The sequence below is a fragment of the Parapedobacter soli genome (assembly GCF_025460835.1).
GTDB lineage: Bacteria > Bacteroidota > Bacteroidia > Sphingobacteriales > Sphingobacteriaceae > Parapedobacter > Parapedobacter soli.
The window spans coordinates 57672-115342 of record NZ_JAMXAY010000005.1 but is presented as its reverse complement, the minus strand read 5'-3'; the positions used below and the strand labels follow the sequence as shown (position 1 = coordinate 115342).

The 57671-nt window shown below is 48.6% G+C and carries 41 protein-coding genes, 1 tRNA gene and 1 pseudogene (2 of these 43 cut by a window edge); 25 read left to right on the top strand and 18 right to left on the bottom strand.

Annotated features, from left to right (window positions below; translation table 11 throughout):
* Positions 1-587, bottom strand: the 5' portion of a protein-coding gene (locus tag NGM62_RS04080) for a hypothetical protein (RefSeq protein WP_262245971.1). Its footprint begins 37 nt before the window's first position; the window shows 587 of its 624 coding nt (coding positions 1-587); its start codon is at positions 585-587; its stop codon lies beyond the left edge, outside the window.
* Between the two features lie 166 nt (positions 588-753).
* Here NGM62_RS04080 and NGM62_RS04075 point away from each other — a divergent pair.
* Positions 754-827: transfer RNA gene (locus NGM62_RS04075), tRNA-Pro, on the top strand.
* A gap of 187 nt (positions 828-1014) precedes the next feature.
* On the opposite strand, the gene NGM62_RS04070 is transcribed toward NGM62_RS04075, so the two are convergent.
* The 12 genes and pseudogenes from NGM62_RS04070 to NGM62_RS04020 all read right to left on the bottom strand — a co-directional run bounded on the left by NGM62_RS04070 (position 1015) and on the right by NGM62_RS04020 (position 10141).
* Positions 1015-1608 carry a hypothetical protein gene (locus tag NGM62_RS04070; protein ID WP_262245970.1) on the bottom strand — a complete coding sequence of 198 codons (594 nt, stop codon included), beginning with the start codon at positions 1606-1608 and terminating at the stop codon, positions 1015-1017.
* Between the two features lie 27 nt (positions 1609-1635).
* Positions 1636-2739 (bottom strand): DUF6965 family protein, encoded by a 1104-nt coding sequence (locus NGM62_RS04065; protein WP_262245968.1) that lies wholly within the window; start codon positions 2737-2739, stop codon positions 1636-1638.
* A 156-nt stretch (positions 2740-2895) separates the two neighbouring features.
* Positions 2896-3081 (bottom strand): annotated as a pseudogene (locus tag NGM62_RS22175) (PG0870-related protein); the annotation flags it as partial.
* 23 nt (positions 3082-3104) lie between these two features.
* Positions 3105-4661: a DNA primase family protein gene (locus NGM62_RS04060; protein ID WP_262245967.1), complete on the bottom strand. Its 1557-nt coding sequence runs from the start codon at positions 4659-4661 to the stop codon at positions 3105-3107.
* Complete coding sequence (locus NGM62_RS04055) at positions 4648-4839, bottom strand: hypothetical protein (protein ID WP_262245966.1); 192 nt, start codon at positions 4837-4839, stop codon at positions 4648-4650. The genes NGM62_RS04060 and NGM62_RS04055 overlap by 14 nt, the downstream gene beginning before the upstream one ends.
* Positions 4836-5069 (bottom strand): hypothetical protein, encoded by a 234-nt coding sequence (locus tag NGM62_RS04050; RefSeq protein WP_262245965.1) that lies wholly within the window; start codon positions 5067-5069, stop codon positions 4836-4838. Before NGM62_RS04050 ends, NGM62_RS04055 begins: the two co-directional genes overlap by 4 nt.
* A 50-nt stretch (positions 5070-5119) precedes the next feature.
* Entirely contained in the window at positions 5120-5398 is a 279-nt protein-coding gene (locus NGM62_RS04045; protein WP_262245963.1) for a helix-turn-helix domain-containing protein, read from the bottom strand.
* Between the two features lie 146 nt (positions 5399-5544).
* Complete coding sequence (locus NGM62_RS04040) at positions 5545-6387, bottom strand: hypothetical protein (RefSeq protein ID WP_262245961.1); 843 nt, start codon at positions 6385-6387, stop codon at positions 5545-5547.
* 5 nt (positions 6388-6392) lie between these two features.
* Positions 6393-6620 (bottom strand): hypothetical protein, encoded by a 228-nt coding sequence (locus NGM62_RS04035; RefSeq protein WP_262245960.1) that lies wholly within the window; start codon positions 6618-6620, stop codon positions 6393-6395.
* Positions 6621-6630: 10 nt separating this feature from the next.
* Positions 6631-7992, bottom strand: coding sequence for a site-specific integrase (locus tag NGM62_RS04030; protein ID WP_262245958.1), 1362 nt, complete (start codon positions 7990-7992; stop codon positions 6631-6633).
* 1000 nt (positions 7993-8992) lie between these two features.
* On the bottom strand, positions 8993-9529 hold the full coding sequence (locus NGM62_RS04025; RefSeq protein WP_262245957.1) for a hypothetical protein: 537 nt from the start codon (positions 9527-9529) through the stop codon (positions 8993-8995).
* A 240-nt stretch (positions 9530-9769) separates the two neighbouring features.
* Positions 9770-10141, bottom strand: a complete 372-nt coding sequence (locus NGM62_RS04020; protein WP_262245955.1) for a type II toxin-antitoxin system HigB family toxin — start codon at positions 10139-10141, stop codon at positions 9770-9772.
* Between the two features lie 862 nt (positions 10142-11003).
* Here NGM62_RS04020 and NGM62_RS04015 point away from each other — a divergent pair.
* From NGM62_RS04015 to NGM62_RS03965, 11 genes are all read left to right on the top strand, one after another.
* Entirely contained in the window at positions 11004-11531 is a 528-nt protein-coding gene (locus NGM62_RS04015; protein WP_262245953.1) for an SGNH/GDSL hydrolase family protein, read from the top strand.
* 59 nt (positions 11532-11590) lie between these two features.
* On the top strand, positions 11591-12664 hold the full coding sequence (locus NGM62_RS04010; RefSeq protein ID WP_262245951.1) for a LacI family DNA-binding transcriptional regulator: 1074 nt from the start codon (positions 11591-11593) through the stop codon (positions 12662-12664).
* Positions 12665-12928: 264 nt separating this feature from the next.
* Positions 12929-13942: a Gfo/Idh/MocA family protein gene (locus NGM62_RS04005; protein WP_315975849.1), complete on the top strand. Its 1014-nt coding sequence runs from the start codon at positions 12929-12931 to the stop codon at positions 13940-13942.
* A 451-nt stretch (positions 13943-14393) separates the two neighbouring features.
* Positions 14394-15836 (top strand): sialate O-acetylesterase, encoded by a 1443-nt coding sequence (locus NGM62_RS04000; RefSeq protein ID WP_262245950.1) that lies wholly within the window; start codon positions 14394-14396, stop codon positions 15834-15836.
* Between the two features lie 167 nt (positions 15837-16003).
* Complete coding sequence (locus tag NGM62_RS03995; protein ID WP_262245949.1) at positions 16004-17359, top strand: Gfo/Idh/MocA family protein; 1356 nt, start codon at positions 16004-16006, stop codon at positions 17357-17359.
* Positions 17360-17369: 10 nt separating this feature from the next.
* Positions 17370-18686, top strand: a complete 1317-nt coding sequence (locus NGM62_RS03990; RefSeq protein ID WP_262245948.1) for a sugar MFS transporter — start codon at positions 17370-17372, stop codon at positions 18684-18686.
* Between the two features lies 1 nt (position 18687).
* Complete coding sequence (gene nagA, locus NGM62_RS03985) at positions 18688-19917, top strand: N-acetylglucosamine-6-phosphate deacetylase (protein WP_262245947.1); 1230 nt, start codon at positions 18688-18690, stop codon at positions 19915-19917.
* 7 nt (positions 19918-19924) lie between these two features.
* On the top strand, positions 19925-20683 hold the full coding sequence (locus NGM62_RS03980; RefSeq protein ID WP_262245946.1) for a glucosamine-6-phosphate deaminase: 759 nt from the start codon (positions 19925-19927) through the stop codon (positions 20681-20683).
* 109 nt (positions 20684-20792) lie between these two features.
* Positions 20793-22373, top strand: coding sequence for an MFS transporter (locus NGM62_RS03975; protein WP_262245945.1), 1581 nt, complete (start codon positions 20793-20795; stop codon positions 22371-22373).
* A 2-nt stretch (positions 22374-22375) separates the two neighbouring features.
* Positions 22376-22600, top strand: a complete 225-nt coding sequence (locus tag NGM62_RS03970; protein ID WP_262245944.1) for a DUF6814 family protein — start codon at positions 22376-22378, stop codon at positions 22598-22600.
* Positions 22601-22703: 103 nt separating this feature from the next.
* Positions 22704-24215, top strand: coding sequence for a carbon-nitrogen hydrolase family protein (locus NGM62_RS03965; RefSeq protein WP_262245942.1), 1512 nt, complete (start codon positions 22704-22706; stop codon positions 24213-24215).
* 31 nt (positions 24216-24246) lie between these two features.
* Here the strand turns inward: NGM62_RS03965 and sov are convergent, their stop codons facing one another.
* From sov to NGM62_RS03940, 5 genes are all read right to left on the bottom strand, one after another.
* On the bottom strand, positions 24247-31215 hold the full coding sequence (gene sov / locus NGM62_RS03960) for a T9SS outer membrane translocon Sov/SprA (protein ID WP_262245941.1): 6969 nt from the start codon (positions 31213-31215) through the stop codon (positions 24247-24249).
* A gap of 136 nt (positions 31216-31351) precedes the next feature.
* Entirely contained in the window at positions 31352-31933 is a 582-nt protein-coding gene (ruvA, locus tag NGM62_RS03955; protein ID WP_262245939.1) for a Holliday junction branch migration protein RuvA, read from the bottom strand.
* Between the two features lie 10 nt (positions 31934-31943).
* Positions 31944-34238 carry an NADP-dependent malic enzyme gene (locus NGM62_RS03950; RefSeq protein WP_262245938.1) on the bottom strand — a complete coding sequence of 765 codons (2295 nt, stop codon included), beginning with the start codon at positions 34236-34238 and terminating at the stop codon, positions 31944-31946.
* A 76-nt stretch (positions 34239-34314) separates the two neighbouring features.
* On the bottom strand, positions 34315-35829 hold the full coding sequence (dacB, locus tag NGM62_RS03945; RefSeq protein ID WP_262245937.1) for a D-alanyl-D-alanine carboxypeptidase/D-alanyl-D-alanine endopeptidase: 1515 nt from the start codon (positions 35827-35829) through the stop codon (positions 34315-34317).
* Positions 35762-36442, bottom strand: a complete 681-nt coding sequence (locus tag NGM62_RS03940) for a hypothetical protein (RefSeq protein ID WP_262245936.1) — start codon at positions 36440-36442, stop codon at positions 35762-35764. Before NGM62_RS03940 ends, dacB begins: the two co-directional genes overlap by 68 nt.
* A 392-nt stretch (positions 36443-36834) precedes the next feature.
* Here NGM62_RS03940 and NGM62_RS03935 point away from each other — a divergent pair, with 392 nt between their 5' ends.
* The 13 genes from NGM62_RS03935 to eboC form a co-directional block, all read left to right on the top strand.
* Positions 36835-37437: an RNA polymerase sigma factor gene (locus NGM62_RS03935; RefSeq protein WP_262245935.1), complete on the top strand. Its 603-nt coding sequence runs from the start codon at positions 36835-36837 to the stop codon at positions 37435-37437.
* Between the two features lie 106 nt (positions 37438-37543).
* Positions 37544-38755 carry a FecR family protein gene (locus NGM62_RS03930; protein WP_262245934.1) on the top strand — a complete coding sequence of 404 codons (1212 nt, stop codon included), beginning with the start codon at positions 37544-37546 and terminating at the stop codon, positions 38753-38755.
* A 194-nt stretch (positions 38756-38949) separates the two neighbouring features.
* On the top strand, positions 38950-42354 hold the full coding sequence (locus tag NGM62_RS03925; protein WP_262245932.1) for a SusC/RagA family TonB-linked outer membrane protein: 3405 nt from the start codon (positions 38950-38952) through the stop codon (positions 42352-42354).
* A 104-nt stretch (positions 42355-42458) separates the two neighbouring features.
* Entirely contained in the window at positions 42459-44222 is a 1764-nt protein-coding gene (locus tag NGM62_RS03920; RefSeq protein WP_262245930.1) for a RagB/SusD family nutrient uptake outer membrane protein, read from the top strand.
* An 82-nt stretch (positions 44223-44304) separates the two neighbouring features.
* On the top strand, positions 44305-45831 hold the full coding sequence (locus NGM62_RS03915; protein WP_262245929.1) for a hypothetical protein: 1527 nt from the start codon (positions 44305-44307) through the stop codon (positions 45829-45831).
* 92 nt (positions 45832-45923) lie between these two features.
* Positions 45924-48737: a glycoside hydrolase family 78 protein gene (locus NGM62_RS03910; protein ID WP_262245928.1), complete on the top strand. Its 2814-nt coding sequence runs from the start codon at positions 45924-45926 to the stop codon at positions 48735-48737.
* Positions 48738-48773: 36 nt separating this feature from the next.
* Positions 48774-49946, top strand: a complete 1173-nt coding sequence (locus tag NGM62_RS03905; protein WP_262245926.1) for an FG-GAP repeat domain-containing protein — start codon at positions 48774-48776, stop codon at positions 49944-49946.
* Positions 49947-49979: 33 nt separating this feature from the next.
* Positions 49980-51209, top strand: coding sequence for a GDSL-type esterase/lipase family protein (locus NGM62_RS03900; protein ID WP_262245924.1), 1230 nt, complete (start codon positions 49980-49982; stop codon positions 51207-51209).
* A 30-nt stretch (positions 51210-51239) separates the two neighbouring features.
* Entirely contained in the window at positions 51240-54713 is a 3474-nt protein-coding gene (locus NGM62_RS03895; RefSeq protein WP_262245923.1) for a PVC-type heme-binding CxxCH protein, read from the top strand.
* 100 nt (positions 54714-54813) lie between these two features.
* On the top strand, positions 54814-55254 hold the full coding sequence (locus NGM62_RS03890; protein ID WP_262245921.1) for a carboxymuconolactone decarboxylase family protein: 441 nt from the start codon (positions 54814-54816) through the stop codon (positions 55252-55254).
* 116 nt (positions 55255-55370) lie between these two features.
* Positions 55371-56255 carry an EboA domain-containing protein gene (locus NGM62_RS03885; protein WP_262245919.1) on the top strand — a complete coding sequence of 295 codons (885 nt, stop codon included), beginning with the start codon at positions 55371-55373 and terminating at the stop codon, positions 56253-56255.
* Between the two features lie 31 nt (positions 56256-56286).
* Positions 56287-57267: a TatD family hydrolase gene (locus NGM62_RS03880; RefSeq protein ID WP_262245917.1), complete on the top strand. Its 981-nt coding sequence runs from the start codon at positions 56287-56289 to the stop codon at positions 57265-57267.
* A 6-nt stretch (positions 57268-57273) separates the two neighbouring features.
* Positions 57274-57671 carry the 5' portion of a UbiA-like protein EboC gene (gene eboC / locus NGM62_RS03875; RefSeq protein WP_262245916.1) on the top strand. It continues 490 nt past the right edge of the window, so only the first 398 of its 888 coding nucleotides appear in the window; the start codon lies at positions 57274-57276; its stop codon lies off the right edge, out of view.

The following is a 57671-nucleotide window of genomic DNA, read 5'->3' as shown; positions in this document are numbered from 1 at the left end:
ACGATATGCAGCAAACCGAAGCCGATGGTCCAGCAAATTAATCCGTAACTAATAAAGCCAAGGCCGATAAGCCCAAGTGTAATTTCAATACCCCCTAACCACTTAACCGCGCTATAGGTGAAGTTGCCGGCGCTATAGAGGGCGAGTCCATAGAAAATCAAGGAAAGAGGTGCGGCCAGTCCAACTAATCCGTACGATAGCAAAATCAGGATAGATACGCCGCCCGTAACTAGCGGAATAATCATCGTGGTGACCATGCGGCGGGATGTGCTATTCCAAAGGTTTTCACCCCGTTTGCTCGATTTCCGGTGGGATAGGAAAACTGCGGTGCCAACGGCGAGTAGCAACGTGCCGATGGCCAAAGTGAGAAGCTGAGGGAGGGCTGGCGCCGGATTTGCCGGGGCGGTGCCATAAGTGATGCCCCCGGGATTAAAACCAAGGACTGTGTAAGCCAGATAAACTGCAGCGATTGCATAGATACCAGCCATTACCCCCGCCCACCCGGAGAGCGACAGAAACTTAGAGGTCCGCTCCATCATCGAACGGATTTCCGCGATGTCTCCGATGTAGTCCTGTTTCGTTTTCATTTAAAAGTACTTTTTTTTTCAAAGTTAAATAAAAGTCTGAATATGCAAGAAATGTTTTGAGTTTTTGACTAGGGGGGAATTGGTCAGCGATACATTTTAGAATGAATTCGAGCTTTCATTTTTGAGAAGAAAGTAATACTTTTGCACACCCACGTTACCAGTGGAACGGGATGTAGCGCAGCCCGGTAGCGCGCTTCGTTCGGGACGAAGAGGCCGCAGGTTCGAATCCTGTCATCCCGACATAATTAAGCAGCAATCGATTGGTTTTCAGTTGTTTGCTGTTTTTGTTTTTGGTAGTGGGGCTATTTGTGGGGCTGTTTTGACTGTTTTCAGGTCAAAGAAATGTGCTATCTTTGTTCCAGTGCCGCAAGGTATTTTAAAACGTACGAAGCCCCGTCATTAGGTTGATGGGGTTTTGTTTTGCTTCTTACATAATCATCGCCCGCTCCACTTCTTGGTATGGCACGCTTTCGCCGCGTTGTATTTCCCTCAATATTTTTTGGTATCGCTTTGTCGGCTTCCCGGCATAATACTTCATAAAATGTTTTTTGTGAAGTTTTTCATAATTACTGTCCAGTCGTAAATGTGCGCCATAAAGCCGTTCTAAATCCCTGTACCTTTTGCTTTGCGTCTGGCACTCATACATGGCATGGTTGAACGCTTCCCGGTGCAGGAAATAACCGCCAATACTGTAAAGTATCCGGCATCGCTTCCCTGTCTGCGGGCAGACGAAATAAGGTATCAATCCCTTTCCAAGATTTGACGGCTGATAGGTAATGTATACCCTGTACTTACGGGTATCGCCCCCATACCTGTAATCCAGTTCGATATAATGCCCATCGTCAGATAGGGTATTGGTTTCAATGGAAATGCTCGCACGCTTTTCACCGTACCTGTCATGCCAAGTGACAATGCCCGATCTACGGATATTGGGTTTAAAATAGCCGTCACGCTTCAACAACGCAAGCCTAAGCCTTAAAACGCTGTCATACAAATCCGGCAATGTGTGTGGTCTTCCCATAATGCAAACCTAAATAATTAAGAAGTTTTAACGTGATACAGGGGATGAAATTAAAATGCGTTTCAGCTCCTGCAGGCGGTTGAGGTAGGGTAAGAATGTCCGTTTACTGTTGTTCGCTTTCAAGGTGGCAAAGTGGCTTTCAATGAATAGGGAACAATCCGTTATTGTGCTGCACCTGTTCAGCTTTATGGGTTGGGTTGGTAGTTCAATACTTGCAAAGTAGTTTTCAAATTCTGCAATATCATTGCTCCAGTTTTGGGGCTGTTCAATTCGTTCAGTTTTGAATACCTCAACTTTTGGCAATGGTTCAACGTGTGAAAAAATAATGTTTTGTTGGGGGGTAACTTTAGTAACTTTAGTAACTTTTTCAGGTTCGGGCTGTGGTGGTTGTTCCTGAATATTCCGTTTCCTGAATAGTCGCCAATCCTGTTTTATTAAATAGTCTGCAAGGTCGTTGCCTTCGCTTTTGTCCCGTTCAGGTGCTAACTGCTCCAGTAAGTCCGAAAATATAAAGCGTGTACCGGGTAAACGGCTTTCATATTCTTTGGCTTTGGTTTCCCATTCTTTGAAGGTGTTACCGTCTTTTGAAAGGTCGGGAAATACATAAACAAAACGCCCTTGTAATACTTTCAGCTTGTCAAATGAAAAACTGCTTTTGTTGTAAACTGCCAACCAAATAAGGCTTTCAGGTGTTTCAGGCAAACCAAAATACAATGTACCGTAAACGGCTGTTTTTGGGGCTTCAACTAATGCAACGGGGTTGCTGTGGTACTTGCTTAAAAGGTGTTCGCCAAATAAACAGGAAATTCGTTTATCCTGCCTTGTGTATGCTTCCAGCCAATCGGGCAACGGCTTGTTGTTACGGGTGTGATGTTTCTCGATGATGGAGTGTAAAAAGTCCGTACCTGTGGTGTGGTTGTGTTCGTCAAATTGTTTTACTTGTATGGCCCTAACGTTACCCCCAACGTCAATAAACGGAAAGGTGACGGCTCCGGCTCTGTAGCCATTGGCCACCGTACCAAGTCTGTACAGCTCGATAACCTTTGTGACCTCATCAACTCCAAAGGGAAATTGTACCCGGCTTAGCAGGTTTTGGATGAACGTATTAATTACATAGCGCTCGGGCTGCAATGTCTGTTTGAATGTATCAAAGTCAAAGTAAACGGGTTGAGGTTCGGGCCGTGGTGCTTTCTTTTTTTGTTGGGGTTTCCATTTGTTCGGTAATTCCGAACGGTTGCCCTGTTCCTGTTCCCAAATTGCTTTTGCGTAACCGTCTGAATAAGGGTTGAGGTGGTATGAACATTTACTTTCACGGTCGCAACGTCCGTACTGTTCGGGTAAGTGGTCGCCTGTTTCTGTATCAATATACAGTACAAACGTCTTTTTGTTACAGTCGGGGCAATGGTGCTTTTTACTGCCTTTTTCTAAACTGTATCGGTGGGGTTGGTTACTAAAGTTATTAAAGTTACTCATTGAAAAAACCTTTTTTATTTGCGTTAAAAACTTAGTCCCGGTGCTTCAATAAAAACCGCCAATTGGTTTTGTGAAACCCTATCTACAACCAAACTCAAAGCCCGTAACTGTTTTATGAAATTGGTCTTTTTGAAAGGTGTCATTCCGTCATCAATACAAAAGGCTCTATATTCCGGGTACAGGTCTTTTATTAACTTGTAATTGGTTAAACTGCCTTTGTATTCGTTTTCATTCAAAAACATCTGTACGCTGTTACTTTCAATTTTGTATTGTTCAACGGCTTGTTGGGCTGCTTCACAATCTGAAAACTTCTTTTGCTCCAGCAACCTGTTAAGTCCTTGCAATACCCAATTGAATACGCCTGATAGCTCGTTTTCAATGATCTTTGTATGTAGGCTTTTATCCTGTTCGTGTTCGGGAATAGTAACATCAAACGGGATGATTAAAAACCTCCTGAAATAGGCGTTTGTATGTTCAACGTCTTTGGGCAATTCATTACAATTGAAAATCAGTTTGGCGTACTGCTTCAAGATGAAAGGCTGGCCATAAGGTAAGCGGGCTTCAACGGGTTCACCAGATACCAATTGTTTGAAAATGGACGCTTCCAAATTGCCGTTAATCTCACTTGCGTAATTGACCAACTTGTTAGCCAGCTTTGCCCGGAAATACCCGTTATCATTGGTCAGGCTCTGTAATGAATAGCTGCTAATGTTATCCGTACCCAACAAGGCGTTGACAACTTCAAAGAATACGCTTTTACCGTTTGCGCCCGTACCGTACAGGATAAGGGCTTTTTCCTCTTTTAATGCGTTACTGCCGTGCTTGATGAAAACAAAACCTAAGTACTCGGCCAATACCCGTTGACGTTCTTTGTCAGGCAATACCCGGTTTAGGTATGCTTCAAACAAAGGCGCTTTGGCTGTCGGGTCGTATTCAAAAGGTAATTGGTATGTAATGAAGTCGTTGCGGTCGAACGGCCTTAGCTTCGTTCCCTGCGGGCTTATTTCAAATGTTCCGTTGAGTAGGTTAATCAGTACCTTATCCTTGTTGCCTTCCGGTGTGGGCAAATAAGCGGTTGCAAGGAATTGTTTGAAAAGCTGTTCCCGAAATTGGTAAAACCTTGCTGAAAACTTGGTTACGCCCATTTTTTCGGCTGCTTCACCCAAAAACTTCTGGAATGTCTCTTTGTCAATGTCGGCCCAATAGGTTCCATTGTAGAGGTAAATAAAATCGTGGTTTTTGCACAAGCCCCAACGGTTTTTTTCGGCTAACATTAGCGCGTTTTCAACGGACAAAACCAAATAATGTTTAAGGTTCAGTTTCAGGCCGTCCAGTTGCTTTTGAATGTCCTTCGCTTCATCGCTTCCGTGCGTTGCCCTTTCCAGCTGTTCCCTTAATTGTTTGGCCTGTGGAAACGCCAATACTTCAAAATCCAGCGGTTCAATCTGTTCTATCAGTTGATGCAATATTTCAGCATGGGGCATTGATGGGCTAATGCTTTTAAGTTGCTCCATGTGGTTGATGATTGTTTCCGGGTTGATAAGGTCATCAAATGCCGGGTTTATCTTAATAGCTTCCATCGCTCAAAACTTTTGTGATTAAACCATAAACCTTATCCCGTGCGGTGTCCCATTGTTTGGCAAGGCGGTTGATACCCGGCTCGCCGATGTTGGGTAACATAGGGAGCCTTTTCAGGTAGCGCATAAGCTGGGTCATGTCGCCCGTATGTCGGTGCGCCCATTTTTTATGTGACCTCATCGCTTACCTCCTTTCAGTGACTGGATAAGTGCCGGATTGGTGGTGAGGTATTGAGCTACGCGCCCGGTATACTTACATGGAGCTGTGAAAACCACTTCCAGCAAGCCCATGCGCTGCATCTCGCGTTTGTATCTGGTCAGGCATTTCTGCCGTATCCCGGTATCCTCTGCAACCATTGTGCAGGTGGCTGTTTTCCGGCGCAAATAGGCTGCGAAAATTCGCTTTTGCACGCTGTGATTGCTATCTTTGCCCTGTCCTTGAAAGTTATTGTTAGGGGTTGTCATCTGGCACCCCCTTTCTTGTTTTCTAAGGCTTTAATAACCTTGTTTAAATCATAGCGGATGACGCTCCCGGCCTGTACGTAAGGGATGCGGTTTTGCTTTCGCCAACGTAACAATGTTTGCCGGGTAATCCCAAGTTTCTTGATTAGTTCGTCACCGTCTATTATTTCTGGTGTGGTTTGTTCCTCCACGGTACGTTCATTTAGGCAATCACGCACCCATCCCTTAAACACGGGTTCCAGTTTGCTTAAGGGTACATTAAAAAATACTTGTTCCATTGTTTTTACATTTTGAATTAACAATGGGTCAAAACAAGTAAAGGGTAACCCGGTAACTAACGGGTTACTGGCAAGAAAATAGTTTCAAATGATTGAATATCAGAAAGAAAAATTTTATTTTTTTTCTCGGCTTCGGTAAAGGGCGACTATTCTTGCATACTTTTTATGTGGGCCATATCATTTTCCGCAAGCGTTGCGCCGTTTGGATACATGCTTTTCAAGTAATGAATGACGGCTTCCAATTTCGCTATTGAAAAACTGCAATCGTCATCAATTTTTTTCTTTGCATCGTAGTATTCCTTACGTAGATACTTAAACGTTTGACTGATTTCGTGATCATCTATGAAAGCTTTTATTCTATCGTCATCATTGGTAGCGTCAGGCAAACCGCCGCTTTTGTGTGCGTAGTGAAATATCACCGCCCATTGCGCACCGTTTGGCACTTTGTCATTGTTTTTAGGCTTTCGTTTACCTTCGTCAAATTTCATTGTCACCAAATCCAGTATCCGTTTCCGCTCATTAATTTTTTCAAAGTCAAGCTCCCCATTATAAGGACATAACTCGTTTGTCGCATTAACAACGATTTTAGGTGCAAGGCTTTCAAGTTTCTTTTGGAGTTCCCTCAACTCAATTAATGTTTTTATGCGCTCTATTTGCTCTATTTGACCGTCAAAGAATGGTTTATTTACCTGTCGAATTATCCCCAGTTGTTGACTTAGGTTGTTGGGTAATGGAAAAAATAAACCTCCCGCGTTCCATGCTTTGAACCTATCATAGGATAGAATCGCATTGTCGTGGTCTATCACGTAACCCCTAAAACCGTCTGCCCATTTTTCGACAAATTCAATCAGTTTTTCCGCAATATCGTTATTGCTTTCGTAATGCTCGTTTACGATATTCAGGTAATAGTTGTGAAAATCGCTTTCATCAATCTTAAACGCGCCCTTTACAATCTCATTGTAATCGTCTGTAAGTAGTTTCTTTCCCATCTCAATCAATTCAAATTATGTTTCATTCTAAGGTTTAGAAAGTCAGTACCCACACACCCTCGTTTGCCCTCCGTAAGGTTCATTATCACTTTTCTTAAATTCTCAATCTTTTTATTAGCATTGATAAGCTGATCATTCCTTTGAATCAACCTTGTTTTCATGTCATCGAGTTCCTCCAGCCGTGCAAATAGTTCATTCTTTAACCTGTCCAGTTCGTTGTTGTCTTTCATCATAAGGTTTATTTTAGTCTACTTTTTTCATCGTTTCCGGCGCACCCCACGCCTTAACCATTACCGCTTTTTTGCGTTCTTGTGTGACCTTCACGTACCTTTTGAAGCTCGCATAGCTTTTATGCCCGGTGATGCTCATTACCTCCTCTGCGTTCAACCCCTTTTCGAGTGATAGGGTTGCGAACGTCTTGCGCCCGGTGTGGGCGCTTATCAATTCATACTTGGGATAAACTACCGCATAGCGTTTTGCACCCTTGTAGCGTACTATCTCAATTTCCTCATTTATCCCGGCATACCTGCATAAGGCTTTCAGATAGGCATTGAATTTTTGGCTACTGATTACAGGCAATATCTTTATCCGGTTTGGGTACTTAGCCAGTATTTCGGCTGCGTAAGCCGTCAACGGTATTTCAATGGGTTCTTTGGTCTTAGTGACGGTCAACCGTATGTAGCCGTTCTTGATGTGTTCACGGCGCAATTGCGCAAGGTCTGAATACCGCAACCCGGTGACGCATGAAAAACAAAACACGTCCCTAACCTTAGCCAATGCGTTTAGTGAAATGTAAAGGGCTTTCGGTTCGGACTGTATCAATACCTTACCATCCCCGGTTAAATCAAGATTGTACAGTGTCAGAAACTCATTTTCGGTCAGTGCAATGACTTCCAGCGTTTCACGCTTGACGGTGAAGTCGTGGTAAGTCTGGTTTATCGTGTGGCCATGTTTCCGGGCGAAGGAAAGAAACGTTTTGACGGTTGTTATCTGTTTTGCTGCGGTAACGTTGATCTGTCCTTTTTCCTCAATCAGATAATTGTAGAACGCCTGCAAAAAACCGTATCCCGCGCTTTCCATCGTTATCCTTTGCCGCTTGTGCTTTTCATAGTCATCAATATGGTTACGTGTCGTTATGTAGACTTTGACCGTACCCTCGTTGCGCGTGGCTCTTACGTCATTAACATATTGATCGATGAAGTCGACAAGGTAGTGTTTAGGGTCAACCTTTTGGGCTTGGGGTTTCCGTCGTGTTTTAAATTCGCTGATAACATCCTCAACGGTATAAGCGATACGGTCAATCTCAAACTTCGTGGCAATGTCCGATACTTCATCGGCAATTGAACGCAATTCCTTATTGATGCGGTTTATGTCGTCATTGTACGGCAATGTGTCCGGGTTCATGTTGGGCAATAGCCTTTTAGCCTCTTTGCGGTTGATGTAAACGGCTTGTTGGTTTTCGCTATCCCATTGCTCCGGCAGCAGAGTAATCCCGGTGGATAGCTTACGGCGGTTCCCTGCAACCCATACAATCAGGGTAACCGGGTGTTCTCCCTTTTTGTTGGCCGTATCCCGGCGCAACTCGAAAGTTGTTTTCAATGCCATAAGTCGAATTTTAAAACGTATAGCAAATATACACATTATAAATTTTGTGGGGCTATTTGTGGGGCTGTAAATGTGATGTTTTTATTAACATTGGTTTACACGTGTTAACAAAATATGCGTTTAAAAGGTGTATTGGCCTATTTTAGGTTAATGTTAGCGACTATGAAAATAAAAGGTTCAAGAACTGTCATCCCGACCAACTAAAAAGCTCTCCGCAAGTAGGTGGAGGGCTTTTACTGTTTTTAAAGCGAGCCAAGCTCGTTTGAGCGAGTGGAAAAACAGTAAAAGTCACAGGCACGTAGAGCAGGCGTTTTTTAGTTGAGACCTCCCCACCTCAAGGATGGCTGCGGCCTTTAGTGCGGGGATAGCGCGACGTAGCCAATCCTGTCATCCCGACTGCTTCACAAAGCAATCAATTGTTTTTCAGTTGGTTGCTATTTTGTTTTGTGCTGTTGGAGCGAATTGTGGGGCGAATTGAGCGGGTGTTTACCGACTTGGGATAACTGGAATTTTAATATTACTTATAGTGGAACCGCAAAATCCTTAAAAACGAACAAAACCCCGTCATTAGGTTGATGGGGTTTTGTTTTATAATAATTCCGTCCACTTATTTTAAGTTTGGTTTACGTCGTAGCATCTGTTTTGGATCTGTCTAGTGTATTCCCTGGCCTTATCGGCTTCAGTTGGGGTAACCTTATAGGTGGTATATCTTGAATACCTAGATTTATCATCAAGCCACTTATATTTGACTGCAGTCTGCAAATCCATTTTTTCACATACAAGTCTTTCCCTCGCAGAATGTCGACCTTGCATTTTGTACGCTGATTTGACATCGGAGATTGTCTTGCAGCTACTACCATTAATCTCACATGGTAATAAAACGTCTTCTACAAAATGAATAGCAGCATAAAAACAAGTAGTAACCACCCAGTCGTAATATTTCTTTCCCTCATGAAGAAGTTCAGAAAGCTCGAAATTCCTTTCACCATGTTCTCGCTTCCTACTCATTAATAGCACCGATAAATTCAGAATAATCGAACCGATCCTCTTTGAGTGCATCCCTGTCAAGGTTATCGTACGAAATTAACCCAATATCTAAAGTGCAATCAAATAGTTTGGTGAAAATCTTTTTTAACTCAAACAGCTTTGAATAAGACAACTCAACAAATGCATCATCCAATAACAAATCACCATCAACAGCAATGAGTGCCTTAGGATTTAGATGAGCAATGTTTATAAAAAAAGCATTGACCTTGTATCCATGTTTTTGAAGATGAGATACAGCAACATTAGTTAGTATATACACCTGATTAGCCTGTTGGGTAAATCGTTCGGTCGTACTTTTCACGAGTTCGTCAATGAATTCTTTTCTACCTTTCTGTTCCCCGTCACTGAACCCTTGATTATAGGCATCAGCGACGACATCAACATGATAGAAATTATTTACTTTTTCCTTCCTCGCTTGATCCTTGTACTTAACAAGATAATCGTTAAATTGAGCAGTACCTCTTGTAGGTGAAATGTTGTCTTCGGTCATAAGATATTCTCAATGAACAATGGCAAAATGTTATACATGAGATGTCGCAAACATACACACTTAAATGACACAATTGCAAGTAATTTAACAAAAATGATGCAAAAATGTTCAAATTGACACAAATCACCCCCGCAAAGAATCCAGTTTAAGCCGGCCCGTGGTCGGGTCCCATCTTGGTCAGCAGATTCGCCGATGTTAATCGAACATCGGTCTCGAAACGGATAATCGTGGTATTTGGCCCTAAATCCGATTGATTAAAATAATTCGGGCGATTTGTACCGGGGTGGCCCGCTGGTATATTAGCACGTTGGTGTCCACTGCAAAAGGTTTAGCCATCGTAGTCATTGGCTTCGTCCCGGTCAAAGGAGAATCCGCTCGGAACTCGTTTCCCTTGATGTTGAATATCACCCTACTGTTACCAACTATACTGGCCTGACCATACACCGATTTCAGCTCGTTGAAGCTGCCAAACTCCAGTTTTAAGGATGGTAACAGTGAAGCTGGCAATTTTTTACATTCTGAGGTCAATAAAGTATGGGGTATTGTCGATTTGCCGGTATTGCTTTTCTTTATCACCCACACTATAGTAAAAGGTCTCACATACCCGATCATTAGGTTCGGGAAACACCATAACGAGTTCGGGAAACACCGGCTCAGACCCATTGCAGTGCAACCCGGTTCCATCCCTCTGCTACCCGAACCCGGTTGGTGCCGGACCAGGTTCGGCTCGAATGGACAACGATCCATGTGGAACTGAAAGCGGTTCATGCGGAGCGTAGCCGGATTCGGCTGTACGTCGGGGGGATTGCGGTGACGTCGTCTTGGGTCGGTGAGAGGTCATCTCGGGACTAGGTTACACCGGGCTGGATTACGATTAGGTTATTTTGGATTAAGTTGGAACAGCCATGGGTCAACGCGGAACAGATCCGATATGGGGCGGAATGCCGCCGGTTTGTTTGTGCGCCCGGCCGGATCAGGGATGAACCAAAAGGAGGTCAGGTGAAGCCCATCCGAACCCTTATGGAACGTAGCCGGTTTAAGTGCATGTCTGGCCGAACTGTGTCCGGCTTAACCTGGGTCCATGTCCGCTTAACCTGAACCCGTGCGGATGCGACATGAACCCATGCGGATGCGACATGAGCCCATGTGGGTGCGAGATGAAACCATGCCGGTGTAACCTGAACCCATGTGGGTGCGACATCAGCCCATGTGGATGCGAGATGAAACCATGCCGGTGTAACCTGAACCCATTTCGGTGCGACATGAAACCAGTTGGGTATATCCCGGACGCGGTGCGGCATGACCCGAACCCCTCCGCGCATGAAAACTAAAGGAGTCGGTGGAAGAACCGCCGGGAGGCAAAGCCCGGTGCCAGCGTTGCAGTTGCATGACGGTCGCATGGCCCGTTACCGAGCCTTGTCATGTACTTAAAGTTTTCTTACTTTTAGCGACGATTAGAAGCTGAAATAATAGTATGATAAGAGCAATTAACTACCTGCTGGTATGCAGGGTTTTCATTGGCGTAGTGGAGTGTGCCTTTGCCCGAGAAGCCGATACACTGCATTATACGGATGCCCGGCAACTTACGCTTATCGGTAAATCATTGGCGGGAGGGCCTTTCTTCCACCGTTTGGATACGGCGGCTTTTCCGGCGATGCCGCCCACGGTAAAGCGATTGCTGACCCATTCTGCCGGATTGGCCATCAGCTTCCGTACCAATAGTACTGAAATTGCAGCAAAATGGTGCACAAGTTCGCGGGGACCGGGGAATAATATGACGGCCATCGCTTTTGAAGGGCTGGACCTTTATATTAAACGCGGCGGTAAATGGCAATATGCCGGTGTAGCGCGACCGGCAACAAACGAATGCAACGAATTATACACTTGTGCAAAACATGAAGCCACTACAGACGGCACCCACCCCGACGACCTCGGCTTCGACCGTATGCTGGAGAAGATACGCCCCGCCGTAGTGAAGATATTAAAGAAGTATGGAATTTGATTACGATTTCTAAACCGGGACAAATCGGTTAACTTTGGCCCTCCATCAGTGGCAGCGATATGAAAAAGAAAAATACGACACAAGAGCTTTCGGGCGTAAAGGAAATTGCCAGGAGAGCAAATGTGTCGATAGCAACAGTGGATCGGGTGATCCATAATCGAAAGGGAGTGTCAGATGCTACCCGGGATAAGATTAACCAGATCATCGAAGAGATAGGTTTTCAGCCGAATATATTGGCAAGTAGGTTGGCTTCTAAGAAAATCAATCGATTTGCGGTACTTATTCCCAATGCGCGGGAAACCGATTATTGGGAGGCACACCGCAAAGGCGCGGAGCGTGCGTATCACGAAATCAAACAATATGGTATCCAACTGGAGCTGTTCCTCTTCGACCTTAATGACAAGCAATCTTTCAAAACACAGGCCACAGCAGTTTTAGATGGAGCGTTCCATGGGGTTGTCTTAGCCCCCTCTTTTGTGGATGAAGCACGTGAATTCGTAACGGCGTGCGAGTTGAGAAAACTGCCCTTTGTGTTCATCAATTCGGATATGCCCGGCACAAAGGGACTTGCCTACATCGGCCCGCATCTATTCAAAAGCGGGCGCCTCGGAGGCCAGCTAGTAAGGTTTGGGTTGAAGCAAGGGAAGGTACTTATCGTAAATATCTCCAAAGAAATCGATGCATACCACCATTTGCTGCGGAAAGAGGAAGGGTTTCGTGCATATATTGAGGAAACAAATAGAAAAGACAACCATATCCAAATAGAGAAAATAGATATCACGAATACAACAGACAAAGCAATCGCTGATGCGTTGACGGGCTGTTTAAAGCAGCATCCCGATATAGCGGCATTCTTTGTCACTAATTCGAGGGTACGGAATGTGGCCAAATATTTGGATAGGCAATCGGATATACAATCCATTCTCGTGGGGTATGACCTGATAGCGGAGAATGTTGATTTCCTTAAAAAAGGTACCATCGATTTTTTGATCGGCCAGAAACCGGAGGAACAGGGCTATGCTGGAATAACGACTTTGTTTCAACATGTCATTGCAGGGAAGGAGGTTACCAAAGAACAATATATGCCCATTGACATCATAACGAGTGAGAACGTTGCCTTTTATAAAAACTGATCCATTCATAACTGCTTAAACCGCCACCGTAATTTTTTCATAAATAATTTGGAACTGCTAAATATAATGACGTACTTAGCGGGTACGTTACCGCAATAACGATTATAAACAAGGATAAATCTCGTGTTCATGCAGATATTATATAACAAGATAACGCCACTATTCGTATCGTGTACGTACACGCTTGTGATTAGTGAGTGTTAACGTGGCTTATCTGTCAGATAACGCAAATAAACAACAATAGGTTAAAAAAACGATCACACGATGATGATGAAATCAAATAGAAGAGCATTTATTAAGACGGCAGCCTTGTCAGGCGTCGGTTTGACAATGAGCGGATTGGATGTATTTGGCCGTAGCACCCCCATGCGCCATGCAACAGGTAAACGTGTCGGCATTATTGGGCTGGATACGTCGCATAGTGTGGCGTTTACGAAGGCATTAAACGCGGATATGCCTGATGTGAAGCTAAAGGGCTATAAGGTCATTGCCGCCTATCCGTATGGGAGCCGGACGATTGAGAGTAGTGCAAAGCGCATACCGGGGTATATAGCGGATGTCAAAAAGTATGGCGTAGCCATCGTAGATTCAATCGATGCATTATTGGCACAGGTGGATGTGGTGCTGCTGGAAACCAATGATGGAAGGTTGCATTTGGAACAGGCTTTGCCCGTGATTAGGACAGGCAAACGACTATTTATCGATAAGCCGATTGCGGCTTCCCTAGAAGATGCGCTAGCAATCTTTAAGGCTGCCGAACAGCATACTGTGCCGGTATTTTCATCCTCATCACTGCGATATACAGAAAACATAGCGGCAATCCGGTCGGGCGAACTGATTGGTAAAGTCACGGGTGCTGACACTTACAGTCCCGCGGTTATTGAGCCGACACATCCGGATCTGTTTTGGTACGGTATCCATGGGGTAGAGATGCTTTATGCCGTTATGGGTACGGGTTGTGTGAGCGTATCACGTACGCATAATGAGGGTACGGACATTGTTGTGGGGACATGGAACGATGGACGTATCGGCACATTCCGGGGCACACGCACGGGACACCGCGACTATGGTGGAATTGTTCACGGTGAAAAAGGACATGTGCCGATAGCAAAGCACCAGGGTTACACGTCACTACTTTATAAGATTGTCGAATTTTTCGAAACCGGTGTGCCGCCTGTCGATCCCGCAGAGACGTTGGAGATTTTCGCCTTTATGGCCGCTGCCGACGAAAGCAAACGGCAGGGAGGGAAAGCGGTGGTGTTAAAACACGTTAGTTAGTATCGGCAGCTGCAATGGAAAGGCGATTTTTTTTAAAAAGAGGAATTTACGGGTTGGCAGGGATGACTTTGGCGAGCTTACCGTCAAAGAGGGTGTTGTCTCATCAGCCACCTCCATTGAACATAGGAATTATTGGGTTCGGGAGCCGGGGCGGAGGCGTGCATTAGGTACCACGTTTTCCAATTGCTTATTCTTGGCACCGCAAATCAATGCGCAAAACCGGCCGGATTTACTGTATCTTGCGGGCGTGGTCCATATTAATAAAATGGTGATGTATAATCATATAAATTCGAGACTTGGCAACGATATATTACGGTACTGCACCGAACAGGGTATCCGGCTCCGCCCTGCGTTTATCGCCATGCTAAAAGCACACCATGAACTGGAAGCATCGGATATCGAAAGTCAAGAATCTCACACATAAGGGTATCAGAAAAAGACTATTACAAATATGAATAAGCTGTTTTTCGCGAGTTGTTTTTGCCTATTTTTCGGGGGTGCCGTTACTAACGTACGCTCACAGCAGAAGCCAATCGAAGCGATGCATATCTATCTTCTGATGGGGCAGTCAAACATGGCGGGCCGCGGAGAAGTGACCGACTATTATGCGAAGCAAGGCCATCCGCGGGTTATGACGCTGGGCCAGACCGGCGAATGGGTACCCGCCAAGCACCCACTTCATTTCGATAAGCCTAAAGTAGTCGGTGTTGGCCCGGGTTTGGCTTTCGGAACGGCCATGGCCGACGCCTATCCCGACGCGGTCATCGGACTGGTGCCCTGCGCGGTGGGGGGAACGTCAATCGCTAAATGGGCCCCGGGGGCTTATGACGAAAGCACCAATACGCATCCGTATGATGATGCCGTGACGAGGATAACCAAAGCGATGGCGGCTGGCATAATCAAAGGGGTTATATGGCATCAGGGTGAGGGTGATAGTAATCCGGCATCGGCAAGCGTATACCTTGAAAAGTTAGAAATGCTTGTCGGTCGCGTTCGCACACTGGTGGGTAATCCGACCCTGCCTTTCGTAGTAGGTCAATTGGCGAGATATCGTAAAAGCTATCAGCTGATCAATGAAGAACTAACAAACCTACCCGATGCGGTGCCGTGTACAGCGGTGGTGTCGTCGGAAGGACTATGGCACCTGGGCGACGGCACCCATTTCGATAGCCCCTCCGCATCGGAACTCGGTCGGCGTTTTGCCGACGGTATGCTCACATTACAGCAGCTTGCCGAAGCACCGTCGCCCACTGCGGCAGACCCAGAGGGATGGGAGCAGTTGTTGGGGGGCAACGACCCGAATATAAGGTGGCGAAGTATCCGCGGCGACCGTTTTCCCGACGAAGGATGGCAGGCCGCAGATGGAATACTCACCGTCCTACCCGGCAGGAAAGGCGGGGATATCATCACGCGCGAGCAATTTTCGGACTTTGAGTTGGTGTTTGATTTTATGCTCAGCGATTCCGCCAATACCGGGTTGAAGTATTTTGTGGCACCATTGAAAACGGCAAAGGGTAAATCGGTTTTGAATGGCCCGGAATACCAGCTGATTGACGATTTCAAACACGAATCGGTTATTGATGGCAAAAGTCCGGAAACAAGCACGGGTTCATTATACCTTTTATTTGCACCCGAAGACAAAGTGTTGCATCGGCCGGGAATGTGGAACCAAGCTAAAATTATCGCTCAAGGCGACCAGGTGGAACATTGGCTCAATGGGCGCTGCATATTGCGCTATAACAGGACGTCGGATATATTCAGGGAACGCGTTGGGCAAACGAAATTCAATGACTATCAGGAAGGGTATGGCGAGGCCAAGTCCGGCCATATTCTTCTACAAGACCATGGAGATCGGGCTTCATTCAGGAACCTCCGCATAAGGCGGTTGCCGTAATCTGGGTAGGCACGGGACACGGACGCTCAAATAAAACAAATAAAATACACGGAAATTAATTTTATTTTATATCTTCGTGTACGTACACGAAACATTTATAGGCCCGTTTTTGAAGGGTAAGCCGATTGTTGGTTCGGTACGTTAGGCAATAATAAACAGGATAAAATATGATGGAAAAACCAATTGATTCAAGAAGAACCTTTATTAAAAAGGCGGTTGTCGGTGCGACGGCGCTCTCGTTTGGCAGTGTCTTGCCGGCCTTCAGTGCAAGGGGCTACGCAAATATCATGGGTGCAAACGAACGTATACGGGTGGCAGTGATGGGTGTCAATGCACGTGGCCTGGCACTTGCCAATAACTTTTCGTTACAGCCCAACTGTGAAATAGCTTATATATGCGATGTGGATTCCCGCGCAGCCGATAAATGTGCCAAGCAGGTGGAAGACAAACAAGGTAACCGCCCGAAAATAGAAGAAGACATCAGGAAACTGCTGGAAAAAAAGGACTTCGATGCGCTCGTAGTGGCCACTCCGGACCATTGGCATGCACCGGCAGCTATTTTGGCATCGCAAGCCGGCAAACATGTGTACCTCGAAAAGCCTGCGAGCCATAACCCCCACGAAGGTGAGCTGCTGGTGGCTGCCCAGCAGAAGTATGGCAACGTCATCCAGATGGGGAACCAGCGGCGGTCGTGGCCTAATGTTGCACAGGCCATCCATGAACTGCATAACGGTATCATCGGCAGGACTTATTTTGCCAAAACCTGGTATACCAATAACAGGGCTTCCATCGGTGTCGGTAAGGCGGGACCCGTACCCAGCTGGCTGAACTACGATTTATGGCAAGGCCCCGCTCCGCGCCGAGCGTTCAAAGACAATGTCATCCATTACAACTGGCATTGGTTCTGGCACTGGGGTACGGGCGAAGCGCTGAATAACGGCACCCACATGGTCGACCTTGCCCGCTGGGGCTTGCAGGTAGATTACCCTACCAAAGTGACGTCTACAGGTGGCCGCTACCGCTACCAGGATGATTGGGAAACTCCCGATACCCAAGTCATCAACCTGGAGTTTGCCGATAAGAGCATGATTACCTGGGAGGGTAGGAGCTGCAATGGTATACCGATAGAAGGCTCTAGCGTGGGAGTCATTTTTTATGGGGAGAATGGCGCGCTGCAAATTGATGGGGGCAACGCATATAAAGTGTATGATCTTAAAGGGAAACTGGTGAAAGAAGTGAAAAACGACCTGGCCATCGACGCGCGGAATCTGACCAGCCCCTCACAGGCCTTGGATGCCATCCACATCCAAAACTTCTTCGATGTCATCAAAAATGGTGGCCAGCTAGCATCGGATATCAAAAGCGGGCATATCAGCACCTTATTGGTGCAACTTGGAAATATCGCACAACGCAACGGTGGGATGCTTGAGACCGATCCATCCAATGGTCATATTCTACACAATAGAAAAGCAATGAGGTTATGGCGCCGTGAATACGAGCGCGGATGGGAACCAACAATTTAAGCGGATTCCAATGGCAACATCAAGTACCAAAGTAGCTGTCGCGTCGCTCTCACGGCGCGATACCACCATATCCATTGTCATTATTGCCGGAATGTTTTTCATCTTCGGCTTCCTGTCGTGGATCAACGCCATCCTTATTCCGTATTTTAAAATCGCGTGTGAACTCACCCATTTCCAATCCTATCTCGTTGCATTCGCCTTTTACATTGCCTATTTCGTCATGTCCGTGCCGTCGTCTTATTTATTGAAAGCCGTTGGTTTTAAAAAGGGGATGATGGTGGGCTTTTTTGCACTGAGCTTAGGGGCCTTTATCTTTGTGCCGGCGGCAATGACGCGCACATACGAGATATTCCTCATCGGATTGTTTACCATCGGTGTGGGACTGGCTATCCTGCAAACTGCTGCCAATCCATACATTACCATTCTAGGGCCGAAAGAACGGGCAGCCCAGCGCATCAGCATCATGGGTATCTGTAATAAATTTGCAGGTATTGTAGCACCTTTGCTTTTCGCGGCGGCAGTGCTTCGGCCCACAGACCAGGCCCTTTTTGATAGCCTGGAGTCGATGACTGAAGTGGCCCGTTCGGCTGCTCTCGACGAGCTCATTGCCCGGGTTATCACACCGTATACGGTTGTTGGAATCGCCTTGTTGCTTATCGGGGTCGGCGTACGTTATTCTCCGTTGCCCGAAATCGACACAGAGGAAGAATCGGAAGAGGTATCGTTGGCGAATCATGGCAAAACATCGATTTTCCAGTTCCCGCATTTACTATTGGGCGCAGTGGCCATCTTTATCCATGTGGGTGCCCAGGTTATTTCCATAGACACAATCATCAATTATGCAGGATCGATGGGGGTGTCGCTGATTGAGGCTAAGGTTTTCCCTTCCTATACCTTAGGGATGGCCATTGTAGGCTACGTGCTGGGCATATCCGTTATACCGCGTTGGATAAGCCAGAAGAATATGCTGCGTGTGGTTACCGTGATGGGAGCGGTACTTTCGCTGTTGATTGTTTTTACGCGCGGCGAGGTAAGTTTGTTTGGGCATCGAACGGATATCTCCATTTGGTTTATTGTCCTTTTAGGAATCCCCAATTCCCTTACCTGGGCAGGTATTTGGCCGCTTGCTATCGATGGGCTAGGCCGCTTCACGAAAGTAGGCGCATCCCTGCTGATCATGGGGTTGTGTGGCAATGCCATACTGCCTATGGTGTATGGGTATTTTGCGGATACGGTGGGGCTGCGGGAAGCGTATTGGGTGCTGTTCCCCTGCTACCTCTATTTGATTTATTATGCCATGTGGGGGCACAAACTTAGAAAGTGGTAACATGTCAAAAAAATATTTAAAGATTATAAACGGTAATATCATCACGCCTTATCGGATGATTCGAAACGGCCAGCTGTTGATTTCCGATGGTAAGATCGAGACCGTAAGCGAAGGGGAAATCGCAATCTCCGGAGCCGAGGTTATGGATGTTGAAGGCGACTATATATCGCCGGGGTTTATCGATATCCATGTGCACGGTGGCGGCGGTTCGGATGTCATGGACAACGATATCAACGCATTCTTAAAAGTTGCCGAAACACACGTGCGGTTTGGTACCACTGCGATGCTGCCTACTACACTGACCAGCACCAAGGCTGAGATTATCCGATTACTTGATACGTATGAGCGGGCGGCGGTGAAGAATACGAAGGGAGCAAGGTTTTTGGGTGTGCATATCGAGGGCCCTTATTTCGCGATGGACCAGCGGGGTGCACAAGACCCGCGTTATATCCGCGATCCTGATCCTGCCGAGTACCTTGAAATACTGAATAGTTCATCGTCGATTGCACGCTGGAGCGTTGCTCCCGAACGTAACGGGGCCATACCTTTCGGTGATGTGTTGCGCGGGCGGGGTATATTGCCGTCGATTGCCCACACGGATGCGTTGTACAGCGATGCCATCCAAGCTTTCGAACACGGCTATTCGTTGGTTACACATTTATATTCGGCAATGTTGGGCGTAACAAGGCGAAATGCCTTTCGCTATGGGGGCGTGGTAGAAAGTGCTTTTCTCATCGATGAGATGGATGTAGAAATCATTGCCGACGGTAGGCATTTGCCTTCGGAGTTACTCAGGTTGGTCTACAAGATAAAAGGTGCAGACCGAATTGCTTTGATTACCGATGCGATGCGTGCTGCGGCCATGCCCGAGGGACCGAGCATATTAGGTAGCCTGACCGATGGGATGGACGTATTGGTGGAAGAGGGAGTGGCCAAGCTACCCGACCGGTCAGCGTTTGCGGGTAGCACCGCAACCACTGACCGCTTGGTGCGAACAATAGTGAAAGAAGCCGGCATACCGCTCGTTGACGCAGTACGGATGATGACCGCCACACCGGCACGTATCCTAGGCGTGGATCGTTCCATCGGAACCTTGGTAACCGGAAAGCAGGCGGATATTGTGCGGTTTGATGAAAATATAAACGTTAAAATGACCATGATAAAGGGGGAGATCATCCATAGCGCCAGCGAAGTTGCTTCCGGTACCCATCATGGAGAAACTGTAAGGTGAGAAGAAAATGAGGCATAGAGAAGTAGATTCATTGCTTGTCAAGCAATTTGATGATCGTACCACCATGGGTAAGGCAGCAGCCGTAGAAGTTGCTGATACCATGCTCCGATTATTAGCTGAACAACCGGCTGTCAACATGGTTTTTGCGGCAGCACCCTCTCAGAATGAATTTCTGGAAGCACTTGCAAGCCGCGACGATATCGACTGGAGGCGTGTGAACGCATTCCACATGGATGAATATGTGGGCCTGCCTGCCGATGCCACGCAGCGATTCGGCAACTTCCTTAAGGTACGGTTGTTTGACAGGGTCCCATTGCGGTCGGCCAACTATTTGGACGGCAATGCCACGGATGCTGCCGATGAATGCAAGCGCTACACGGAGTTGATGCAGATATACCCGATTGATGTTGTTTGCATGGGAATCGGTGAGAATTGCCATATTGCCTTTAACGATCCGCATGTGGCAGATTTTAGCGACCCGGCCTGGGTGAAAGTGGTCGATTTGGATATGGCTTGCCGCCAGCAGCAGGTAAACGACAAGTGTTTTGACGCGATTACGGACGTTCCGACGCATGCGCTAACGCTGACGATCCCTGCATTGATGGCAGCAGATTATGTTTTCTGTATGGTGCCCGGTCTTAACAAGGCCGATGCGGTCCGCCATACCCTGCAGGAGGATATTACGCCAGTGTACCCGTCTACCGTGCTACGGTCGCACCGCAATGCTATCTTGTATATTGACAATCAAAGTGCGTCGAAATTATAAATTTTTTAAATTTTTGCCGTCAGGATTGGATAATTGTAATTACTTTAGTCGCATGGTGTCCCATTTATGAACGAATGGGATATTTTTTGACCAGTTATCAAAATTATATATGCAAGAATCTTCTTCTACCGCCGGCGTAGCTGCCCACAAAAAGAACCTGTGGAAAGTTATTGGCGCGTCGTCATTGGGCACACTTATCGAATGGTATGATTTTTACATTTTCGGCAGTTTAGCCATCGTTATCTCCACCAAATTCTTTCCTCCTGATAATCCTACAGCAGCATTCCTATCTACCCTTGCTACCTTTGCAGCAGGTTTTGTCGTCAGGCCCTTTGGGGCGCTGTTTTTCGGGCGCCTTGGCGACATCATCGGTCGTAAGTACACGTTTCTGGTTACGCTATTGGTCATGGGCTTGGCCACCTGTGCCATCGGGCTTGTTCCTGGTTATGAGACTATCGGGTTCGCTGCACCGATTATCGTGTTGCTGTTGCGGTTATTGCAGGGACTTGCCCTCGGTGGTGAGTATGGCGGCGCCGCTACCTACGTAGCGGAACATTCCGAACCGGATAAGCGGGGTTACCGTACATCTTGGATACAGACCACGGCCACATTCGGATTGTTTATCTCGCTGGCTGTAATCATGCTTACCAAGGGCAGTATGTCTGCCGAAGCGTTCGACGACTGGGGTTGGCGCTTGCCGTTCCTGGTTTCATCGGTTATGGTGGTGATATCGTACTTTATCCGCCGGAACATGGATGAATCGCCGTTGTTTAAGAAAGCCAAAAGTGAAGGGAAAACGACCGCGAATCCATTGCGCGAGTCGTTTGGAAAGAAATATAATTTCAAGTTTGTATTACTTGCGCTGTTTGGTGCCACGATGGGGCAGGGGGTTATTTGGTATACCGGACAATTTTATGCCCTTTCTTTCCTGCAGAGCGTATGTAAGGTCGATTTCGACCAAACCAACTACATAATCGGCGCCGCGCTACTGGCAGGAACAGGCTTTTTTGTGTTTTTCGGGTGGTTGTCTGATAAGGTAGGTCGAAAGCCGGTAATGTTGGCCGGTATGTTGTTAGCTATCCTTACTTACCGCCCGATATTTGACCGTATCTATCAATTGACCGATACGGCAAATAAACAGGAGTTGGTGGAAAAACACGCCATCCGGCAACATGTGGATAGTCACGGAGAAACGGGAGACTCATTGCGGATCACCACCGTAGAGCGCTTTTTCACCGACGGGTCTGTGCATAGGCTGGTGCAGGAGGAAGTGAAAGTGGCCGGCCAAGCGGAATACCTAACACCCACGTCCGCGGCACATATCCACGTCGGGCCGGGGACGTTCGCGTCGCTGGTATTCATGGTGTTTATTTTGGTGCTTTACGTTACGATGGTGTATGGGCCCATAGCGGCATTTCTGGTGGAAATGTTCCCCGTCCGTATCCGATACACGTCGATGTCGCTGCCTTACCACATCGGCAATGGTATTTTCGGGGGGCTGCTCCCCGCGGTGGCCACGTACTTGGTTACAACGGCCCAATTTGCCAATGAAAACGCACTTGCCTCCGGCAATACGTTGTTATATGAAAAGCCGCATCTGGCCGGACTTTGGTACCCGATTATCATCGGGGGTGTGAGTTTCGTCATCGGGTTGCTTTATTTGAGAAATAAGAATCAAAACGTACACTAAAGATGAACAAAGTAAAACGGATTTTAGGTGTTGTGTGGATTGCCCTCGGCCTGGTGTCGGGTTATTACCTGATTGTAAGCCAGGCAATCCCCGAGTTTTCCAGTGGTCGGTCGGAAGATTTGGTGCCGGCCATCATATACACGTTTATCCTCATGCCCATCATTACGGGTGGGCTATGTATATTTGGGTGGTATGCGTTACGGGGAGAATACGATGAACTCGACTGACCGGATAGCCGGTAGCTTGCCGTAAAGTACTTGCAACACTCAAAATGATTCATTACGTTTAACACTGGATTCCTATAGTGGGAATTGTTAATTCATAGGTGTTATGAATATCCAAGTCAGGAACTTGTCGCTAAAAGATTATAATGACCTGGTTGATTCGATGAATCAGGCTTACGGAGGTATCGGGAGCCTATGGACGCGAACGAACATCAAGGATTTGATCGGCTTATTTCCAGAGGGCCAGCTTTGCGTGGAAGTGGATGGTCGGGTAGTAGCCTGTGCGCTAACTATCATTATCGATACGAAAAAAACAGATATCACCGATACATACCGCGAAATCATCGCGGGCGGAACGTTCTCAACCCATGATCCCGAAGGAAACGTATTGTATGGTATCGAAGCTTTTGTGCATCCCGAATACCGGGATTTACGTTTGGGTAGGCGGCTGTATGATGCCCGTAAGCAACTCTGTGAGCACTGGAACCTGAAAGGGATTTTATTGGGTGGCCGTTTGCCCAAATACCACGAGTATGCCGACGAACTGACACCCAAGGAGTATATTGAGAAAGTGAAGCAGAAAGAAGTGTACGACCCCGTGTTGACATTCCAGCTGGCGAACGACTTCCATGTGAAGAAAATACTGAAAAATTACCTGCCGGGCGACACGGAGTCGAGGGAGTATGCCACATTGTTGGAGTGGAACAACATCTACTACGAGCCCAAGACCAAAGCGTCGTCGCCTTCTAAGCAGACCATCCGGCTAGGGCTGGTGCAATGGCAGATGCGTACGTTTAAAGATGTGCAGGCATTCTATGACCAAGTGGAATTTTTTGTGGATGCGGTGAGTGGGTATGGTGCTGATTTTGCCCTTTTCCCCGAGTTTTTCAATACGCCGTTGATGGAACCATTTAATCACCTGCCAACAACGGAGGCTATGCGCGAATTAGCGGCCATGACCGAGGAGATAAAACAGCGTATCCAGGAATTTGCCGTATCGTATAATGTCAACATCATTGCCGGTACCATGCCTTTGGTTGAAGACGATGGCCGGCTCTATAACGTGTCGTTCCTTTGCCAGCGCAATGGTAAAACAGAGGAGTACCACAAGGTGCACATTACGCCTAATGAAACGAAGTATTATGGAATGCAGGGCGGCAACGAGGTCGGCGTTTTTGACACGGATTGCGGAAAGATCGGTATATTGATTTGCTACGACGTGGAGTTTCCCGAGTTGGGTAGGATCCTAGCCGACCAGGGGATGCAGATTTTGTTTGTTCCGTTTTTGACGGACACCCAGAATGGCTATGTGCGGGTGAGAAATTGTGCGCAGGCACGTGCAATAGAAAATGAATGTTATGTGGCCATCGCAGGGGCTGTGGGCAATTTACCCCGTGTCAATAACATGGATATCCAGTACGCGCAATCGGCTGTGTTCACCCCCTCGGATTTTGCATTCCCCACAAACGCCATCAAAGCGGAGGCCACACCGAATACAGAGATGGTGCTGGTAGTGGACGTGGATCTCAATCTCTTGAAAGAGGTAAACCAATACGGTACCGTGAAAAACCTCGTGGATCGCCGGAGAGACCTGTACCGGGTCTCGTTGTTGAAATAGAAGTAGCATGCGGGAGCATCGGCGTGTGCCATCACTGCAACATCAGCCTCAAATTAAATCCGAAGTTCGCATACGAGGTCGCAAATGTCTGCGACGTGTAAGGCCGTACCGAGTTGCTATCGAAGAAAAGGCGGATATTGAACCGTTGGTTGATTACATAATCTACCGAAGGGCGGTAAGAGATGCTCTTGTTTCCAGCCGATACCTCCGATTCGTTGATGTCTGAACGATATACCAGCGTTTTTAGGTCGTTGAGCGAGATATCCAATCGGAAGTTGAGGTCATTGTTCAAGCGGACACCACTAAACCAACCGAATGGCATCTGGAAACCGGTGGCACGATAACCGGCGCCGAAGACAATCGACTGGTCCGTAAGCAAGGCCAACTGACTATTCTGCAAGCTGAGATTCAAGGTACGGGCCCTTCGGTATTCCGCGTTCATCGTGAGATTGTTCCTAAACCGTGCATCAAAACCGATCAGCGGTGTGAATTGCTCGAAGATCGACACCTGCTGGAACTGGAGTTCGGGAAGGAAGTTCTCGTTGGCATCCCGTATTGAGGGGAAGCCGCCGGCCTCATCGTACCGGATCAGCGAATTATAGCCATTGATTGAGTATCGGGTATTGTAGCCGTGACGTAATATCAGCGACGTTATAAACTCACTGAATAGGGGGACGTTGTTCAATCCGCTGTAGGTGACATTCCAGTTGGGAATGGGAATATCCGGGAAGCCACCGAGCTTAAAGCGTTCAGCATCCTTTCCGCGGTAAGCCGCCAAGAAGGCATTAACCACTACGTCTTGCGCGGTTTGGCCGTAGCCATCTGCATACGCCCCTGTTTGTCCCAGTGAGTTCGGGTTGAGTTTTCCGAGCCTGGTGGAGATTGTCTGCCGGTTTCGTTCAAACTGTTGGAATAACGCTTCGTGATCCTTGAAGGCTGTCCCGATAGTTAGGTACGAAATGCTGTAGTTCCCCGTAGTGACGGGAGTAAGGCTTTGGAAATTGCCGGAGCCTGCCGAGTATTGGAAGGAAGTGGTGTAATTTTGGTTATCCAGTTTTACGGCCGTTAGTTCGATATTCAAGTCGCGAATGGGCTCCACTATTGCGCGGATAGATAGGTCTTCCGTGAGGGCCGTCATATACAGCTGCGTTTGCAGTGTGTCTGTTGTAATCCATCCGTTCTCTGCGGCGCGTTGGCGGATATCGCGCTGACTCCCGAAAAGGAAGCCCCAACCGGGGGCATTAAGGTCGAAGTCATATCCCAGTACGTTGGTCTGCGGCGTGTATCCTGGCAAAAAGGTGTTCTGTACGCGCGTATACGCGGCATTGATATTCTTGACGCTCGTTAGCAGGCCGGTAAGAAAAGCTGCTGTGCCGCTGGCATCCAGTCCGGTATTGTTGCGGATAAACCCGAATTTATTATACAAGCCAACCATGTTGAATGTAGGGTTTACCTGGATGGTGCGTGAGTTCTGGATACTGTTGCCCATATTAATGTCTTCACTGAGCATCGATAGCAGGGGTTCGGTTTGCCAGTTGAACTGTGTCCCATAGCGTGTATCTACATTCACCCAGTCCAGTCCCGGTAGTTTGTGGATTGGGAGCGTGTAGGTGATGTTAACCATGTGGTTGTAGTCTGTGGTGCGGCCGAGCCGCCAGAAGTTTTCCCACAGCGTGTCTCGCTTCAGCCCGTTCAATCGGCCATCCGGCTCATCTACAATTGCGTAATTTGTGGCATTGAAATCAAGTTTCAGCGATTTAGATAGGTTCCAACTGATGCCATAAATCCGGTTCATTGAAAAGTTCTTATTGTACAATGTGCCCATCGCCGGCAGGAAATTGTCTGCCGAATTATTGGTGCGTAGTGTATTTTCGTTGTATATGCGGTTTACATCAATCCGGAAGTTGAGCAACGAAGGCATCAGGTTGAAATTGAAATCGCTAAGAATACCCAGGTGTTTGTTTTTAATCCATTTTTTGAACGGCTCAAACATAAGGTCATCACTGCTGGTAAACGTATAGTCAAGTGCCGCGCGGTAGTTTTTCTGTAGGGCGACCTCGGTTAGGTAATCGCGGTGATAATGCTGTGAATAGGCGTAGGTAGCACTGAAATTCTCGATATCCCACGGTCGCACCGGCTTTTCAATGTTGGTACGTATCTTACGTACGTTGGTTAGGTTGAAGCTTTTGCGCGTAGTAAAATCTTGGGTGGCGCGCAGTAGTGAGTCCCGCTGGTTACGCGATAGATTGGCCAACGCACTATTAAGCTCGATATCGGGTATCAGTGGGTTGTATTCGGGGGTGCCTACTTGTCGGGTATAGCTAAAGAATAACGGTATCCGTAAGCCATAATCAGCTGGGAAAAATTTCCCGAGCTCGGCGTTGGTCACCAAATCGAGGTACAGGTCATCGCTGCGGCTCCGCTCGCCAATGCGCTGTTCGATGGAACCGAAACCGATTGTGCTTTTACTCCCTGATACCGTGACATTGGCAAAGTCTGCCAGCTGGGCATTCACCCGTGCGCTGACGGCCCACCCACCTTTGTCATCAAAATCGGTAAGCCGCAGCTCATTGAACCAGAAGAGGCCGGATTTATCCAACCCGTCGTCGCTTGGTGTACTCACCTCGCTACCCCGCAGGGAGTTCATTACACCTAGCATATAGAAGCGTACCTTGCTGATATCGGGTTGACCTAGGATAGTTACCCTATTTTCACCATCGAAGAAGGTAAACGGCTCGTTGTAGGGCCATGGTTGGCCATTGAGCATTGCTTTGTTACGTGCTTCCTTGGCTTCCTGGAAAATGGCTATCCGTATATTCATCCGGTTTTCTTCCGGCCAAATCAGTTCCGGGTCTTGGGTGCCCGGTTGGGTTACGCTCAGCGGCATGTCGTACTGGTAGTAGTTGTACCTGTCGTCCGTGCCTATCCTTATAAAGGCACGGAAATCGCCATGTTGTAGAGATTGGCCAACTGCTGCTTCTGCGTGGATGAACATTTCGAGACGTCCGTACGCCCTGAAGTCGTTGGTAGCGGTGCGGTATGCCGCACGGCCATAGCCGTCACGTAGGTTTTTGACCTCGAGCGATAGTGATTGCTCGTTGAGCTGTACGTTATTGTTGAGGTTGCCCCAGTCGAGTTGCCGCTCGATACCTGGAGGCACCACATAAGGTATGGGTTGCCGATTACCGTTCTGTTCGATGTTTACAGCGGCAACTTCAAGGGTGGAGTTATCGACCGGAACAACGCCCATGCTTGGGTCGGCGATGACTTTTGCATTATCTTCTTCGGCGTTATACCGGCGCCATTCCCCCCGTACCAACTGCAGCTGCGCGAATCGGATCACGGCAGTGTCGGCGAAGCCTGTCATAAACATGCGGGCGAATCGGATGGATTTGAAATCGCGGATATCGCCTACCCGGTCCTCAAATTGGTTTAATGGAATACGCAGTTGGTACCATTTCACTTGATCTTTGCGCCCGTTGCGAAGTTCTACTTCTGCTGTATGCATGTCTGAGATGAAGTTCTTCCCTACCTGCATATCCTGGGGGCGGATGGATATTCGGTATTGGTAGTATTCCTCGTTCTCGTTCATGTTGTTGTCGCGGTTGATGTCTTCCCCGTCGGGTAATAGAGTCGATGCCGAGGTTTCCACGCCCACGGACTGCTCAGGGGTTTTGGAGTTGCCTTCCGGCCCGTTGAACCGTTCGTAGCGTTTTAGGATGCCTGCATTCAGGTTGTCGAGTTCCGGTCCGCGGAAGTACTGGAAGTTGTCGCCTGATGGGTCGGATACCAATTCACTGGCTGCAGCCGATGTGAGCAAGCCCTGTATGCGGCTTAGGAAGTCGCTATGGAATTCACGTTCGTCGGCATCACTGAGGCCGTCCAAGCCAATATCTTGGCGGGCACGCGCTACCGGGTCGTTGTCAAAAGCTTGGATGACGGGTTGATTGCGCGGTACGCGGCCCCAGTTGGTTTCATCAATTTGGGAGAGGTCTCCCGAAGGTGACATGCCATTCTCCATAGCTTTTCGTCCATCTTTCAGAATGTCTTCCGAAATATTCCCCAAGTTCAGATACAGATCGCCTCCGTCTGAATTGGGATTCGTCAAGAAAGGATCCATCATCCATATCTCCACAAACTCGATATTCTGTGCCTCGAAATCCGGAGCGTCGATTTTCCGGAACATCCCACCCCACCGACTGCGGGGATTGGCTAGCGTCCCATCGGGATTGACGCCTGTAGTCGTATAGTTGTATGGGCCGCGTATGGTTGGGTAGAATGCTAAATCCAGTGTCGACAGGTAAATAGGTAGTCCTGTGGTCGATTCCCTTAAGGGGAATACCTCCTGTTCCAATACCTCGCGCACCCGGTGGTTGGACAGTTCTGAACGGCTGATGTTTTTCGGTGTGAGGTTGATGTCCCGATAGAAAATGGGATCGATGTTATAAAAAGCAAAGCGTGCCCGATTGAATCCATACTGGAGGTCGTCCATCAATTGGGCTTCTGGGAATAACTGCGGTGTACCGGACAACTGCCAGTTGTACGCACCTTTGATATCGATAAACGACCTACTGTTTTCGAAGTCGTCGACATAGGTGATGCCGCTACGTGTTCCGGCAAAATTGAGTGCCCGGGGATGGCCCGGCAACAATTGGGCAAATTCGCCGTAGAACGAGATAGACGACGGCTCTTTGGTGTCTAGGAAGGGAATCTTATCTACCATCCGCGTGAGCCACCGAGAAGGCGAATTGTAGGAAAGGTCGAGGCCCCACATCGTGTTGGATACAGGCTCTTCACCGATATTCACTTTTTGGGTCAGCGGCCGCTCGGTTAGGTTCATGATTGTGCCGCCTAAATGCAATTTATCGTTTACCGCGTAATCTAGCCTTCCCCCTAGCATGGTGCGTTGTTGTAGACCGAACAGCTGGTTGTTTTCCATCTTGATCCGGATCGGCTGTCCGGATTGTAACAACGCTTGGTTCAAAATCCGTACACGGCCGATGTCGTAATCGACAATGAAGTCAACCCCCTCCTGTAAGGGGGCAGGACCGGCGAAGACCTGTACCGACCCGCGGGGCACATTAATGGCACCCAATTGGAATTCGGTGCCCACCTCCGATTCGTAAGATCCTTTGATGAGGTATCGGTTTTGGTTGGGGAAATACTGCTGTGCAATTACCTTGGTAGAGTCATACAGTGCTTGGTAGGTGTACTTGTCGATAAGCTCCTGTTCTGCCCCCGGCATAAACTGGCTGGCGAGGTCGCTGCCGAAAGGTTCTACCAAGGGGAACATGATGCGACCCCGTTCGGGATCGATGGTAATATCGGGGAGGAAGTCGAAATAACCATCGGGTTGTTGTGCATTCTGGGGGTTCAGCCGGTCGAGGCCGGTAATTTGTATCCATAACTTGTTTTGTGTGTTTTGCCCCTCATACATCGCTGGCCGTTCCACACCGCTTTCGTCTTCTATTCTGAAAATATTGAACCTGAAGTTATTTTGGCCTACCCCATAGGCACCGATGGAATAGATGTTCTTCATCATCAGGTCCCATATTGGCAGGTTGGTTTTGAGTTTTTCGTTTTTCAGCAATTTGGTGACCAGCATTTGGGGTTGCGAGGGAGTAACAGGTACGTCGGTCGAAAATTCACCTACCTGGTATTCGCGGCCACCGGCGGTATAACGATAGGCTACGGCCAGTACTTGGTCGTTATTGAGCGGCATGTTGAGCGAGATAAAGCCCAATCGACGGTTCACAGTGTATTCTGTTCCTTCACGGAGCTTCCGCGCATAAGTCAGCTTCGCGTAGTTGTCATTGGCGCCGTTACCTTGGAAAAACTGTTGTGCCCCGCTGGATTGGGTGAGCCGTGCATCGGCTGGCAGTACTTGCAAGAGCGTATTGGAGTACCATTGTACGGGTTCACCGGGAATCCCCGTAGATGGGTAGCGTGTATTCCCGGGGCTGATAAGCGCTGTGTTAAAAGGTTGGTATTCCCCTAGGTCCATCAAAGCCAGCACGTCCCTTGAGTCGTCAACCGCATTGCTGCGGTTACTTATCCAGACCTCAATTTGGGTAATGTTTACGTCGGTAGTTATAATAGGGGCCAGTGCCATGGCCCTGTTAAAATTCTCCCGGAAATACTGCGCTAAGAAATAGTGCTGGTTGTCTTCATATTCATCGGCCTTCAGTGCGAACTCACTTTCCTGTGCACCATTTTTTATGGTGATTTCCCGTTGTTGCGACCGTTGTTGGGAGAAGATACCCGTAACATTCAACCGGCCAAACTGCAATTGCGTTTTAAGGCCGAAAAGGGCTTGTGTGCCATTAATGAGCGTGGTGTTGAGTGGCATGCTTACATTCCCCAGCTCAATTCGTTTGATGATATCGTCGTCTTTACCGGTGTAGTCCAGCCGGATCTGGTTTTCAAAATCGAACTGCGCTTCGGTATTGTAGTTGGTTGTTAGCTTCAGCCGGTCACCTATTTGCCCGGTCAGGTTCATCTGGATGCGTTGGTCGAAGTCGAACCCCCACTGCCTACGCTGCCGTTCGTTGAACATCGGGTTGGCGTTTTTGTTGTGTTGCGCCATGATACTGATATCGGCACTGCCACGCGGGATAATATCGATGGTATTGCTGCCGAAGATTTTTTCGAAGGCCTCACTTTGCACGTAAATCGTCGGGATTAGCCGGTCCTGCCGGTAATTGGTGAGCTGTCGATCCGAAAGCTCACGCCAGTAGTTCCGTTTCAATAGGTTACTCTCATATTCTTGATACTCATCGAGGGTGAGGTACTGCGGGGGGCGATAGAGTCGGCTGCCTAGTTTTTCACGGATAACATATTGGCGCGTTACCGGATCGAATACAACTTCACGCTCGATGTTTGATGGGAGCCCCAGATCGAAGGGTTGTTTTTTCTGGTATAGGTTAAGGAAAGGGAGGTCGTTCAGCGGATACCGTAGTTTTATACTATCGCGACCGAGCGAATCGAGCGCTTGCCCCACTGCTTGGTTATTTAGGACAACCAGAAAGGGTAATAAGAGCAACAAAAAGCGAAATCGTATTGTCCTTTCCAAATAGATGCTTCGTTTAGTACCTTGAAATTACTGCCTTTTACGCGGCCAATTTATATAAAAAACCTTAAAGTTTCTTCAATGCTTCTTTGATGAGGGCCTCCACCGTTAAACTGGGATTGCCCTGGAAGACGCCGGCCAATACTTTTTCGGCCTGTGCACGAGCAAATCCCAGCATAATCAACGCACTCAGTGCTTCTTCCGGTATGCTTTGCTGGTGGTGTACGGCTATCAATGCGTCTGGTCCCTGTTTCTTGAGTTTGTCTTGCAACTCAAGTACGAGACGTTGTGCGGTTTTTGGGCCTATTCCTTTAATGCGCTGGATAAGCGGTGCATTTCCTTGGATGATGGCTGATTGAATCTCTTCGGGTGTGATTGAAGAGAGGATCATCCGCCCGGTGTTTGGCCCGATGCCCGACACGGAAATCAGGTGCTCGAATAGCCGGCGTTCGCCCTCTTCCGCAAACCCATAAAGGGTATGGGCATCTTCACGCACCTGAAAGCTGATGAACAACTTGCATTGCTCGTGGTCTTTTATCTGCGAATAGGTGTGTAGTGAAATATGGACATGGTACCCAATACCACCCACGTCGAGCACTACATGTGTAGGCGCTTTATATGCCAGTTTGCCACTTAGGTATTCGTACATAGCAGTTGCCTCACTTCTTTTTTTGTTTTGTTATCACGGGTTCTCTAGATTGGACATCGACGACGGCGATGGTGACCATATTGACGATTTCGCGCACGGAGCTATCGAGTTGCAGTACGTGCATTGGCTTGTTCATGCCCAACAGGATGGGCCCCACGGCTTCCGATCCACCGATTTCTTGCAGTAGTTTATAAGCGATATTGCCCGATTCTAGATTTGGGAATACCAAGGTGTTTGCCGGGGTTCCTTTCAACGTGCTGAACGGGAAGTTTGACGCCAACAATTCGCTGTTCATCGCAAAATTTGCCTGCATCTCGCCATCGACGATTATTTCCGGATGTGTTTCGTGGAGTATCTGTGCCGCTTTGCGGACCTTATCGGGCACGTCGCCGCTATTCGAGCCGAAATTGGAGTAGGAAAGCAAGGCGATGCGTGGGGTAATACTCATTTTCTGCACTGCATCGTGGAGCAGTACGGTGATGTCTACGAGCTCTTCAGCCGTGGGGTTGGCATTGATGGTGGTATCGCCGAAAAATACCGGCCCCTTGGCGGTGAGCATCATATACATCCCGGCCAATTTGCTCCCCGGCTGTGTGCCGATTACGTGCAGTGCCGGCCGGATGGCTGTCCCGTAATTTTTGGTAAGCCCGGAGATGAGCGTGTCGGCTTCGCCAAACTGCACCATGCTTGCACCGAAATAATTCCGGTCGAGCATGAGTTTTTGCGCATCTAGGTAAGATACCCCACGCCGTTGCCGTTTGGTATATAGAAAATCGACATAGTTCTGGAAACGAGGGCTACCTTTCTCTTCCAGCGGGTCGATAATAAGCACGTCGGCCAGCTCGAGTAGGTTGTCGTCAATCAGCTCCTGTATTTTCTTTTTATTGCCCAGTAAAATGGGTGTCGCTATTCCGTCTTCCTTCACGATTTGAGCTGCGCGGAGCGTTTTGTAGTTGTCGGCTTCCGTAAAAACGACCCGTTTGGGATTAAGTTTTGCGACGTCGCTCAGCTTCCGCATGATGCGGTCGTCCTGCCCTAAGCGCTGCCGGAGTTCCTCCCGGTATTTGTCCCAATCGGCAATGGTTTTGCGTGCTATGCCGGAGTCGATGGCTGCCTGTGCCACTGCGGGAGCCACCTCGGTAATGAGCCGTGGGTCGGTAGGTTTGGGGATTATATAATCGGGACCGAATTTCAAGTTTTGGGCATCATAAGCTTGGTTTACCGTTTCAGGGACCGGTTGTTTGGCCAGCTCGGCGATAGCCATTACCGCCGCAATCTTCATTTCTTCATTGATAGCGGTGGCGCGAACGTCTAATGCTCCGCGGAAGATGTAAGGGAATCCTAATACGTTATTAACCTGATTTGGATAATCGGACCGGCCCGTGGCCATAATCACATCTTTGCGTGTTTTCACGGCCAAGGGGTACGCAATTTCCGGATCTGGATTTGCCATGGCAAATACAATTGGGTTTTTAGCCATGGTCTTGAGCATTTCAGCCGTAACCACATCGCCTTTAGACAGGCCGATGAATACGTCGGCACCCTTTAGCGCACCTGCCAACGTATCCACTTTTTCATCGGTTGCAAACTCGGCTTTTATAGCGTCGAGGTTCGGCCGGTCAATGTGGATACAGCCCTTGCTGTCAAGCATGACGATATTTTCTTTCCGTGCACCCAATGCCACGTACATCCGTGCGCAAGAGATGGCTGCCGCGCCTGCTCCGTTCACCACAATCTTCACCTTGTCCAGTTTCTTTTTTTGGAGGGCACAAGCGTTGATGAGCGCTGCGCCGGAGATAATCGCCGTACCGTGCTGGTCGTCGTGCATCACCGGGATGTTTAACTCTTCTTTGAGCCTACGTTCAATTTCGAAGCATTCCGGCGCTTTGATATCCTCCAGGTTGACGCCGCCAAAGGTAGGTTCTAGGCATTTTACAATGCGCACAAACTCATCCACATCTTTGGTGTCGAGCTCAATGTCGAATACGTCTATGTCGGCGAAGATTTTGAACAATAAGCCCTTGCCCTCCATCACCGGCTTACCTGCTACCGGACCAATGTCGCCCAGTCCAAGTACTGCCGTTCCATTACTGATTACTGCAACCAGATTGCCTTTTGCGGTGTACTTGTATGCGTTTTCCTTATTTTCAGCGATCCGCAGGCAGGGTTCAGCAACGCCGGGAGAGTAGGCCAGTGAGAGGTCCCGTTGTGATTGGGTAGGTTTCGTAGGTACAACGGCGATTTTACCCGGCCTCCCTTTAGCGTGATAGTCCAGGGCGTCATGCTTCCGATTCGTTTTGTTCATTTTTTTGATTTTTTCGCTTTCGTGGGTTTTCAGTGGCAAGCCAGTGCAAAGGTAATACTTTATCTTTCATCCTTGCTCATTTAAGCACATCCAGTAGCCGAAACATCCGCTGCCTCATTGGAGTTGCCGGTCCGTTATAGTTGTTCACCAGTAGGGCAAACACGAGTGGGGTACCATCCTTGCTGGTTTGGTATCCGGCATAACCCAGCACTCCGCTGATTGTTCCACTTTTCATTTTCATTCCGTTATAGGTGGGCAAGCTTTCAAAAAAGCCAGCAAACCAAGGTTCCCCTTTAACAGACGCCAGTATGCGCGCAAGAGCATTGGTGGTAATCCGGTTTTCTGGCGAGAGGCCGCTACCATCCATGATTTTAAGTTCTTCAGCAGGAAGCCCAAGCTTTGTCGACCAAAACTCCCCGAGTAATTCTGCTCCCGTTTGTGTATCTGTTTTTCCCAACTGATCCTGTGCTTGTGCTATGGCCAACAAGAGGGCTTCGCCGTATAGATTGATGCTCTTTTGGTTGAACCAATAAATCAGTTCGTTTAGCGTGGGGGAACGGTGGGTATAAATGGTAGTCCCGCCACTCGGAGCCGAGCTACCGGCGAGCAGCAGCAGGTGGCTGGTGGTTGGCTGCCCACTCACATCGATTCCATTCCGTTGTAGCGCATTTTGCAATTGATACGCAGCGTCATAAGCCCCGTCGGGCAGAGCGAGGTAAATGGTTTTTTTAATGTCGATACCGTATGTTCCCCGGAGGTAAATACGGCTCGAATACGGTGCTGAAAATGCGTATACACGATCACCTGTGCCGCGGTCGCCTGTTGTTGTTTCATTTACCAGTTGCAAATAACCCAAATCGGCTGTAGTACTTCCCAGCCGCGTAGGGGCTCCTGGCGATGCCCCTGCTGTGAAGTTGATGCCGACTGCGTTTTCACGCCAGTTGAGCGCGGAGACACCGGCGCCGTAATAGTTGCCCATGTCTCGCCACGTCCACCCACCCGGTGCCGTTTGGCCGTTGTATAACCGGTCGTCGGCAATGATCCGCCCCTCGATTTTGCGGATACCATGATCCTGCACGGCATTTACCCAGGCCGCCAACAGTTCGGTTTCGGCAGTTTGCGGGAAGCGGTCGCTACCGAGCGACGGATCGCCAGACCCTTGGATGACAAGATCCCCTGTTAAGGTGCCCGAAGCGTCTATTGTTCCCGTATAATAGAGTATGGTCTCGAAGGTGTGTGTTGCGCCCAACGTGTAGTAGGCGGTAGCTGCTGTTACTGTCTTCAGTGTCGAGGCGCTGGCCATTCCGATTTTTTCGTTTTTAGCAAATACCACATCGCCGGTTTTTGCATTGATAACAGTTAGCGATGCCGTTCCGTTGGCCAAACTTTCGTGTGTTTCAAATGTACGGAACCCGTTGGCTATTCGCTGTGCTAAGGATTGGGCATTTGTGGGAGTCGACAGCCATAAAAAGCAGACGGGTAGTAGTAATCGTAGCATATCAAGGTATTTCGTGGCGGCTAAGTTAGCTAATACCCGGTATACTTTCTTCACTTGTTTCCTCCTCGCCCTCATATACCGAATTTTCAGCATCTAAATCTGCTATCAATTTACTGATGTCATCGGGTGAAGGGTATAATGCTTCGATTTTGTCGCGATAACCCTGTGGTAGTTCCGGGTGGTGCAGGATGAATGATTTTTTAGCAATCAAGTAGGCCCCCATTCGGCGATTGACGGCGTTGCCATCTGCCACCCGTTCGGCCTTCCGGACGTAGTTCCGCGATAAGGAATAGGAGATACCCATCCCTATAATACCCAAAGTACTTCTCCGCTCATAATCCATAATATGGCCCAGCTCATGCCCCAGCCAGCCAATCATCACGCTATCAGGGATGCGGGTTATTGACTCGGCGCCATAGTCCAACTTGAAAGCGGGGTTGATTAGTACTTTATATTTTCGGTTTTCCTGTTTCTTAAATAACGATCCCACGATAGGCCTGGCAGCCATAATGGATTTTTTCAACTTGTCGGTGAAAACAAACTGGATGGATGTTTCTTTCAGCTCCGGATAATAAGACAATGCCCGTAGCACGGGTTCTTCAATGGCTAGGGGTATGGTTTTGTTTTGTTTGTACTGACATAACTCTTGAGCGCCCAAATGTTCGCACAACAATAGCGTCAATCCGAAGAATACGATTCGAAACATGAGGAAATTGTTGGTGACAGGCTAAGATAATCAAAAACTCGGATACGGCCAACACACATTCGCCCATTACTATAAAAACCGGGCTGCTTCCACCTAAGGAAACAGCCCGGTCCGTCTGCAGTCTTTTTTGGTGTATTGACAAATTTTTTTAACTAATGGGGTGGCGGTATTGCAAAAAAGCAAGCTGCCGAGCGACTACTTCCAGTATGACCCGATGGTGCAGGATAGTTGTGTGTTTTCTTTAGCGTACTTTTGAATGAGCCTGCATCTTGTTGGTGTGTGATCGGAAGATATATTGACAAAGATGTATTGCGGATTATAGCCAATTGTACCACATGATTTTGCAATCTTGGAAAAAGTTTTAATCTTTACCGCATATAAACCGATATAAGTTGATTTCTCAAAACCATAGCGACGAACGGCATTTACTCGAACAATTACGGGCAGGTGACCATGATGCGTTTGTGGAAATATATCATCGGTATAAGCTAAGGCTCGCGGGTAACTTTCTCAGGATACTCAAATCTAGTGAACTGGCTGAAGAATTACTGCAAGAGTTATTTGTACGGCTATGGATTCGCAGGGAACAAATAGACCCGGAGCAGTCCATCAAATCATACCTGTTCCGCATCGGGGAAAACCTCATTCGGGATACATTCCGGAAGGCTGCGAAAGATAAACGGATACAACAGTATTTGCAGACTGCTGTCTCCGGAATCTATTCGCACGTTGAAGAATTGCTGATTTCGTCAGAGACGAGAACCGAACTCTATCACGCAATTGATCTGCTGCCGCCAAAAAGACGGGAAGTATTCAGATTGTGTAAATTGGAATCAAAAAGCTACGAAGAGGTAAGCCAACTGTTAAACATCAGCCCCGGTACCGTAAATGACCACATCCGAAAGGCCAATAGCTTTTTGAGACAGTATTTGACTACACATGCCGAGTTAGGCATGCTTCTCGTGTTGAATACGATATTATACGGAATTTCATAAAAAATTAACATTCTGTATATCAGTGTATTAATTGTTTGTCTGATTTTATTTCCGGAATAGAGCATCTGGTTTTCCTGCTATCAGCGTATAAGCTTGAAAAAAGATTGTGAAGAAGGCCCCCATCACGACCCTGTTTCAAAAATACCTGAATAATCAGATCAGCCCGGAAGAGTTGCAGGACCTGTTGCATTACTTTGAGCATTCGGAAGTAGGTGATGATCTGACACCGCTAATCAAACAGGCGCTGGATCATGTGGCTGAAACTCCGGACGAGTTGTTGGTAAGAGCTATGGCCGATCGCGCGGAGCGGCGGATCATTGCAAGGACCGTATCGTCCGGTCAATCAAAGAGGTGGACGAGCGGACATTGGCTGCGTGTTGCCGCAGCTGCGTTGATCATCATGGCAGGAGGTACCTATTTCTATCTCAAATCCCCGGATGGATTGCAGGCTCCCGTATCCCAATTCGCCGATATCGCACCGGGCAGCAACCAAGCTAGGCTCACGTTACCCGATGGTCGGACCATTGACCTCAACACGGCACAGCGCGGTATTACTGTGGAGGATGGAATTAAATACACGGATGGAACAGAAGTCGTTGTAAATCAACAACCGATTAGTGGTGCTCAACGGAGCAATAACCAAACCACGGTCTCACCGATGGCAGCAACCATGTCCTTGTCAACCCCGAAAGGGGGGCAATACCAAATTATATTGCCGGATGGCACGAATGTGTGGCTCAATGCGGCGTCCATGTTGCGCTATCCCACGCAGTTTACTGGAGATACACGGGAAGTGGAGCTGGATGGCGAAGGGTATTTTGAGGTCGCAAAGGATGCCCATCAACCTTTTTTGGTGAAAAGTAACGGACAGGTAGTCAAAGTTTTGGGTACCGAATTTAACGTCAATGCGTATCGAGATGAAGTACGGGTAACCACCACGCTGGTAGAAGGGTCCGTTGAGGTTGCAAGCCAAACCGCCACAGCTGGGCTATCTGTAAAATCCGTTGGGCTAAAGCCGGGTCAGCAGGCCGCATTTGAAGATGGCCATATACACGTAACTGAGGTCGATGCCAGCGATTATGTAGCATGGAAAGACGGCAGATTTGTGTTCTATAGCGAACCCCTACCATTGGTAATCAGAAAAATAGAAAGGTGGTATGACGTATCCTTTGAGCACCGGGAGCTGGCCGAAGACATCGAACTTTGGGGCTCGCTATCGCGCAATGTGATGCTCTCTGAGATTCTTGAAGTGATTGAGTTAAATACACCGTTAACATTCGAACGTAAAGGAAGGAGGATTATCGTAAGCAGAAAGTAATACAATAAGCCCACAATGCCAGGCAAAAAGGCCGAAAGTGTCATTACCACTTTCGGCGTAATCAGGCATAACAATCGTAACCATTTAAATAACTAAATCGTTAACCTAACGGTACAAAACTACTAAAAGCTATTTGAAATCTAACGATTTCAGATGAGAAAACTGAAGTGGATTGTGCCTAAAAAAGGATTTTTATGTATAATCGAGTATGTATCGACGCGGCCGACGGGAAACTTGTCAAGTCGCCGCAAGGTACTCATATGTTCAACAAACCAATTATTCTGTTTTTAGTAATTATGAAATTGACCGCCATACTCATATTGGTATTCTCGTTTCAGGTAACCGCATATACCTACGCACAGCGGATAACGCTGCGCGTAACGAACGCACCGCTTGAAAACGTGCTGAAACAAATTCAACAGCAAAGCGGATACAACTTCATGTTTAATAACCAATATTTGAGGGAGTCCAATCCGGTGACATTGGATATCAAAGATGTGGCTGTGTCGAAGGTGCTTTTGCAAGTATTTGAAAATCAGCCCTACGACTACCTAATTGAAGGAGGGATCGTTACTTTGGTTCCGAAAAAGGAGACTAAACCCTCGTCTGCAATAAGACGCGAAGAGGTACAGCGAAGTATTCGAGGGCGTGTTGTCGATTCCCTTGGCACACCATTAACGGGCGTATCGGTATTCGTAAAGGGTACCTCAAGGGGCACCTCTACCAATACCGATGGGCGATTTGAGATCCAAGCCAATTCAAATGAAATACTAGTATTTCGTTATGTAGGTTATATTGTTCAAGAAGCTGTCGTAGGTACACAAACGTCGCTGGATATCGTATTGGAGGTTGAAGAATCTGATTTGGAAGAGGTGGTCGTGGTGGGTTACGGAACCCAAAAGAAAGAAACGGTAACGGGTGCGATTTCATCCATCCAAACAAAAGAAATCAAGCAAAGCCCTGCTTCCAACCTCGCGGTCTCCCTGGCCGGTAAGTTGCCGGGATTAACGGTAATCCAGAATGCTGGGGAACCCGGAAGAGAGGGAGTTAATCTGTATTTGAGGGGCGTGCGGACATTGAACGGGCAGTCTCCCCTTATTTTAGTCGACGGGGTCCCGCGTGAGCTAACCTATATCGACCCGAATGAAGTGGAGAGCGTTACGATTTTGAAAGACGCTTCGTCGACAGCGGTATTTGGCGTGAAAGGTGCCAACGGGGTCATACTCATCACCACAAAAAGAGGTGAAAGTGAAAAGCCACAAATTTCGTTGTCTTTCGAGAATGCCTACCAGCAATTCAACCGTATCCCACAACCCGTGGGTGCACTGGATTATGTGACATTGACAAACCAAGCAAGGGAGAATGATGGTCGGACCGAGCTGTATTCGGACGAAGTAATCGAACACTTTAGGCGGCAAGACAGGCCCGATATCTATCCGGACAACAACTGGATGGATATGATGGTCAAGGATAACACCCGTCAAACACGGGCTAACCTGAATGTAAGCGGCAAGGCCAGATCAACGGCCTACTTTGTCAATGTGGGCGCACTGCAACAGGACGGCCTCTGGAAGGTCTCGCAAGATGAATACGACGCTTCCAGTTCGTTAAAAAGGTATAATTTCCGTTCGAATATTGATATTAATCTCAACCGAAGCCTAACAGCGTTTTTAAACATCGGTGGTTATTTGGAGATATTAAATAAACCGAACCCCAATGCAGACAACTTAATGCTACTCTACAGTACCTATACGTACCCCAGTATCATGCCGGGGCCGCTGACACCGGAGGGAGAAGTAATCGGTCACGTGGGGTCCGACTCGAACCCTCCCTGGGGAATAATAAACAAATCGGGTTACGCCCAAGAAAAGCGCACGAACGTGACTGCCACCTATGGCATGAAACAAGACCTTTCCACCTTCATAACCGAGGGACTGTCTGCACAGGCAATGGCATCTTTTGATACCCGCACAATTTACCACCTCAATGCCAGCCAAACATTCCAGCAATGGATTATGGAAGTGGGACAGGATGAAGATGGAAATGAGATACCCGTGTATAATAGACGAGACCAGACGGAGAATACCCCCCTCGCCCTCAGCTCGTCTTCCAATTTCCTTTCGTATTTAAATATACAGGGCTCACTTAACTATGAGCGGGATTTCAACAATCATGCATTGACTGCTTTGTTGCTTTACCAACAAGAAGAACAGATATTGCAGGGACAGCGTTTGCCGTTCAGGGTGATTGGAGCTGTTTCAAGGCTTACTTATGGTTATGGCAATAAATATTTCGCTGAATTCAACGGAGGGTATAACGGATCGGAGCAATTTTCGAGAAAAAACAGATTCGGCTTTTTCCCTTCTGTTTCGGCAAGCTGGATAGTAAGCAGGGAAAACTTCTTGCAAAACAATCCGGTACTATCATTTCTGAAACTCAGGGGCTCTTACGGTGTGGTTGGTAATGATAGGTTAGGCGGCAGCCGCTTTTTGTACTTAGATGATGTGAAGTTGACTGGTGGGGGTATTATTCCCGGTTTGTATGGGGGGCAGCTCATCGAAGAGACCGCTATAGGAAATCCGGACTTGAGGTGGGAAGTGAGCCGAAAGGGTAACGTGGGGATAGAAATCGGACTCTTTAATCAAGTAGACCTAATTGCCGATTTTTACAGGGAGAAGACGGAAAACATGTTGATTAATAGGCAACAATTCACCCAAATCCTAGGTTTGAGCGGTTTACCCCCGTTAAATATCGGTATCGTTGAGAATCATGGGTTTGAAGTCGAATTGAGGCATCGGAAAACGTTCAGCCAAAATTTCTCGATACTCAGCAAGGTAAACCTGAACTACGCCAAAAATAAGTTGATTTTCAACGACGAGCCCATGAGGCCCGAAACCTACGCCTATCGCTACCAACAACAAGGATTTCCGATAGGTCAGCAGTTTGGATATTTGACCGACGGCTTTTGGGGAAGCCAGGAAGAGATTGATAACTCGGGGCTGGTTTATCAGGTTGGAGCCGGACAGCCAAGGGTAGGGGATTTGAAGTATATCGATCTGAATGGCGATGGTACGATTAACGAGGAAGACATATCGCCGATCCTTTATTCGTCTATCCCCGAATTCACGTTCGGCGGTGCGTTAAGCGTCGACTATCGAAGTTTTGACATTTCGTTCTTACTACAAGGCGTATCAAGGGTTTCCAGGCCTTATACCGGCAACGGCATTTACGAGGTGGGTCAGGGAAATAGTGTCTTTTTTGATATCCATCAGAAAGCTTGGACACCGGAACGTGCAGCAAATGGCGACGAAATCACTTGGCCGGCATTGGGGTCGTCCATCAATGCAAACCATATCCAAAACGCATTTTTCATTTGGGATGCTTCTTATCTGAGGCTGAAAAGTTTTGAGGTTGGATATACGCTTTCCAACAACCTGATATCAAAGATGAGAATGCAAAGCTTGCGTGTATACGCAACCGCATTGAATCCGCTTACCTGGGATAAATTTCCGACCAAAGAATATGACCCTGAGTTAAGCTGGGTGTTGGCATACCCCATTCAGCGGATGTTCAATTTCGGGGTGAATGTAGTCTTTTAAAGAAAATTAGAGTATATGAAACCATCATGATTTATTCAATCGCACAGCGGGGAATGAATAAATCTTAAAGTTTCATCACGAGTAAAAAAACAAATTATATACAGATGAAAATCGTAAAGAAAATTTTTATCATGACCCAGCTTGTTTTCCTGATGGCTGGGTGCCAAGAATATTTAGATATTACGCCCGACGGGAGGATTTCTTTGGAAGACGTATGGAAGGACCCCAAAATGGTGGAAGCGTATCTCAACGGTGCTTATTCGGAGATGAATGTCAATCAAGGCGGCCTCAATTATTTTTCGGGCGCATTTTTAGGCGGCATTACCGATCTTTTTCACGATTCGGATGATTTTGAACCAGACCCGTTAATTGCTCCGATGTGGTATCAGGGGAGCTTATCTCCCACATACGATCCCACCCAGACTGGCAGCAATGGCAACATTTTCAGGGTGTATTGGTCTGGAATAAGAAAATGCAACGTTTTTTTGAAAAATATAGATCATGCGCAAGTAATAAACGAAGGATCCCGGGCAAGGATGAAGGCTGAGGCGAGAGTGCTTAGAGCTTGGTATTACGTCCAGCTTTGCAAGAAATACGGTCCTATGCCAATTGTGGAGGTGCCTTTGGACCTGCAGACTGATTTTTCGACGGTGGAAAGACCAGGGAGCTTTCAAGAAGTCGCCGATTTTATCGATCGCGATTGGCAAGCTGTCAAAGACGTTTCAGATTTTCCGTGGCGGATAACGAACGGCCTCGATAAGAGCAGAATGACCAAAGCGATTATGCTGTTGCTGCGCTCCCAAGCCCAATTGTTTGCCGCAAGTCCGCTATACAATCCGGAGAATGACCTGACCAAATGGGAAAAAGCGAGGGACTATGCAAGTGAAGGAATATCGTTGCTTACGGCCAACGGAGGGTACCAAGTATACTATGATCCTAGCCTCGGAGAAGCGTCGTTTGAGAATTATTTTTTGAATAGCAGAGACTTCAGTGCTTCTCCAAGGGACAAAGAGACTATTCTGGAGAGTGTGAGCCCGTATCCCATGGTATGGCCCCATCACAGTAATGGCTTCCCACAGCGTGATATGGAAAAGGCGGGTAGCTGTCCTACCCAGGAGTTAGTAGATATGTTTGATATGCGGACAACCGGATTACCAGTCGTCGACCCAGCTACCCCATATTTGGACGACGACCATCTGGAGCCGAATTACGTCTCGGGAAGTGGTTATGATCCAGCAAACCCTTATGACAATAGGGATCCCCGGTTTTATGCCACCGTGATCTATAATGGAGCTTATATTCCAGGCATTGATGCATTAGCTGAAACATTTGTAGGTGGAGCAGCCGAGATCAGACCTAATGGAGGCCGGAGAAATACCCGTACGGGTTATTACCTTAGAAAGTTCCTTGATCAAACGGTTCCTGCGCCGATACTCTTAGGCGCATATTGGAAACGGATGCGCTTTGGGGAATTCTACCTAAATCTTGCAGAAGCCGAAAACGAATTAAATGGACCGGGGCCCGACGTTACCGCGGCCATGAAACCGCTTCGTGATCGCGTCCATATGCCAGCTATTCCCCAAACCATTACCTCTAAGGAAGAAATGCGAGCCTATATCCAGAAAGAGCGTGCTGTTGAACTTGCGTTAGAAGAGCAGCGTGTTTGGGATGTGCGGCGGTGGAAAATACTGGATAAGACCGATAAGTTGGTTACGGGTATGTTGATCGAAAAAGAAGGTGATGCTTTTACCTACGAGCGTTTTGTCGTAGGCAGGCGGAATTCGTGGCAAGACAAGTATTTATTGTTCCCCATTCCGTTGACAGAAATTTCAGTTTTAGGTGAGGACTGGCAGAATCCGGGATGGTAAAATGAGAGGTTGGGGTCATATCCGAGATGACCCCAACTTTAAAACATACGTAACACTTATATTCCATTTTAATCTGTATAACATGAAAATATTAGGCAATCTGATATTTGTGCTTTATTTTTCTATTGCCTGTAGCAAAACGAAAGGCGAGCCGGCCGCATCGGTTTTTATTGACGCTATACATATCACGAATATTGATGTCGTTGATATCAACATTAATAATAGGGGAAAGCAGGTGAAACTGACATTTTATGAAGACCAGGATATCACCGATGTCCGGCTGTTGTTCTCGCTCCCTGATGCCGTTGAACTAGCAGACTCAGAAAATGACCAGTTACAGTTAGATTTGGAAAACATCGACTCCTTCGGGCTTCTTGTACAGGGCAAGGATATCCGGTTTGAGCTGGTTGCTGAGCGTATACCTCGACCATTTCGCCAGCAAAGTTTTGTTATAAGCACATTTCACGGCGTCCCGGGGGGACCCGCCACTTACTACCGCAAGGTTTTGGAAAACACGAAAAAAGCTAATCTCACACATTTTGAAACCACTTTCACTACCCCCGAGGGAAGCTTGCAAGCCCTACAAATTGCCGAAGATGTGGACTTGAACGTTATTGTCCAAGACTATTCCAGGTTTGGAGGTTTTCAGAACTACGACGAAATGATAGCGAAGACAACCACGGCAAGCGTTATCGAAGCCGTCGAACGATATAGTAAGTACCGGTCTTTTGCCGGGTATTATATTTGGGATGAGCCATTTTCAGAGCAGTTGGCCCAAGTCCGGCGGGATATGGATCTCTTAAAACGTTACGATCCCGGAAAATTGTTTTTGGTCGTGACACTCCAATCTTACAGCCCAACGTATACGTGGGAGAATGGGCAGTATACTAGGTATATTGACGACTTGTTGTCCGTAGTTGATCCCCCTATCCTTTGTACAAATTATTATGTCTACGAGCAGGACATAAAACAAGGTGTCGAACTGGAAGATTCCAAATTATGGAAAGATTGGGGCTATATACGTAAAAAGGCAATCGAACGGGAAATTCCTTTTTGGCTATATACCCAGTTGATGGGAGATATTTTAGATGGTAAAGTCGGTGATATTACCATTGAACAGATTGCGGTGCAAAATTATATTGCATTAGCTTTTGGTGCCAAGGGCATTTCCTACTATAACACCATTGGTGGTATTTTTGATGAAGAAGGGACACCAAACCATTTATTCAACGATGTTGCAACGCTTAACGTCGAGACTTTACATGTCGGAAATAGATTATTGAACACTTCTTCACAAAAAATTTATCACACGGGTAATATATTACATGATGATTATTTGGACAAATTATCGGATTCCGATTTGCTGAAATCAGTGTCTGGCGGGCTTTTGGTAGGTGAATTTAAAGATAACGACAGTGGAGAGCGCTTGCTTTTGCTGGTCAATACTGATTATGACAATGCGGCGTCAAGCACGGTTACGCTTATGGATTCTTTTCAAGTGGGGAAGTTGGACAATCAAACAGGGCAAATAGTTATTTGGGGTGATAACCTTAATTCGCTACCGGTCGATATCCCTCCTGGCCGGGGTGAATTATTTGTTTTAAAATAATATTTTGATTGGTTCGCATAACGGAACAGGATGGTAGGTTTGTCTTTTCCTATTATCTTTACCGGCTTACCAACTTTGTTAATCTTGAGGTTATGAACCGATACTTACTGCTTCTGATATGGTCAGTTTTTGGTGTGATTCTTTCGACGAACGCATCGGCATCCACAAAATCGGTGAGCTCGGTATTTCCAATAGGCCTCCGCTGTGAATACCTTGAAAATCCGACCGCAATAAATATACAGTCGCCACGATTAAGCTGGGTGCTGGAAGCCTCAGACAACACCATGTTTGGGCAACGGCAGACAGCCTATCGCATTTTGGTGGCCTCAGCCGCTCGGCATTTGGCTAAAGAGAATGGAGATGTGTGGGATAGCGGCTGGGTGACTTCAGACCAAATGCAGCATATTGCATACGGTGGTAAGAAATTACATTCCGATCGCACCTACCATTGGAAAGTTCAAGTCAAGGATGAGCGGGGAATAGTGTCGGCATGGAGTAAACCCGCCTATTGGACAACGGGCTTGTTCGATCCTGGCGAATGGAAGGCCCAATGGATCGGGAGCGATGAATTATATGATCGCAAGGCGAGTGAGAACAACATCACCGACCCCTGGTTCAGGAAAACGGTGGAGCTTCGTAAGCGGCCGGGGAAAGCGACGATATTAGTGGCTTCTGTAGGGTATCATGAATTGTATGTTAATGGGGAGCGTATTGGCGACGAGGTGCTCGCGCCTGCCGTAACCGACCATACCAAACGGGCCCGGTACGTCGCCTACGATATCGCTGATAAACTCAAACGCGGCAGCAATGTGATTGCCCTTTGGCTGGGAACTTCGTGGTCGATTTTCCCGGGATACATCCTCCACGAGGATCGGCCACTTACGCCAATTGTGACTGCACAAGTAGCGATTTATGACGAGGTATCGCCGAATGATGATGACCAACCGGTAGTGACCGTTGTGACCGATGCTACTTGGAAAACGCACCCCAGCCCCAATCGGCTGCTTGGAAAGTGGGATTTCAGGAATATGGGTGGTGAACTTTGGGATGCCCGGAAAGAAATTGCCGACTGGAACAAGACAACCTGCGACGAAACCACTTGGAAACCCGCTACCGAATACACGCCTAACCTGGCGCTTTCGCCCCAGCTGGTAGCGGGCAACCGACTATTTGATGAAATCCGCCCCGTAAATATCGAAGAACGGGCCGACGGCTCCTACCGGGTAGACATGGGAGTCAACTTCGCCGGATGGACGGAAGTGGGTGTGAAGGGACAAGAAGGCGATACCATCCGGTTCCTGTACTCCGAGCGGGAACAGGATGATATGACGTTCAACCTGCATAGTGCGTATGTGATCGGTGCTACCGGCAAGGGCATATTCCGCAACCGTTTCAACTACAGCTCGGGCCGGTGGATCACCATTACAGGATTGGACGTGGCGCCGGATATCAATGATATACGGGGGTGGATGGTCCGTACGGATTATGGAAATGCTGCGCAGTTTGAATCGTCGGATACGTTGCAGAACTGGATATATGATCGGGTGCGGTGGACATTTGAGAACTTGTCGCTCGGTGGCTTTATTGTCGATTGCCCGCAGCGTGAGCGTATGGGGTACGGGGGTGATGCCCATGCAACGAGCGAAACAGGTATGTTCAATTACCACTTGGGCGCTTTTTATACCAAATGGATGCAAGACTGGCGCGATGTGCAAGGTACGGAGCCCATGGTGGGTAATATGCTCGACACCAACTACGCCCGCAAAGTGGTAACCAGTGGCCGGCTCTTGAATAACGGTGTGCTACCCCATACCGCCCCTACCTACTGGGGCGGGGGCGGCCCGGCATGGGGTGGAATCGTGGTTACGCTACCCTGGTTCATGTATCAGCATTACGGCGACAGGCTTGTACTGGAGGATAATTTCGAACTCATCCAAGGTTGGTTAGCATTCCTGAAATCGCATACAAAAGATGATTTGCTGCAACGGTTTGGCGGTCAATGGGATTTTCTGGGCGACTGGCTTTGGCCCAATGCCACGGCCGAAGGGATGAACAACGACAAACCCGAAACACTTTGCCTGAATAATGCCTATTACGTGTTCAACTTGCGTACGGCGGCAAAAATTGCACGAGTTACCGGCCGTGGAGCCGAAGCATCCGCGTGGGAAGCACAGGCTGAAGCGTCGGCCAAAGCGGTGCATGCCCGCTTTTTCAATGCAGCGGATCATAGCTATGCGGATGGATCTATGGCCAACCTTGCTGCGGCCCTGTTGGCTGACATTCCACCTGCATCGCTTCGCAACAAAGTGATGCAGCGCTTGGAGAAGGAGATCCTTGACGTAAAGGGCGGCCATATCCATGCCGGTATCACAGGTGGCGCACTGCTTTTTAAACTGCTCCGCGAGGAAGGTCGGGACGACCTGATTTATAGCATGGTGTCGCAGACGACCTACCCCAGCTGGGGTTATATGAAAGAAAATGGTGCAACAACGATATGGGAGATGTGGGAGAAGGACCTTCCTGGGCACTCGTTATTGCACAGTTCATACCTTTATCCCGGTGCTTGGTATATCGATGGCGTAGCAGGCATCAAGCGCAATCCCGATTACCCCGGGTTCCAACAATTCATTATCCGCCCACCACTGCCCGCTGCGACAGATTTAACTTGGGCCCAGGCGTCGTTTGAATCGCCGGTAGGCACCATCAAGTCGAAATGGTCGCGTAAAGACGGCCAGCTGCGGCTGGAAGTCACCGTTCCCCCCAATAGCGTGGCGTTGTTGCAATTGACGCCCGAAGAAGCGGTGGATACCAGCCGGTACCCTAGTATTCAGAAGCTGGTGGAACGAAATGGTCTGTTGCATTATAAAATGTTGCCAGGCAGGTATGTCTTGGCGCAAGCGGAATGAGTTTTTGTTTATAACCATAAGTAAAGAAGGCCGGATATGTCTAGATTTTTTGATAATAGGTGTTGCGTTGCGGCTCGGGTCGCGGGGCTATGCACGGTTCTATGTGTTGCTACTGCCTCTATATTGTACGCCCAACACCAGAAAGTAACGTTTACGCCGTATTTTGTCGCTGCTGAGAGCTTTGAGTCTGTTGGCGTAATAGACGTGGATGGCGATGGCCGGCCCGACCTTGTGTCGGGTGATTTTATTTACAAGAACAACGGCGATGTCGGCACCATTTTCCGCAAACGTCATCGATTGGGGCAACAGCCGGCATTTGGAGAATATTTCGACGACTTTGCGACCATCCCTTTAGATGTGAACGGGGACGGTCGGATAGACTTTGTTACCGGCGGTTGGTTCGGCGAAGCATTGCGTTGGCACGAAAATCCGGGGACGAACGCCGAATGGCCAGCCCACGAAATCGCCAAAGTGGGTAATGTCGAAACCGTGAGGGGATGGGACCTGGATGGCGATGGCGTGGTGGAAATCGTGCCTAACACACCTAACACAGCCCTGCACTATTTCAAACTCGAAGGACCCGGAAAATTCGTCCGCTACGAAGTGGGCGATTACAAAAGTCACGGAATCGGTTTCGGCGATATAAACGGGGATGGGTTGGGCGACTTCGTTGTCAAAAACGGGTGGATTGAGAACAAAGGAGACAACCAATGGGTATTTCACCCCGATTTTGATATGGGTCAATATGCCAGTATCCCCATCATTGTGGCTGACCTGAACGGCGACGGCAAAAATGACCTAATCGCCGGTACCGCACACAATTATGGTATTTATTGGTACGAGCAGCAGATTGATGCCGAGGGCAAGCGGTCCTTTAAGAAGCATGTGATCGATGAAGCGGCGTCGCAGTACCATGAGTTGGTCTGGGCCGATATCACCGGCGATGGAAAGCCGGAATTAATCACAGGTAAACGTTACCGGGCACACAACGACGGCGACCCGGGTGCGTACGATGATGTCGGATTGTACTATTTCACTTGGGATGGCAGATCATTCGTTAAGAATATAATTGCTTACGGCCCGCCGGGCGTGGGCAAAGGTACCGGCATTTATATGCAGGTGGCCGACCTGAGAGGCACGGGGAGGAACGACGTTATCGTGGCCGGAAAAGATGGCCTGTGGGTGTTTTTCAATGATGGAACCGAGTAAAGCTTTAAAAACAACTAGTTAATCAAATACCGAATGCTTAAGATAAAGTTATTTCTATTTGCCAGTGGAATCATCGGCACACTGCTCGCCGGTACATGTTTAGATCTTCCGGCACAGCGATTGGGTAGTACCGCTCCGCTAGAATTCAAACAAAATGAACGCATCCTATTCCTAGGTGGCTCGCTCTTCGAGAACGAGCTACAGGACGGCTACATCGAGTTTACCATTTCTAGCCGCTGGCCCGATAAGGATCTCACTTTCCGCAACCTTGGATGGACTGGCGACAATGTGTACGCCGAGGCCCGTAGCACGTTCACAACGCCACCCACAGCCTATCAGCAATTGTTCCAACAAATCCGGAGCACCGCCCCCAACCATGTGTTGATTGCTTATGGCGGTGTAGAATCCCAAAAGGGGAAAGCAGGACTCGATGAGTTTACCAAGGGGCTGGAAATAATTATCGACTCAATCGACGTACTAGGAGCGCAGACTATACTGTTATCAACCATTCCCGTGAAACTCGCCGGCAGTCCGGAAAACACGGCTGTCCAAAACGAGAACTTAAAGCTGTATGCTGGGGCGATTTCGTCGATCGCTTCAAAACGCAAAAAAAAGTACGTTGATCTTTATACGCCCCTGGCCCAAAACACAAGTGACTTTTATCTCGATAACGGGATCCATTTGAACGATGCCGGCTATTATTACCTCGCCCAGGTACTGGAAGAGGCTTTTGGATGGTCTCCCCGCGGATCGACGGTAACCATCAACGCATCCCGGTCCACAGCGGCAATCTCCGGCCCGGCCAAGGTTATTTCAGATAAGGATGGGAAAATCGCATTCAGCATCGAAGAATCTATCCTCCCACTACCGGTAAAAGGCTCGGTGAAACCTGCGGCAAATGCATCGACGTCTGTCCGGGTAGACGGATTGAAAGATGGGTTTTACACCTTAACCGAAAACGGGCGGCAGCTAGTTACGGCCTCCGCCGACGATTGGGCAAAAGGCATTGTTTTAGACCACGGAGTATCACAGGAACGGGCCGAAAGGCTCTGCGAATATATTGTCAAGAAGAATGAATTGTTCTTCCAGCAGTACCGTCCGTTGAACCGGACCTATATCTTGGGTTTTAGGCAATACGAGCAGGGTAGGCACGAGCAGGGCCTTAAGGATATGGACTTTATCATCACCTGGCTTGAAGGCCAAATCAACCTGCATAGGAAGCCAACCGTTAAAACATATGAACTCACTCCGTTGAAGGGATAATATAGCTGGGGTAACTAAAAAATAATTGAGATGAAATTGATGCGTGTGTTGCCGTCTTTTCCAAGGTTACTGGCCGTACCGGTGCTGATGCTGGCCGCCTGCTCTACCAGCCCGGATGGGCCCACCGAGTATGCGGAAGATGATCCCCGGCATGAGCTCCAATCCTTCCAGGTTGCTGATGGGTTTGAAGTAACCCTTTTTGCATCAGAACCGCTTGTGGCAAAGCCCATTCAGATGAATTGGGACGCTGCGGGGCGCTTGTGGGTAATCAGCAGTACCGCCTATCCGCACCTTAAAACGGGGGAAGAGGCCAACGATAAGGTATTCATTCTCGAAGATACCGACGGCGACGGGGTTGCAGACAAATCTACTGTTTTTGCAGAAGGGCTGAACCAACCTACAGGGATCCTACCGGGTGATGGTGGGGTTTACGTGGCAAATGCTACGGAAATCCTTCACCTGTCAGATACGGACGGCGACGGCAAAGCGGATACCCGCAGAAGGATATTAGACGGATTCGGGACGGGCGACACCCACCACCTCATCCATACATTCCGGTGGGGTCCCGAGGGGCGGCTTTACTTCAACCAGTCGATTTATATCCATAGCCACGTCGAAACCCCGTGGGGAATCCGGCGCTTGGAGGGTGGAGGCGTATGGAAGCTCAATCCGCAGACACGGGAGCTCGATGTTTACGCAAAGGGCCTGGTGAACCCGTGGGGGTTGCGCTTCGACCGCTATGGCCAATCGTTCCTTACCGATGGGGCCGGAGAGGAAGGGATCAACTATGCGTTCCCAGGTGCCACCTTCCTGGCATCGCCGGGTGCCGAAGAAATACTCCGTGGACTGAATCCCGGTCAGCCCAAACACTCGGGGTTGGAAATCGTATCGGGGAGACACCTGCCCGAATCATGGGCAGGAAGCTTGATTACGAATGACTTCCGCGCCAACAGGGTCAACCGCTTTGAGCTGGAGGAGCAGGGTAGCGGCTACGCGTCCAAACAGATGCCCGACCTGCTTTGGACAGACCATGTGGCATTCCGGCCGGTAGATATTTCCCTAGGGCCCGATGGAGCGATATACATTGCCGATTGGTATAATCCAATTATCCAGCACGGAGAAGTAGATTTCCACGACCCCCGGCGCGATAGGGAACGGGGCCGTATATGGCGCATCACCGCCAAGCGGAAAGCAATGGTGAAGAAACCGAAACTGGTAGGCGCATCGGTTGAAAACCTTCTAGAAGCTTTGGAGGCGCCGGAGATGTGGACACGTGAGCAAGCACGGCAGCTGCTGAAAGAAAAGGGTGCCGGGGAAGTCGCCACACCTCTCCAAAAGTGGATAGACGGCCTTAATCGTAAAAATGATGAATACGAGCGATTGAAACTTGAGGGTTTGTGGGTGTTTCAAGCAATTGACACGTATAATGGCCAGCTGTTGGAAGACCTGTTGAACGCACAAAGCCACCAAGTGCGGAGCGGGGCGCTGCGGTCGTTGCAGCTCTGGCACGAAGAAGTGGACAACTTAGATGCTGTCCTGCAAAAAGCAGTCATCGATACGCATCCCCAGGTACGCCTTGAAGCCGTAATCGCACTCCGCGACTTGAACACCGCCGCGGCCGCGAAAACGGCCCTCGACGTATTGGACCAGCCCATGGACGAATTCCTAGACTTCGCATTGTGGCAAACCTTAAGGCAACTAGAACCCGAGTGGCTCGCGAATCTCAAAAACGACCCCACGTATTTCGGCGATCCCGCTAAAACATCATACGCGTTGAAGTCTGCCGCCAGTGCCGATGCCATCGCGATTTTAACACAGCTGTATAAGCAGGGTGAGGTTCCGCAGCAGTATCGGAAAGACGTGCTATCGGCCATTGGAAAGCGAGGAGGGATAGATGAGCTGAACGATGTGCTGGATGTCGCCATGGAAAGGTTTTCCGGAGGACAGTCTGATATTTCCGGCGAATTAGCCGCAATCGAAAACGCAGCAGTGAATCGGCAGGTTGTAGCAAACCGTGGGTTAGGCCGCCTTCAAGAAGTTATTGATGGCACTGATGAAGCCACTACCATGGCGGCGATGCGGGCTGCCGGGGCGTTAAAAGTCAAAGTACTCGAACCCCAGCTGAAAAAGTTTGTTATACACAAAAACCGAAACTACGCCAAGACGGCAATGGGTGCATTGGCAGCGATAAATCCGGGAGCGGCAGAAATGCTCCTGAAAGATATCGCAGTGGGGCAGCAGCCGCTAGACCTCCGGCTGATTGCCGTTTCGCAACTGGCACAGCTCAACGCGGCCACAGCCGCTAAGATTGGTGTGGGACTGATGGATAAGCTGGATAACCCGGAGCAAGCCCATGGGGTATTCGACGCTTTCCTTACCGATGGTGGACGCACAAACGCATTAGCCCGTGTACTTGTAAATACCCGTATCCCAGAAGAGGTAGCGGTAGCCGTGCGTCAGCATCTGCAAACCTCGGTACCTTGGGATCGTAGGGAGAAAGATGACGTCAAGTTACTAATCCAGGGTTTGGAAGCGTCCGGCGGGGTGCTGCCGGCCGAGCGCATGCCGCAAGACCTCGATGCCGAACAGATCAAAGAGCTGGCTTCGGAAGCACAGCGGAAAGGAAGCCCCGTGCAGGGCGAACTGATTTTCCGCAAACGGGAACTCGCTTGTATGACCTGCCATGCCATTGGCGGCGCAGGTGGACTGATAGGGCCCGACTTGAGCAGTCTTGGAACCAGCTCGCCCGCCGAAACAATCATAAAGTCCATTATCTACCCCACGGAGTCTATCAAAGAGGGATACGAATTGCAGCGCGTGGTACGTACCGACGGTAGCGAAATGATGGGATACCTGGTTACCGACAGGCCTAGTGAGATCATAGTACGCAATGTTACAGGCCAAGAGATTGCCATACCGAAAGAAAGTATCGAAACGCGGGAAAAGATACCGGGATCGCTCATGCCGCCGGGCCTCACCGCAAGCCTGGATAAGCAGGAGTTCATCGATCTGGTGAGTTACCTTTCCAAGCTGGGCAAGTCGGGGAGCTTCAGGGTGCCCACCGAGCGATTTGTGCGGCTGTGGCACGCTGTATCCGTCAACGATGAGCTTCGGGATAAGATCAAGGCGGGAGGCATTGGGGCCGTGTCTCAAGACAACGCATTTGGAGGCAGGTCGTTGTACAGCACCGCATCCGGTGCATTGCCAATCGATGAGCTGCCAATTGTGGGCGTCGACGAAAATAAACGCATCAGTTTGGTGAAATTCCAGGTTGAAGTTCTTACGCCGGGAGATGTTACGTTCAGTTTTAATGACGGTGCGGGCATAACGGCCTGGGTAGATGAAAAATCCGCAGCTATCCAAGATGGGGCCCTCACCGCTTCGCTATCACCGGGAACGAGTCAAGTGGTGCTTGCAATCGACCGGGATATGCGTAAGGAAGGCGACCTGTTAGTACGCCTGATTGACGGCGAAGCACAAACCAGGTTGGTCATGGGGAAGTAAGTAAATGAATTTTTTGTCCGATGGATATGGTTTTTACGGCCTATAAGTGCGTTTTCCTGGAATAAGACGGTATCTTTATGCCATCTTAATAAATCACATCATGGAAAAACGTATTTCGATCGATCAACTTGAGCCCCAAGCTTATGAAGCTGTACGCGCATTGGAAAAGTACTTGGCGCAGTCGCAGCTTACGCCCATCCATAAAGAACTGATTAAAATCCGGGCGTCGCAGCTCAATGGCTGTGCTTTCTGCCTTGACATGCATACTAAAGATGCGCTGAAATACGGGGAAACCCCGCAACGCATCTTCCTGCTCAGCGCATGGCGCGAAACCGAGCTGTTCACAGAAGAAGAGCGTATCCTTTTGCAAGTAACCGAGGAGGTCACGTTGATCAGCGAGCAAGGTCTCACCAAAGCGACCTATGACGCCGCCCTGGAAATTCTGGGAGAACACTACTTGGCACAGGTTATTATGGCCGTTGCCACAATTAACGTGTGGAACCGCCTCGCCATCAGCACACATAAGCCAATACCGGCGTAAGTAGGTGATTAACTAGGTGATTTTGTGACAAACGACAGGGTGTTCGGGCTTGACGGAGTGTTTTAAAATCGTAATTTTGTGGATTGCACGATTCTTTTCATTGAAAGGGGGATAATGTGGACGTAAATACAAGCAGTGTGGCTACCGATGATGCCATCGGTAAGGCATTAAAATCGCACCTTAATGCACCGGCGTGGCAATGGCTCTCATCTCAGGTTGGAGGACTCGCCGACAACCCAACCCCGGGCGTAATTGCTAGGGTATTCACATCGTTGCCGCGGCAACTCAAGTCGGGAGATACTCCGACGGCAATTTCCTTAGGTGAGCCCTATGAAGGGCCGGGCGGGCTTTCATTGGTGGTGACGGAGTGGTCGGTGGTGAAGCTGGCCCGGGTGTGGCTATTGACCCGTATTCCGAAGCTGGATGAAGCGGCTTATGTACGGTTGATTGAGCAGCTGTTCAAATATGGTGAGATGGAAGAGCTGGTGGCTCTTTACGCTGCGCTACCGGTTTATCATTACCCGGAAGCATGGCGCGAGCGCTGCAAGGAAGGGATACGGAGTAATATTGGCTCTGTGCGGCATACCGTGATTGTGAACAATCCGTATCCGGCGCGTTTTCTCGATGAAGAATCGTGGAACCAGATGGTACTCAAGGCTTTTTTTACGGATGAGGATATCGCCGGCATCACCGGCCTCAGACAGCGAAACAATTTACGCTTGGCACAGTCGTTGACAGACTATGCGTATGAGCGCCATGCTGCGCAGCGCGAGATTAACCCGATGCTGTGGATTCTCGTGGGTCCGTTTATCGGTGAGCGGGCATTTGATTTGATGTCGCAGTTGGCAATAGAAAGCCGCCAGCCACTCGAAAGGCAAGCGATAGCGTATGCATTCGCACATAGCGATTATGACCCGGCCCAACGTTACCTCAAGGAGCATGAGGTGCCCGCGTCGTTTTCGGAAAGCCGCGGTACCCCCTGGGAAGCGTGGGAGCAATAATTTAAAAGATACTACAAATAACGATATAATAATGTGCAGTTATCATGAGCAGGACCGTGCGTCTATGGGAGAGCGCATAGCGTTGGACTTAGAACTAGTCAAGGGGTTTCGGTTTTTCGACCCGCATATCCACATGGTTTCGCGAACTACCGACGACTACCAGGCTATGGCCGATGCGGGTATCGTCGGCTTGATCGAACCGGCGTTTTGGGTGGGGCAACCACGGACGGGTATCGATACGTTCCGCGATTATTACAGCAGCCTGATTGGTTGGGAGCGATTCCGGTCGTCACAATTCGGCATCCGCCACTTCTGTACCATCGGGCTGAACTCACGCGAGGCGAACAACGAAGCATTGGCCGAGCAGGTAATGGAGTTGTTGCCTTTCTATATCTATAAAGAAGGGGTGGTCGGCATTGGCGAAATCGGGTTTGACGACCAAACTGCCGCGGAAGAAAAATATTACCGCCTACAACTAGAGCTGGCAAAGGAGGCCGGGCTACCCGTACAGGTGCATACCCCACACCGCGATAAAACACGCGGTACATCGCGCAGCATGGATATTGCCCTTGAGCACGGGCTCGACCCCAAGATGGTCATCATAGACCATAATACGGAAGAAACGGTAAAGGAGGTGCTCGACAGGGGTTTCTGGGCAGCATTTACGATTTATCCGTTCACCAAAATGGGCAATGAGCGCATGGTGCAGCTCGTCAAAGAGTATGGCCCCGAACGTATTATGGTCAACTCCGCGGCGGATTGGGGAATCAGCGACCCGCTGGCGGTGCCCAAGACAGCGGCACTGATGGTAAAAAGCGGCATAAGCCGCGAAACAATCGACTTGGTTTGCTACGGGAATGCAGTAACGGCGTTTGCCCAAAGCGGCCAGTTGGACGAAGGGATGCTTGCCAAGGAAATCCAGATTGACCAAGCACAGAAATTCGAGGGCAACACGGTATTGCGTGGGGGGCAGCAGCCGCGGCGCGATGCAGGCTCCATCATTATTTCATAGCCGCGGATGGGGACACTGAAACCGTATCTGCAATTGATGCGGCCGGCAAATATCGTCACGGCTATTTCGGATGTGTTGGCCGGCATTTCCATTGCGTTGTTATTTGTGCCCGAAGGATCTACCTTGGCGTGGCCCACATTGGCTGTACTCATCGTTGCTACGATGGGACTTTATGGAGGCGGGGTGGTTTTCAACGATGTCTTCGATGCGGAAATCGATGCCATTGAACGGCCCGAGCGGCCCATCCCCAGCGGCAAGGTATCCAAGCGGGCGGCTGCCCTGTTGGGAACGTTTCTTTTCGTTGTTGGGATAGCTGCTGTCAGCCCTTTGGGCATGCCTACGGTGCTGATCGCTGTTTCTATCGTGTTGATGTGTTTGGTTTACGATAGGTGGGCCAAGCACCA

What these genes read in the sequence shown, in the direction of transcription:
- NGM62_RS04025 (WP_262245957.1), bottom strand. Translation starts at nt 9,529, where the DNA reads ATGACCGAAGACAACATTTCACCTACAAGAGGTACTGCTCAATTTAAC.
- NGM62_RS03940 (WP_262245936.1), bottom strand. Translation starts at nt 36,442, where the DNA reads ATGTTTCGAATCGTATTCTTCGGATTGACGCTATTGTTGTGCGAACAT.
- NGM62_RS04045 (WP_262245963.1), bottom strand. Translation starts at nt 5,398, where the DNA reads ATGGAACAAGTATTTTTTAATGTACCCTTAAGCAAACTGGAACCCGTG.
- NGM62_RS03970 (WP_262245944.1), top strand. Translation starts at nt 22,376, where the DNA reads ATGAACAAAGTAAAACGGATTTTAGGTGTTGTGTGGATTGCCCTCGGC.
- NGM62_RS04055 (WP_262245966.1), bottom strand. Translation starts at nt 4,839, where the DNA reads ATGAGGTCACATAAAAAATGGGCGCACCGACATACGGGCGACATGACC.
- NGM62_RS03995 (WP_262245949.1), top strand. Translation starts at nt 16,004, where the DNA reads ATGATGGAAAAACCAATTGATTCAAGAAGAACCTTTATTAAAAAGGCG.
- NGM62_RS04010 (WP_262245951.1), top strand. Translation starts at nt 11,591, where the DNA reads ATGAAAAAGAAAAATACGACACAAGAGCTTTCGGGCGTAAAGGAAATT.
- NGM62_RS03895 (WP_262245923.1), top strand. Translation starts at nt 51,240, where the DNA reads ATGAAATTGATGCGTGTGTTGCCGTCTTTTCCAAGGTTACTGGCCGTA.
- NGM62_RS03900 (WP_262245924.1), top strand. Translation starts at nt 49,980, where the DNA reads ATGCTTAAGATAAAGTTATTTCTATTTGCCAGTGGAATCATCGGCACA.
- NGM62_RS03950 (WP_262245938.1), bottom strand. Translation starts at nt 34,238, where the DNA reads ATGAACAAAACGAATCGGAAGCATGACGCCCTGGACTATCACGCTAAA.
- nagA (WP_262245947.1), top strand. Translation starts at nt 18,688, where the DNA reads ATGTCAAAAAAATATTTAAAGATTATAAACGGTAATATCATCACGCCT.
- NGM62_RS03990 (WP_262245948.1), top strand. Translation starts at nt 17,370, where the DNA reads ATGGCAACATCAAGTACCAAAGTAGCTGTCGCGTCGCTCTCACGGCGC.
- NGM62_RS03905 (WP_262245926.1), top strand. Translation starts at nt 48,774, where the DNA reads ATGTCTAGATTTTTTGATAATAGGTGTTGCGTTGCGGCTCGGGTCGCG.
- NGM62_RS04005 (WP_315975849.1), top strand. Translation starts at nt 12,929, where the DNA reads ATGATGATGAAATCAAATAGAAGAGCATTTATTAAGACGGCAGCCTTG.
- ruvA (WP_262245939.1), bottom strand. Translation starts at nt 31,933, where the DNA reads ATGTACGAATACCTAAGTGGCAAACTGGCATATAAAGCGCCTACACAT.
- NGM62_RS03915 (WP_262245929.1), top strand. Translation starts at nt 44,305, where the DNA reads ATGAAAATATTAGGCAATCTGATATTTGTGCTTTATTTTTCTATTGCC.
- NGM62_RS04020 (WP_262245955.1), bottom strand. Translation starts at nt 10,141, where the DNA reads ATGATCGGGTATGTGAGACCTTTTACTATAGTGTGGGTGATAAAGAAA.
- dacB (WP_262245937.1), bottom strand. Translation starts at nt 35,829, where the DNA reads ATGCTGAAAATTCGGTATATGAGGGCGAGGAGGAAACAAGTGAAGAAA.
- NGM62_RS03980 (WP_262245946.1), top strand. Translation starts at nt 19,925, where the DNA reads ATGAGGCATAGAGAAGTAGATTCATTGCTTGTCAAGCAATTTGATGAT.
- NGM62_RS03965 (WP_262245942.1), top strand. Translation starts at nt 22,704, where the DNA reads ATGAATATCCAAGTCAGGAACTTGTCGCTAAAAGATTATAATGACCTG.
- NGM62_RS03925 (WP_262245932.1), top strand. Translation starts at nt 38,950, where the DNA reads ATGTATAATCGAGTATGTATCGACGCGGCCGACGGGAAACTTGTCAAG.
- NGM62_RS04000 (WP_262245950.1), top strand. Translation starts at nt 14,394, where the DNA reads ATGAATAAGCTGTTTTTCGCGAGTTGTTTTTGCCTATTTTTCGGGGGT.
- NGM62_RS04060 (WP_262245967.1), bottom strand. Translation starts at nt 4,661, where the DNA reads ATGGAAGCTATTAAGATAAACCCGGCATTTGATGACCTTATCAACCCG.
- NGM62_RS03890 (WP_262245921.1), top strand. Translation starts at nt 54,814, where the DNA reads ATGGAAAAACGTATTTCGATCGATCAACTTGAGCCCCAAGCTTATGAA.
- NGM62_RS04015 (WP_262245953.1), top strand. Translation starts at nt 11,004, where the DNA reads ATGATAAGAGCAATTAACTACCTGCTGGTATGCAGGGTTTTCATTGGC.
- NGM62_RS03880 (WP_262245917.1), top strand. Translation starts at nt 56,287, where the DNA reads ATGTGCAGTTATCATGAGCAGGACCGTGCGTCTATGGGAGAGCGCATA.
- NGM62_RS03975 (WP_262245945.1), top strand. Translation starts at nt 20,793, where the DNA reads ATGCAAGAATCTTCTTCTACCGCCGGCGTAGCTGCCCACAAAAAGAAC.
- NGM62_RS03910 (WP_262245928.1), top strand. Translation starts at nt 45,924, where the DNA reads ATGAACCGATACTTACTGCTTCTGATATGGTCAGTTTTTGGTGTGATT.
- NGM62_RS04040 (WP_262245961.1), bottom strand. Translation starts at nt 6,387, where the DNA reads ATGGGAAAGAAACTACTTACAGACGATTACAATGAGATTGTAAAGGGC.
- NGM62_RS03920 (WP_262245930.1), top strand. Translation starts at nt 42,459, where the DNA reads ATGAAAATCGTAAAGAAAATTTTTATCATGACCCAGCTTGTTTTCCTG.
- NGM62_RS04030 (WP_262245958.1), bottom strand. Translation starts at nt 7,992, where the DNA reads ATGGCATTGAAAACAACTTTCGAGTTGCGCCGGGATACGGCCAACAAA.
- NGM62_RS04070 (WP_262245970.1), bottom strand. Translation starts at nt 1,608, where the DNA reads ATGGGAAGACCACACACATTGCCGGATTTGTATGACAGCGTTTTAAGG.
- NGM62_RS04035 (WP_262245960.1), bottom strand. Translation starts at nt 6,620, where the DNA reads ATGATGAAAGACAACAACGAACTGGACAGGTTAAAGAATGAACTATTT.